The organism is Streptomyces aculeolatus (genome assembly GCF_020400605.1).
In the GTDB taxonomy this organism is placed as follows: Bacteria; Actinomycetota; Actinomycetes; order Streptomycetales; family Streptomycetaceae; genus Streptomyces; species Streptomyces aculeolatus.
Map to the genome: position 1 here is coordinate 343,887 of NZ_JAINRD010000006.1, position 45,011 is coordinate 388,897.

Consider the following 45,011-nt stretch of genomic DNA (forward strand, 5'->3'; position numbering starts at 1 on the left):
GCGCGGCCGGGGCCGGCGCCGCGACCGGGGCGGCCTGGGCCGCGGGCGCCGGTGGCGCGGCGGCCGCGGGCTGCGCCGCCTGCGTCGGTGCCCCCTGGTTCGCGCCGGCGGTGCCCGGCTTGTAGTCGGCGAAGAAGTCCCACCAGGCCCGGTCCACAGAGTTCGGGTCCTGGAGGTACTGCTGGTAGATCTCGTCGACGAGCCACTCGTTGGGACCGAAGGCGGCAGCAGGGTCCCGGCCCTGGCTGGGCTCTTCGGTACGGACGCTCGACGAGCTGCTCTTAGGGGACTGTGACGACACGGCGGCAACCGCCCTCTTCCGCTTCACAAGGTGATGGACAGCGGAAAACAAGGCTACGCCCCCCGAGCTGGAACGTGCAGGCCGCACCCGCCGGAGGTCGCGTAAGTCACAATGCGAACGTGGTTTGGACCCCGGATTTGGCGGGAAATCAAGAAAGTTTGCCTGCGTTCGGCATGGGGGCATCAGGGCGGTGGCGCCGCGTCCCGTCCTCGTACCGGGCCGTTCACCGGCTGCTCTGCCGCCGTTGCAGGGGCGTTCCCGCGTTCGGCCAAGGTCAAGTGTAGGTCAAATGCCGAACGAGCGTTAACCCGGAAGAGTGAGCTTGATCCGGCAGCCACGGGGTGATTCGGCCACTCCGATCCGGCCCCCGTGCAGATCCACCGCCCAGCGCGCGATGGCCAGCCCGAGGCCGGTGCCGCCGCCGTCCGCCCCGTGGTCGCCGAGCACCCCGTTCTCCCGGCCGCGGTTGAAGCGCTCGAAGACCCGGTGCCGCTCGGCGGCGGGGATGCCGGGGCCCTCGTCGAGCACCTCCACCTCCAGCGCGTCCTGCTGCGCCCCGGCGCGGGCGCGCACGGTGACCCGGCCGCCGGTCGGGCTGTGCTTCACGGCGTTGTCGATCAGGTTCGCCATCACCTGGTGCAGCCGCTCGGGGTCGGCCCGTACGGCCAGCTCGGCCGGCCAGACGTCCAGGTGCAGCCGGACGTCGCCGCGCCCGCGGGGGCCGGGGACGTCGCCGGCGGCCTCCGGGGCGCCGGCCGCGCCGTGGGCGCCGCTGCCGAAGTGCGCCTCCTTCAGCACGCCCGCGAGGTACGGCTCCACCGCGAACCGGCGCAGCCGCAGCGGCACCACCCCGCTGTCGATCCGCGACAGGTCGAGGAGCTGCTCCACCAGCCGGCCCAGCCGCTCGGTCTGGCGCAGCGCGGTGCGCATGGTGTCCGGGTCCGCCTCGGAGACGCCGTCCACCACGTTCTCCAGCACCGCCCGCAGGGCGGCGATCGGGGTGCGCAGCTCGTGCGAGACGTTGGCCACCAGCTCCTTGCGGTGCCGGTCGACGGACTGCAGGTCGGCCGCCATGCGGTTGAACGTCTGCGCCAGCTCGCCGAACTCGTCCCGGCGGCGGGTGGCCAGCCGTGCGGTGTAGTCGCCGTGCGCCATGGCGCGGGTGACCGCCGTCATCTGCACCAGCGGCGACGTCAGCCGCTGGCCCACGAACTGGGTGATCAGCAGCGAGGCGATGAGCGAGAAGACCGTGATCAGCCGGACCTCGGTGGACGAGCGGATCGCCACCCACACCAGCCCGGTGGCGATCACCACCGAGCCGATGACCAGGGCGCCGAGCGCCGCGTTCACCGACCGCACCGGGTCCAGCGGGCGCAGCGCGTCCCACACCCGGCGCCAGAAGCCGGGCTCCCCGCCGCCGTCCGGCACCGTCATGTGACGGGGGTCTCCAGCGCGTACCCGACGCCGTGCACCGTGCGGATCCGCTCCGCGCCTATCTTGCGGCGCAGCGCCTTGATGTGGCTGTCGACCGTCCGCGTCCCGGAGGCGTCCTCCCACTCCCAGACCTCCACCAGGAGCTGCTCGCGGGAGAGCACCGCCCGCGGCTGGTTGGCCAGACACGCCAGCAGCTCGAACTCCGTCGGCGTCAGATGCACGTCGTCCCCGCCGACCCGCACCCGCCGCTCGGTGTGGTCGATCTCCAGCTCGCCCAGGCGCAGCGTGTCGTCCCGGGCGGCGCCCGCCGCCTGCGTGGCGCGCTCCACGCGGCGCAGCAGCACGTGCACCCGCGCGGCCAGCTCGCGCATGGAGAAGGGCTTGGTCATGTAGTCGTCGGCGCCGACGCCGAGGCCGACGAGCATGTCCGTCTCGTCGTCCCGCGCGGTCAGCATCAGCACCGGCACGAGCCGCTGGGCCTGCACCCGGCGGCACACCTCCAGCCCGTCGAAGCCGGGCAGCATCACGTCGAGCACGAGCAGGTCGGGCCCCCACTCCGCCGCGATGGCCACCGCGGCCGGGCCGTCTGCTGCCGTACGCACCTGGAAGCCCTCGGCGCGCAGCCGCGCCGATATCGCCTGCCCGATGGTCGGGTCGTCCTCGACGACCAGCACCCTGCGCTGGGCGCCGGGCGTCACTGCGGCCGCGTGGTCGGCGCGGCCGTTCAGGGCTTGTCTGTCTGCCATGTGTTCGTGGCCCTCGCCGTCTCTTCCCCGTAGGCCCTCCGGTTCAGCTAGCAGCGTATGGGGAGGTGACACGCCTCGGCTACGGGGAACGGGGAGCCCTCGGCGGCGGTCAGGGTGCGGTGTCCGGTGGGCGGACGGCGAGGTGCACGGCGTCCGGTACGCCGCGGGGCACCGGGATCTCCTCCGTGCGTACGTCCGTGAAGCCGGCCGAGCGGAGGGCGGCCTCGAAGGCGGGGGAGGGGCGGGCGGACCAGACGGCGAGGACGCCGCCGGGGGTGAGGCGGTCGCGGCAGGCCGCGAGGCCGGCGGGGGCATAGAGGCCGTCGTTGGACTCGGTGACGGTCCAGTCGGGGCCGTTGTCGATGTCGAGGCAGACGGCGTCGTAGCGGTGCGGGGCGGTGGCGAGGTGGTCGAGGAGGTCGGCCTCGACGAGTTCGACGCGGGGGTCGGCGAGGGCGGCGCCGCTGAGGTATGCGAGGTGGTTCTCCGTCGCCGCGCCGGCCCCCGGGTCCGTTGTACGCGCCTCGGGCGCGGAGCCCGTGTGCCACTCGATGACCGCCGGTTCGCGCTCGACCACCGTGATCCGCCCCCAGCGCGGGTCCGCCGCCGCCTCGGCGAGGGAGAAGCCCACGCCGAGCCCGCCGACGAGGACCGCGGGCGCCGTCGCCGCCGGGTCCAGCGCCTTCGCCGCGGCCCGGATCAGCAGCCGCTCCGAGCGGCCGTCGGAGGTGTCCATGAGGAAGACGCCGTTCGCGATGATCTCGTGGTGCGCGCCGCGGCGGCGCAGCACGACCTCCCCGTACGGGCCGGACCTGCGGTCGACCGTCACGGCGCGCGCCGCGTCGTTCTCGCTGCTCATGGCCCCATCCTGCCCGATCGCTGACAGCGAACGGACGGCCGGGAACATCAGGGCTCCCCCTGGGGTTGAGCCCACGTAACTCAACTTGCATGCCGAAGGGGAGATCAATGGCTACTGAGTCCGGCTCGAATACGCCGCTGGCCCTGCCCGTCCTGCCGCTCGATGACGAGGTCGTGCTCCCCGGCATGGTCGTGCCGCTCGACCTCTCGGACCGCGAGGTGCGGGCCGCGGTCGAGGCCGCGCAGGCCGCGGCGCGCGACAGCGGGCACAAGCCCAGGGTGCTGCTCGTCCCGCGGGTCGACGGCACGTACGTGGGCACCGGTGTCCTCGGCCGTGTCGAGCAGGTCGGCCGGCTGGCCGACGGCGACCCCGGTGCGCTGATCCGCGGCGTCGCCCGGATCCGCATCGGCGCCGGCACCACCGGCCCCGGGGCGGCGCTGTGGGTGGAGGGCACGGAGATCGAGGAGTCCGTACCCGACCCCGTTCCCGGCGCGGTCGCGGAGCTGATGAAGGAGTACAAGGCGGTCGCGACCGACTGGCTGCGCAAGCGCGGCGCCTGGCAGGTCGTGGACCGCGTGCAGCAGATCGACGACGTCGGCCAGCTCGCCGACAACTCCGGCTACTCGCCGTTCCTCAGCACGGAGCAGCGCGTGGAGCTGCTGGAGACCGCCGACCCGGTGGCCCGGCTCAGGCTGGCCACGCAGTGGCTGAAGGAGCACCTGGCGGAGCAGGACGTCGCCGAGTCCATCGCCAAGGACGTCCAGGAGGGCGTCGACAAGCAGCAGCGCGAGTTCCTGCTGCGGCGCCAGCTGGAGGCCGTGCGCAAGGAGCTGCGCGAGCTGAACGGCGAGCCCGACGGCGAGGAGTCCGACGACTACCGCGCCCGGGTGGAGGCCGCCGACCTGCCCGAGAAGGTCCGCGAAGCGGCCCTGAAGGAGGTCGACAAGCTGGAGCGCAGCTCCGACGCCTCGCCCGAGGGCGGCTGGATCAGGACGTGGCTCGACACGGTCCTGGAGATGCCGTGGAGCGAGCGCACCCAGGACGCGTACGACATCGCCGGCGCCAAGGAGATCCTGGACGCCGACCACGCGGGCCTGGAGGACGTCAAGGAGCGCATCACCGAGTACCTGGCGGTGCGCAAGCGCCGCGCCGACCGGGGCCTGGGCCTCGTGGGCGGCCGGCGCGGCGGCGCGGTGCTCGCGCTCGTCGGCCCGCCCGGTGTCGGCAAGACGTCGCTGGGCGAGTCCGTGGCGCGGGCCATGGGGCGCAAGTTCGTCCGGGTCGCGCTCGGCGGCGTCCGGGACGAGGCGGAGATCCGCGGCCACCGGCGTACGTACGTCGGCGCGCTGCCGGGCCGGGTCGTACGGGCCATCAAGGAGGCCGGGTCGATGAACCCGGTCGTGCTGCTCGACGAGATCGACAAGGTCGGCTCCGACTTCCGCGGCGACCCCGCCGCGGCCCTGCTGGAGGTCCTGGACCCGGCGCAGAACCACACGTTCCGCGACCACTACCTGGAAGTCGAGCTGGACCTGTCCGACGTCGTCTTCCTCGCCACCGCGAACGTCCTCGAAGCCATCCCCGAGGCGCTGCTGGACCGCATGGAGCTGGTCCGCCTCGACGGCTACACCGAGGACGAGAAGGTCACCATCGCCCGCGACCACCTGCTGCCGCGGCAGCTGGAGCGCGCGGGTCTGGAGGCCGGCGAGGTCGCCGTCGAGGACGACGCGCTGCGCAAGCTCGCGGGCGAGTACACCCGCGAGGCGGGCGTACGGAACCTGGAGCGCGCCCTGGCCCGGCTGCTCCGCAAGATCGCGGCGCAGCACGAACTGGGCGACGCGAAGCTGCCGTACGCGGTCGGGGCCGACGCACTCCGCCCGCTGATCGGCCGCCCGCACCACACCCCGGAGTCCGCCACCGACCCCGCGGAGCGCCGCACGGCGGTCCCGGGCGTGGCGACGGGCCTGGCGGTGACGGGCGCCGGCGGCGACGTGCTGTACATCGAGGCGTCGCTGGCCGACCCCGAGTCGGGCGCGTCCGGGCTGACCCTGACGGGGCAGCTGGGCGACGTGATGAAGGAGTCGGCGCACATCGCGCTCTCCTTCCTGCGCTCGCGCGGCGCGGAGCTGGAACTGCCGGTGGCCGACCTGAAGGACCGGGGCATCCACCTGCACGTGCCGGCGGGCGCGGTCCCGAAGGACGGGCCGAGCGCGGGCATCACGATGACGACGGCGCTGGCGTCCCTGCTGAGCGGACGGCAGGTGCGCACCGACGTGGCGATGACCGGTGAGGTGTCGCTGACGGGCCGGGTGCTGCCGATCGGCGGCGTGAAGCAGAAGCTGCTGGCGGCGCACCGGTCGGGGGTCACCACGGTGGTCATCCCGAAGCGGAACGAGCCCGACCTGGACGACGTGCCGGCGGAGGTCCTGGAGAAGCTGGAGGTCCACCCGGTCTCCGACGTCCGCCAGGTCCTGGAACTGGCGCTGACCCCGGCGGCCGCCGCAGCGCCGGCGGCGGACCCGGAGGTCCCCGTAGCCGCCTGACGCGGCACCGCCCACCCCCGTCCCCACGGACACGGCCCCTCCCGACCACCCACCCGGGAGGGGCCGTTCGGCGTGCGCGTGCGGCGCCGCGGGACCGGTGCCGGAACTGGCCGGGCGTTGGTAGCGTCCTGTCACTCAACGCACCCGATTCGTTACAGGAGTCGATCGTGGTCCGCCAATACCGCTCAGCCACCACTCTCGCGGCACTGGCCGCCGCGACCCTGCTTGTCACCGCGTGCGGGGGTGACGACTCGCCGCCGTCGGACGACAAGGTCGAGGGCGCGCGGAAGAGCAGCCCGGCGCAGTCGTCGCCGGCGCCGCCCGCGGACGGGCCGGAGATCGAGCTGCCGGGGAGCGTGGAACTCGTCTTCGAGGACTGGGAGTCGGACGACCCGGAGGAGCAGGCGGTGCTCGACTCCGGCGCGCAGCGTCAGCGGGCGACGTACGAGGCCATCACGCGGAACCCGCCGGACCCGAACACCGAGTTCATCGCCCTCTACAACATGAAGGGCACGGGAGCCTGGACCTCCCTGCAGGACTGGATCGGCGAGTTCAAGGACGCCGGGGCCACCGTGGCGGGCACCTTCCGCTTCTTCGACCCGGAGGTCCGGGTCGCCGGCAACGGCATCACGGCCACGCTGCGCTTCTGCTCCGACGAGCGCGCGGCGGACCAGAAGGACCGCGAGAGCGGCGAGGTGCTGGCGCAGCCGGATCCGTACGAGTACGTCGAGTACAGCACCACGCTCCAGAAGAACGACGACGGCAAGTGGCAGACGGCCGACGTCTCCAACAACCGGGACGCGTGTGACGCAGGAGGTTTATCGCAATGAACACCCGCAGGCTGACCACCTTCGGGGTGGCCGCGGCACTGCTGCTCTTACCCTGCGCCCCAGTGGCGTTCGCCGACCCGGATCCGCCGGGGATCGGTCTGGAAGGCGATACGAAGCCCGATGACGGGCGTATCAGCGCAACCGTCACCCAGGTCGTCGTCCGACAGGCCGGGGGCGGTGGCCAGGGGGGACAGCCCCTCACCGCGGTGGACACGGCCTGGACGCCGCCTGCCTGCTGGCATGAGCCGGTGGCCACCCCGCGGGAGTTACGGGACGCGGTCGAGGCGATCGACAACGACAACCTGGTGCCGGTCACCAGCCGGCTGAGGTGGGGCACCGACCTCATGCACGAGTACTACCGCGACGGCGGCGGCGGGAATCCCGCGAACTACAACCTCGACAAGCAGGGCGACGGCATGTGGTGGCGGGCCGTGCGCAATCCCCACCGGGAGGACGACACCGAGGCCGGCGACTGCGACCAGCAGTTGATGTTCTGGGCGGACGACGGTGCCGCGCCCGACGTGCCGACGGCCATCACCCCCGAGATGCTCGCCGAGTACGCCTACGACTCCGTCAAGGTGCCCGATACCGAGATCGAGATGCAGCCCGCGGACGACCGGCTGAAGGTGAACCTGCCCACCTGGATCTGGCAGGAGTCCGCCGTCTTCGACGAGGTCGCGGTGCGGGCGGAGTTGCCCGGTACCGGGCTGTGGGCCGAGACCACCGCCACGCCCACCAGCCTGCGGCTCGACCCCGGGACGGAGGACGCCGAGGTGCACCCCGAGGGCGGGGCGTGCCCGATCGGCGGTGACGGCGGCGTCGGCGAGCGCTACCGGCGGGGGGACGCCGGGGCGGTGCCGGCGTGCGGGATCACGTACCGGCGCTCCAGCGAGGCCGCGGGCGGCTCGTACGCGCTGAAGGCCTCGATCACCTGGGAGGTCGACTGGACCGGCACGGGCGGCACGGGCGGCGACCTGCCGGACGGCGTCTTCGAGACGACGTACGACGTGACGGTGGCGGAGATCCAGACCGTGGTCCGCTGACGCGGCCGCCGGTCCCTCCGGAGGAGCAGCTCCGGAGGGACCGGCGGGGGTCGGCGGGGCCGGCTGCGGTGTCAGCCGTTGGCCAGGGCCTGGAGGCGGTCGTAGGCGCCGTTGAACTTGTTGTGGTCGCCGACCGTGGGGCCCGTCGAGGTGTACTGCCAGAAGGTGTAGAAGCCCCAGCCGGCCGGCAGGGTGCCCGGCGAGGAGGCGTAGCGGGCGATCCACAGCGGGTGGTTGCCCGCGTAGCCGCCGTAGTTGCCGGTGCACTGGGTCCACCAGTTGGTGTTCGTGTAGATCACCGCGTAGCGGCCGGTGCGTTCGCGGTAGCGGGTGAGGAACGAGCTGATCCAGTTGCGCATGGAGGCCTGGCTGAGGCCGTAGCAGGTGGCGCCGTAGGGGTTGTACTCGATGTCGAGCACGCCCGGCAGGGTCTTGCCGTCGCGGGACCAGCCGCCGCCGTTGCTGGCGAAGTAGTCGGCCTGGGCGGCGCCGCTGGCGCCGTTCGGGAGGGCGAAGTGGTACGCGCCGCGGATCATCCCGACGTTGTACGAGCCGTTGTACTGCTGGGTGAAGTACGGGTTCTTGTAGCTCGTGCCCTCGGTGGCCTTGACGTACGCGAAGCGGTTGCCGGCGTTCCAGAGCGTGGACCAGTTGACGTTGCCCTGGTGGCTGGAGACGTCGACGCCCTCGACGGTCGCGAGCGGGCCGGCCTCCTGGCCGGCGGCGCCGGCGGATCCCGCGGGGGCGCCGGTGCCTTCGTGGAGGCGGATGCCGGCGCCCATGTACGCCTCGCCGCGTTCCAGGTCGCGGGGGTTGGGGTTGAGCCGGTCGCCGGCCGCGGCGGCGGGGCTGGTCAGGCCGACGACGAGGGAGAGCGAGGTGGCCGCGGTGGCGATGGCGGCGGCGAGGGAGCGGCGCCCGAGGCGCGAGCGGGTGCGGACTGGCGATGACATGCGTTCCTCCGGGTGTGGGGGTTCCTCGGTGGTGCCGGTTTTGCCGGTGGTACCGGTGGTGCCGTGGTTCCGGTAAGCCGTGACTCCGGTGGTGCCGGTAGGCGGAGGGGGCGGAGGTGCCGGGCATGTGTGCTGCCGGCTCGGGGGTGCGGCGGGTGCGGTGCGGCGGGAGCGGCGGGGCGGCAGTGGCCCGTCCTCGTACGCCTGCGGCCTGGACCGGCCCTTGGTGTGGCCATGTCACTACGTGCTGCGCCGAAGGTAAGCGCTGCGCGCGCGGGAGCGAAAGAGGGCCCGGCAGGTGCCTTTGGTCTACGCCTGCGAAATACTGGGGGAGCTGCGGCTTCTGTCGCTTCTGAAGAAAACTTTCAGCCCGTGGAAAGCCGGAAGGGCCCCTGACGTGCACAAGGCCGAAATCCCCGGAGGCGACCAGGCGGACGAGGGAAATGGTGTGGACCACGTCTTCCTCGATCTGGAGCGGGAGCTGGCGGTCTTCTACCGCCGGGCCCGCGGCATCGCGGCGGACATGGCCCGCCAGGTCGACCCCGGGCTCGAACCCGGCGCGTACGCGATGCTGGCCCAACTGGAAGCGGGCGGGCGGCGCGCCACCGAACTCGCCGGCTACTTCAACATCGGCAAGGCGACCGTCAGCCGGCAGCTCCACGCCCTCGAAGAGCTGGGCCTCGTCGACCGCGAGCCCGACCCCGCCGACGGCAGGGCGGCGCTCGTGCGGCTGACGGACGAGGGGCGGCGGCGGATGCTGAGCGTGCGGCGGGTGCGGCATGCGGAGTACATCCAGCAGCTCGCGGGGTGGGACCTCGGCGAGGTCGCGGAACTCGCCCGGCTGCTGGGGCGGTTCAACGAGCTGAACGCGGGCCGCGGCGGCCGGCGTCAGTCGTAGCCGGCGAGGCCTCCGGTGCCGGGGGTCCCGGCGGGGCCGTTCGCGTCAGCCGCGCGCCGCCAGGTTCGCCGTCATCTTCCGCAGCAGCGCCTTCGCCTGCTTCTGCTCCGCCTCCGTCAGGCCCATCGCGTCGTCCAGCGACGGCACCACGACGTTCGCCTTCCGGCGCAGCTCCGTGCCCTCGGCGGTGAGCGACACCTCCACCAGCCGCTCGTCGTCGGCGCGGCGCTGCCGCTTCACCAGCCCGTTCGCCTCGAGCCGCTTCAGCAGCGGGGTCAGCGTCCCGTAGTCCAGGTTGAGCGCGGCGCCGAGGCTCTTCACCAGTGACGGGCCGTTCTCGTAGAGCGCGACCAGCACGAGGTACTGCGGGTAGGTCACGCCGAGCTTGTCGAGCAGCGGGCGGTAGCCGTTCATGACCGCGCGCTGCGCGGAGTACAGGGTGAAGCAGACGAACTCGTCCAGCTGCCGGAACTCCTCCTCGGCTCCCTGCGATCCGGCCGCGGTGTCGTCGGTCGCCATACGGGCCCCCTCTCTCTGCTCGTACCGCCATCGTACCCTTCCGGGAGCTCGAAAGTTAATTATGAACGATTGAGTTGTGCACAAGGTAATCGTGCTCTAGTGTCATGGGTGTCGAGAGGGACCGACCCGCAGAGGAGCACCCGCCATGTCCGAGCACCGCAAGCCCGCCGCGTACGCCCCCGCCGCCCCCGTCCTGGAGCCCGCCGCAGCGGCGTTCGCCGAGGCCACCGCCGACCCGCCGTACCCGTTCGACCTCGGCCCGGCCGAGGGCCGCAAGACCCTCGACGAGCTGCAGTCCGGCGGGATCGGGAAGCCCGCCGCCGACGAGGAGTGGATCACCGTCCAGGGCGGGCCGACCGGCTCGGTGCGGGCCCGGATCGTCCGGCCCGCGGGCGCCGCGGGGCAACTGCCCGTGATCCTCTACCTGCACGGCGCCGGCTGGGTGTTCGGCAACGCCGGCACCCACGACCGGCTGGTGCGCGAGCTGGCGGTGGGCGCGCGGGCCGCGGTGGTCTTCCCCGAGTACAACCTGTCGCCCGAGGCCCGCTATCCCGTCGCCATCGAGCAGAACTACGCCGTCGCCCGCTGGATCGTCACCGACGGCGCCGCCCACGGGCTCGACGCCGCGCGGATCGCCGTCGCGGGCGACTCGGTCGGCGGCAACATGTCCGCCGCCCTGACGCTGCAGGCCAAGGAGCGCGGGGACGTGCCGCTGGTCCAGCAGGTGCTGTTCTACCCGGTCACGGACGCGGGCTTCGACACCGGTTCGTACCACCGGTTCGCGGAGGGCTACTTCCTGCGCCGGGATTCCATGCAGTGGTTCTGGGACCAGTACACGACCGACGAGGCGCACCGCGCGGAGGTCACCGCCTCGCCGCTGCGGGCGGGCACCGAGCAGCTCGCGGGCCTGCCGCCGGCCCTCGTGATCACCGCGGAGGCCGACGTCCTACGGGACGAGGGCGAGGCGTACGCGAACAAGCTGCGCCAGGCCGGCGTGCCCGTCACCGCCGCCCGCTACCAGGGCGTCATCCACGACTTCGTGATGCTCGACGCCCTGCGCGGGACCCGCGCGGCGGACGCCGCCATCAAGCAGGCCGTGGGCGTCCTGCGCGGCGCATTCGGCACCGAGTGAGGCGGCGGCGGACCGATACGGGCCCCGACCCGACCCGACCCGTTCCGACCCCGACCCGTCCCCTCCCCGAGCCGCCGCCGGCCCGGGCGGCCTCCCCGGCTGCCCGGGCCGGCGGCCGTCCCGGTGCCCCTCACAGCTCCACCAGCACCGCCGACGCGTCGTCGTGCACCTTCCCCCTGCGGTACCTGCTGCGGTCCGCGTCCGCCGCCTCCGCCGCCCGCACCTCCGCCACCACGCCCCGCGGGCCCGCCTTCCGCACCCGCTGCATGAGCGCCGCCCAGTCGCCGAAGCCGAACACCTCCGTCCAGCGCGTCATCCCGTCGGTCAGCGCCGCCAGCGCCGCCACCTCCGTACGCGGCACGCCGCCCACCACCGCGCGCGCCGCGACCTCCGGGTCGGCGGCGGCGGTGAAGAAGCCGCCCTCCCGGTTGCGCATCTCCTCCGCGGGGCGATCGCGCGGCAGCCGCGACAGCCGCAGGTCGAGCACCGGGCGCACCGCCCCGTCCGGCCGCTCCAGCAGCAACGCCGCGTCGCACAGCACCAGGTGCTCCACCGTCCCGCCGTCCCAGCGCGCCGCCGCCACCGTGGCCTGCGGCGTCCGCCGGTGGGTCAGGTCGCAGGCCGGGCCGTGGGCCGCGGCGGTGCGGCGGATGGCCTCCGCCAGGCAGTCCGCGAGCGGCGCCTCGCGCGCCCCGGCCAGCTCCAGGAACGCGCCGCCGAGCCGGGCCGTGAACCACGGCACCCCGTGGACGCAGCCCGTGTCCCCGTCCCGCGGCGGCGTCACGCCGTCCAGCACCACCACCGCCCCGCCGGTGCCGGAGGCGGGCAGGGCCACGGCGGCGTAGTCCTCGTTCGGGGCGGGCGGAGCGGCGGGTTCGCTGGCCAGTTCGATGCGCATGATCACAGTCTGCCTGTACGGGCCGTGCGGCCCGCGACGCCGAGCGGACGGCCCGGTGGCCCCCGGCAAAACATGTTCGCTCTTTCGGGTGAGCGCCGGGGCAAAGTCCGCATGCATAGGACGCCTGCTGCCAAGGTCGACCAGCAGGCCCGAGACGCAACCGGACTCAGTCGCAAACAGTCCGAAATGCAAGGACATGGCGCCGCGGGACAAAGAGTCGAAGGAGGGCCATTGCGGACCCCCGTGCAGCCGGACCGACCGGAGGGCAGGGGCGCCCGGCGCCGCCGCGGTGCGCGCCCCGCGCCGCGCACGTCGCCGCGCGCCAAGGCGGCGTACCTCGTCGTGGGCGCCGCGGTACTCGCGGCGGGCGCGCCCGCCCTGGTCGGCGCGCTCCGCGCGGTGCGCGCCACGGACCCGGAGACGCGGGCGCGGGCGGCGAGCGCGCTGCAACAGCACGGCGCGCTGCTGGTGCTGTGCGCCGTGCTGGCCGTGGGCGTCGTCGTGTACGCGACGCGCGGCGTGCACGGCGACGACGCCGCCGACGCGGCGGACGGCCGCGCGCGGGACCGCGGCGCGCAGGCGGCCGCCGCCGAACTCGCCGCCGTACGCGCGGAGCTGGCGGCGGCGAAGGAGAGCCACGTCGTCGAGCGCGACTCCCTGCTGCGCGAGCGGGCGGCCCTCGCCGAGCGCATCGGCGGGCTCCAGGCCAGCGTGCAGGGCACGTTCGTCGGCCTGTCGCGCCGCACGCTGGGGCTGGTCGAGCGCCAACTGTCGTTCATCGACGAGCTGGAGGCGCACGAGCAGGAGCCCGGCACGCTGGAGACCCTCTTCCGGCTCGACCACCTCGCGTCCTGCATGCGCCGGCACAGCGAGAACCTGCTCGTGCTCGCGGGCGCGGACCACCGCGGCACGCGCCGCGCGAACGTCCCCCTGATCGACGTACTGCGCGCCGCCGTCGGCGAGATCGAGTCGTACCAGCGCGTGGTCGTCTCCCCGGACGTGCCGCAGGTGCACGTCACGGGCTTCGCCTCCGGCGACGCGAGCCACCTGCTGGCGGAGCTGCTGGAGAACGCCACGTCGTGCTCGCCGCCCGCGTCCGAAGTGCAGCTGACGGGGCGGCTGCTGGGCACGGGCGACCTGCTGCTCGTCGTACGGGACGAGGGCATCGGCATCAGCCCGCCGGGCCGCGTGGACGACCTCAACGCCCGGCTCGCCGACGCCGACCCGGGGCCCGCGCCGCGGGAGGCGCTGGGGCTGGGGATGTACGTGGTCGCGCGGCTGGCGGCGCGGCACGGGGTGGGCGTGGAACTGCGGCACCGGGACCGGGGGCTGGACGCGGAGGTCCGGCTGCCGGCGCGGCTGCTGGTGGGCGGTACAGGGAGCGACGCGGAGGGCGGCGCGGTCGGTGGCGGCGGCGCCGGTGCGGCCGCCGGCGGCCGGGCGGCGGGGGCCGGTGAGGCGGTCGGCGCGATGGGCGCTGCGGACGGCGTTGCCGCCGGTGCCGGTGCCGGTGTGGGTGCCGGTGCCGGTGTGGGTGCGGGCGTCGGTGCCGGTGCGGTGGGTGGCGGCGGGCAGGCGGCGCCGTTGCCCGGGACTGGCGGTGCGGACGGCGGGCGGCGGACCGCAGCGGCAGAGCACGGCACGCCGCCGGGTCCGGGCACGGACACCGGAGCCTCCGACGTACGGCACGGGGGTGCCGCGCCCGTACGGCTCGGGCCGCAGCGCTCCGCCCCGCCGTTCGACGGCGGCGGAGTGCGGCCGTCGCCGCCGCCGTTCGCGTCGGCCCGGCCCGCCGTCGCGCCGAGGACCGGGGGATGGGTGCGTGCCGAGGCAGGGATGCTGCCGCGGCGCCGACCGGGCGCGACGGTCGTCGGTGGCGCGGCGGGCGACCCCGCGTCGGCCGCGGGCGGCGGGCTGATCGCCGGGGCGGCGGTGCACGGCGCGGCGCCCGGCGACGCGGTGCGAGGTGCCGCGGCAACCGGCGCGGTGCCCGGCCGTACCGTCGCCGGTCACCCGGCGCCCGTGCAGGTGCCGGCGGAGTATGCCGGGTCCGGCCACACTGCCTCCGGCCAGTCGGCGCCCGTGCACGTGGCTGCGGAGCAAGTCGGGTCCGGTCCTCCCGCCTCCGGTCACGCGGCACCCGTGCACGTGGCGGCCGGGCCCGCCGTCGCCGAGCACACCGGGTCCGCCCGCCCCGGCTCCGGCCACCCCGCGGCCGGTCACCCCGGAACCGGCCCCGCCGCGCTCAGCACCGTCCCGCCCGCGCGGGCCGCCGGCGGCGCCGCGCCGGCCGGTGCACCGGCCGCCCGCACGCTCGCCCCGCAGCGCGGCGCCGGCGCGGGCTGGTCCGTCCCGCATGCCGGTGCCACCCCGGCCGCCGGGGTGCGGTCCGTGGTCGCCGTGCCCGCGCAGGCCGAGCGGCGGGGCGTGGACGCGCGCGAAGTGCGGCGGCTGCTCGGCGGGTTGCAGCAGGGGTCCCGGGACGGGCGGCGCGCCGCCGCCGCCGAGGCCGCGACATGGGACGCGAAGGAGCAGGGAGCGAGTACGTGAACAGCGCACAGGACCACCGGGACACCATCAGCAGCCTGCGGTGGATGCTCGACAACTTCACCGCGGAGGTGCCCGGCGTACGGTCCGTGGTCGTCGTCTCCGTCGACGGGCTGCCCCTCCTCGCCGCCCCGCCGCAGTCCGCGTCGGCCGGTGAGCAACTGGCCACCGTGGTCTCCGGCATCGGCGGGCTGACCAACGGGGCCGCGGACGTCATGGACGCCGGCCGGGTGAAGCAGACGATGGTGGCGATGGCGGACGGCTGCCTGGTCGTGATGCAGGCCGGCGACGGCTCGCTGCTCGGTGTGCTGACCGAGCCGGACTGCGATCTGAGCGTCGCGGCGTACCACATGGAGCTGTTCGTCGGCCGCGTCGGCCACGTGCTCACCCCGGGCCTGCGCGGCGAGCTGACCGGCTGAGCGGAGCCGCCGTCAGCCGGGCCGTACGGCGCCGCGCAGCGGGCGGACGGTGACGGGGACGACGCGTACCCGCTGCCCCGTGCGCGGCGCCTCCACCACCCGGCCGCTCCCCAGGTAGAGCGCGACGTGCGAGGCGTCGCGGTGGTACACGACGATGTCGCCCGGCCGCATCCGGGTGAGCGGCACCCGGCGCAGCTCCCGCCACTGGCTCCGCGCCGTACGCGGGATGCGGACGCCCGCCTCCCGCCACGCCCGCTGCGTGAGCCCGGAGGAGTCGAAGGCCCGCGGCCCGCCCGCGCCCGCGCGGTACGGCTTGCCGACCTGGTCGAGGGCGTACGAGACGGCCCGCCGCCCGGCGCGCGACGGCTCCCGGTCCGCGCCGGCCCACGCCCCCGGCTTCCGGGCCCGTTCCGTACCGCCGGAGGTGCCGTCCGGCGTGCCGCCGGAGGACGGGCGCGCCCCGCCCGGCTTGCCGTCCGCCACCGCGCCCGCCCCGCCGCCGTCCTCCCCGGCCGGCGCCATCAGGTCCCGCCGCTCCTCCTCCGCCCCGCGCAGCTCCAGCCGGTCCAGCGCCGCCAGCTTCGCCGGCGTCAGCTCCGCCAGCGCGTCCGCCACCTCGGCCAGCCGGTCGTCCACCCGGTCCCGGCGCCGCTTCCGCTCGCCCGCCAGCTCCCGCTGCCGTGCCAGCGCCTTGCGCGACGAGCCGGTCAGCGCGTCGAGGCGTTCGGCGCCGGACTCCAGCCGGGTCACGACGGCGGCCTGGTTGCCGACGGCGCGGCTGATGACCTGCTTCCGGTCGAGCGCGGTCTCCGTGTCGCGGGCGACGAGGAGTTGCAGGTACGGGGCGAGGCCGGGGCCCCGGTACTGGGCGCGGGCGAGGAGCCCGGCGCGGCGGCGCGCGGTGGCCAGGCCGGCGCGGGTGTCGGCGAGGTCGCCGGCGAGTCTGGCGGTCTCGGCGCGTACGTCCTCTAGGTCCTCCGCGGTCGCGTGGTACGCCTCGGTGGCGCGCTCGGCCTGGCCGTGGAGGGTCTGGAGCCGGGTGAGCAGCTCGCCGAGCGGGGCGTCGGCCGCGTCACCCGCGTCGGCGGCATCGGCGGCGTCAGCCGTGTCGGCCGGCTCGGCCGCGTCGGCCGCGCTCCCCCTGCCCGGTGCATCCGGTACGTCCGGCACAGGGGCCGCGTCGGCGGGCAGGGCCAGCACGGTGGCCAGGAGGACGGCGGTGGCGGCGGTGAGGGCGGAGCGGGGGGTGCGCGACATGTACGCAAGGCTGCCCCCGCCGCCACCGCATTCCGGTCAGAACTGGGCGAAACCGAGTAATACCATCACCCGTGAGGATTGACATCCCGGCGGCGCGACCAGGGCCACTTGCGCCGCTCGGGCACCCCTTCCGGGTCGTACGCGTACACCCATCCCCGCGGAAGCTTCAGCCGCGGGGTGAGGTTCGCCGGCTCCAGCCGGTAGACGTGCACCGTCGGCGGGCCGCCCGCGGGGTCGGGCACCGGCACCTCGTACACCTTCGGCGGCCGGCCCGTGGCGCCCACGTGCACGGCGAGCGTGCGGCCGTCCAGCGGGCCGCCGACGAACGCCGTGTCCTCCGCGCGCACGGCGTCAGCCCTCGCCGAGCAGGTGGGCGGCGTCGGGCAGGAAGGGCGCGATCCGGCGTACGAGGTCGCCCGCGGGCCCGTCCGCCGTCTCCAGCGCCAGCGCCCGCCGCAGCACCCCGCCGCACTCCTCGTCGCCCGCGGCGGTGGCGACCAGCAGTGCGATGAAGTGGTCGACGAGCCAGCCGCGCAGCTCGGGCAGCGGCGGCTGCTTGCCCTCGTCCAGCCAGATCAGCGACGCGCCCTCGACCGCCGTGATCCACGTGCGGATCATGGTCAGCAGCCGGTGGCCGGGCTCGGGGACCTCGATGTGCAGCAGGATCTGCTCGGCGGCGGAGCGGCGGACCTCGTCCACGATGGCGGTGGTGCGGCTGGTCTGGACGACGCTGCCGCCCTGCAGCAGCGCCTTGAAGCCGGCGTCGTGCTCGTCGACGAAGCCGAGGTAGCTGTCCAGGGCACGGGTGAGGCGCTGGGTGAGCGGGCCCTGCTGGGGCTGGCGGAAGCACAGCTCCAGCTCGTCGGCGGCGCTGCGCAGGGCGGCCTCGTAGAGCTGCTGCTTGCCGCCGGGAAAGTAGCGGTAGACCAGCGGGCGGGAGACCTCCGCGGCGGCGGCGACGTCGTCGAGCGAGACGTCCTCCGGGGCGCGGTGGGCGAAGAGGCCGAGGGCGGCGGCGAGCAGCTGGCTGCGGCGCTGGGAGACGCTCAGCCTGCGGTACGCGACCGCCGGCTGGGGCGCGGCGGGGCGGGCTCCCCGGTCGGACGCGGTGCTCATGTCCGGCAGCGTAGCCCGCCCGGCCGGCCCGCGGGGGCCCGGGCCGTCCGGGTCCCGTACGACCTGCTCGTACGCGTCCCGCCGCACTCCGCCGGCCCGCTCAGGCCAGCAGGCCGGAGCTGCGCCACAGCCTGCGCCCGACCCCCTGCAGCACCCCGATGTCGTCGAGGAAGTCCGTCAGCCGCTTCGCGCCGGTCTGCATCACCTCGCGCCGGTGCGGGCTGGCCTTCACCTGCGCCACCGCCTCCGCGCGGTTCAGGCCCGCGTCCGTGTACACCTGCGGGTTGACGAAGGACACGGAGAACACCCGCGCCGCCTCACCGGAGGTGAGCCGGGTGAAGTTCCGCTCCCAGCGCGGCGCGGTGAGCATCTGCCGGCGCAGCTCCTCGCGCGCGTACCGGACGTGCCGCGCCTCTTCGACGACGTGGATCCGGGTCACGCCGCGCACCAGCGTCTGGACCCGCTCGTCGGGGAAGACCAGCCGCTGCATCCAGTCGAGGATCTCCTCGCCGAGGAGGGTCGCGGTGAAGGAACCGGGGGTGGTGGAGACGGTCTTGAGGATGCGCGCGAGGTTGTGGTGGAAGCGGGAGACCGGGTACGGCTCCGCGCCGCCCTTGGTGATCATCCGGGCGAACATCATCGAGTGCCGGCACTCGTCGGCTATCTCGGTGAGCGCGTAGCGCACGTGGTTGCTCGTGACCGGCTTGTCGTAGATGTGCCGCACGAGCAGCTGCATGAGGATGATCTCGAACCAGATGCCCAGCGAGGCCAGCGACGCCGCCTCCAGCCGGGCCAGTTCCTTCTGCTGCTCCTCGGACATCCGCCGCCACATGGGGGTGTCGTAGAGGGAGACCAGCTCGGGCGGCCAGAACCACTTGTCTTCCTCGATCGGCGCGTCCCAGTCCAGCTCCTTGTCCGGGTCGAAGGAGTGCTTCTCCGACGCCGCGAGGAGCCGTTCCGCGACCTTCTCGCGGTCCTTGAGCGGGCCCAGCGCGTCCGTGAGCGCGAGGTGCCCCGTCGTCGTGGTCATCGCGTCTCCTGGGAGAGTTACCGGCGGTCACCTCTTATGAGACAGCTTGTCAGCAAGCCCGTCAATGCCCTCGACGCGTTTGGTTGACGCGCGGGTAACGTGGCCCCGACGCGGCCAACCGCCGGGCGGCGGGCGTCAGTCGACGGTGACGATGCAGGTGACCCGGCCGTGGGAGCGCTCGGCCTGCTCCTCGCACTCCTCCCGGTCCGCCTCGCTGCTGGAGGCCAGGAGCCAGAAGACGGCGCCGCCGACGAGGAGGAAGACCAGGCCGATGACGATGCCGATCAGGATGTCCTTCACGGCGGCCAGCGTAGAAGCGCGCCGGGGGAGCGGTCCCCGGCTCCGTACGGACCCAACGGCCGCTGCCGCGCGCCCGGTTCAGCGCAGCGCCGCCCGCATCACCCCGCGCGCGACCGGTGCCGCGCTGCCGCCGCCGCTGATGTCCGCGCGGTCCGCCTCCGCGTCCTCCACGACCACCGCCACCGCCACCCCCGGCACGGCGGTCCGCGGCTTCTGCGCCCAGGAGATGAACCAGGCGTACGGGCTCTCGGAGTTGTCCACCCCGTGCTGCGCCGTGCCCGTCTTGCCGCCGACCGTCAGCCCGTCGATCGCCGCGAGGCCGCCGGTGCCGTCGGTGACCGCGTCGATCATCATCTGCCGCAGCAGCGCCGCCGTCCCCGGGTTCATCGGCGTCTCCTCGTACGCCGGCCGCGTCCGCGCCACCGTCTCGCCGCCGGCGTCCGCGAGCCGGTCCACCAGGTAAGGGCGCATCGACCGGCCGCCGTTGGCGATCGTCGCCGCGACCCGCGCCATCTGCAGCGGCGTCGCCCGGGTGTCGTACTGCCCGATGGCCGACAGCGCGACCTGCGCCGGGTCCATGCGCGTGTTGACGTGGCTCGGCAGCACGGGGGAGGGGAGGGAGAGCCCGCCGTCGTTGAAGCCGAACGCCTCCGCGGTCTCCACGATCTGCTCGGTGCCGACCGTCGCGCCGAGCTTCGCGAACACCGTGTTGCACGACTCCGCGAACGCCTCCCGCAGGGGCGCGTCGGCGCAGCCGCTGGACTCGTTGCGCAGCAGGGTGGTGCTGCCGATGAGCCGGTACGGGCTCGGGGTGCGGGTCGGCGCGTCGATGTCGGTGACGACGCCGGACTCCAGCGCCGCCACCGCCGTGATCACCTTGAACGTGGAGCCGGGCGGATACGTCTGCCGGATCGCCCGGTTGAGGAGCGGCTGGGCGGGGTCGGCGGTGAGGCGGTCCCAGGCCAGTGTGGTGGCGGGGGAGTTGCCGGAGAGCAGCGCGGGGTCGTAGCCGGGGGTGCTGACCAGCGCGAGGACGCGGCCGGTGGCGGGTTCGAGGGCGACGACGGCGCCCTTGCGGCCCCGCAGGGCGCGGAACGCGGCCTTCTGCACGGCCGGTACGACGGTGGTGTGCACCTGGCCGCCGGGCTGGCGGCTGCGGGTGAGGTCGCCCCAGAGCGGCAGCGGGGCGAGCCGGCCGTCGGTGCCGGCGAGGACGCCGTCCTCGGTGTCTTCGAGGAGGGTGGCGCCGTAGAGCTGGGAGGCGAAGCCGGTGACGGGGGCGTAGAGGCGGCCGTCGGTGTACGAGCGCTCGTAGCGCAGGCCCTGGCGGGTGTCGGCGGAGCCGGTGAGGCGGCGGCCCGCGGCGTAGATGTCGCCGCGGGGCTGGGCGTAGCGCTCCAGGGCGTGCCGGCGGTTGGCGGGGTTGGCGTCGTACTCGGGGGCGTTGAGCACCTGGACGCGGGCGGCGCCGAGGAGGAGGGCGAGGAAGAGCAGGAGGCTGCAGGCGGCGGCGATGCGGGTGTTGCGGATCACGGGGTGCCGTCCGCGGGGCGGGGCTCGTCGGCCGCGGGGGCGACGACGGGGAAGGGGGCGATGACCGGGACGGGGGCGATGACCGGGACGGGGCCGGCGCCGGCGCCGGCGTCGGGTTCGGGTTCGGGCTGCGGCCGCGCCGGTGCGGGGTCGGGTGCCGGGCGCTCCTCCGGCGGCGTACGGGCCTCGTCGCTGAGCCGTACGAGCAGCGCGACGATCACCCAGTTCGTCACCACGGAAGAACCGCCCTGCGCCAGGAACGGCGTCACCATCCCGGTCAGCGGGATCAGCCCCAGCACGCCGCCCGCGATCACGACGACCTGCAGCGTGATGATCGCCGCCAGGCCCGCGGCCAGCAGCGCGCCGAACGGCTCGCCGATGGCGATCGCCGTGCGGTAGCCGCGGGCGACGAAGAGGGCGTAGAGCAGGAACAGCGCGGTCAGCCCCGCGATCCCCAGCTCCTCGCCCGCGGTGGCCAGGATGAAGTCCGACTTGCCGGCGAAGCCGATCAGCAGCGAGTGCCCCTGCCCGAGCCCCGCGCCCAGCGCACCGCCGGCCGCGAACGCGAACAGCGACTGCGCCAACTGCCCGGGGCCGTGCCCCTCCTCGATGGCGCGGAACGGCGACAGCCAGTCCTCCACCCGCGTGTGCACGTGCGGCTCCAGCGCCCCGACCGCGGCCGCCCCGGCGGCGGCCAGCAGCAGTCCGACGGCCAGCCAGCCGAACCGCCCCGTGGCCACGTACAGCATCGCCACGAACAGGCTGAAGAACAGCAGCGATGCGCCGATGTCCCGCTCCAGGATCAGCAGCACCAGGCTGATGCCCCAGACGGCGACGATCGGGCCGAGGACGCGCCGCGGCGGCAGCAGCAGGCGGCGGATGCGCGGGCCGCTGGTGAAGGTCAGCGCGTGCCGGTTGGCGGCGAGGTAGGAGGCGAAGAAGATCGCGAGCAGCACCTTGGCGAACTCGCTGGGCTGGAGGGAGAGGCCGCCGATCCGGATCCAGATCCTGGCCCCGTTGACGGCGGGGAAGAGGATCGGCGCGGCCATGAGGCACAGGGCGGTGAACGCGTACTTCCCGGCGCGGGGGCGCAGGTCGCGGTGGTCGCGCAGGAAGAGCAGGACGCCGGCGAAGAGGGCGACGCCCACGGTGGACCACAGGAGTTGGGTGGGTGCGGCGCGGTCGCCGGGGGTGCCCTGGTCGAGGCGGTGGATGAGGACCAGGCCGAGGCCGTTGAGGAGCAGCGCCACGGGCAGCAGCACCGGGTCCGCGCGGGGGGCGCGGAAGCGGACGACGAGGTGCGCGGCCAGGGCGAGCCCGGCGAGGCCGCCGAGGTGGGTGGCCAGGTCGGCGGGCAGCGCCCCGGAGGTGGCGTAGCCGACGGCGGCGTAGCCGTAGGCGATCACGCCGACGGCGCAGACCAGGAGCCCGAGTTCGGCGCCGCGGCGGCGGGGGCGGGGCACGGGGGGCGGCGGCGTGGCCAGCCGCCGGGCACGGCCCGGCGGGCGGAGGGCCTCGGCCGGGTCGGTGGCGGTGGTCATTCGGGCAACGTAGCAAGCGGTGGCCGTTTTGCCGGGTATGCCGGGGCGGGGGGTGGGTCGCGGGGGGCCGCGGGCAGCCGGTCGCGGAGTCCGGGTCGCGGAGCCCGGGCTCCGGAACCCGGGGCGGCGGCTGCGCCGGGTCAGCCCTCGGCTCGTACCGTCCGCGCGAAGCGGTGCGCCACCTGCCGCCAGACCGCCGCCGACTCTCGCTCGTCGCGGTCCGCCTCGGTACGCAGCCGGGCCGGGTCGAAGCCGCGGGCGCTGATGGACTCGTCGCTCCACGCCCGTACGCGGTCGGCGCCGGCCTCCGGGTGGAACTGCACCCCCCACGCCCTGGCCCCCTGGCGGAACGCCTGGTGCGGGCAGCGCTCGCTCTCCGCCAGCCACACGGCGCCGGGCGGCAGCTGCGTGATGGCGTCGACGTGGCGCTGGACGGCGGTCACGCGCGGCGGGAGCCCGGCGAAGAGCGGGTCGTCCGCCGCGTCCGGGCGCAGCGTGATCGGGGTGCTGCCCAACTCGGGTTCGCCGTGCGACGCGGTGACCCGGCCGCCGGCGACGTGGGCGAGGAGCTGGCCGCCCTGGCAGACGCCGAAGACCGGGATGTCCCGCTCCAGCGCGTCGGCGACCAGCTCGCGCACGGCCGCCAGCCACGGCATCGCCACGTCGTCGTCGGGCATGGGCCCGCCGCCGAGCGGCATGATCGCGGCGTGGTCGAGGCGGCGGGGGAGGGGCGCGCCGGCGTAGGCGTGGACGACGTCGAGGGCGAGGCCCTCCTGCTCCAGCCACTCGCCGAAGCGGCGGGGGCCGCCGCCGCTGTCGTTCTGCACCACGAGAACCTTCGTCATGGGTGCGATTCTCGGTCAGCTACGGGCGCGGGGTGTCAGCGGGGGCGGCCTGCGACGGGACGGCGTCGGCGGGTATCGCATCCGCGGGTGCCGCGTCGGCGGGTATCGCGTCTTCGGGTACCGCGTCTTCGGGTACCGCGTCGGCACGTACCGCGGCGTCTGACAGGACCTCGTCCGGAATTGCGTCCTCCGGCTCCGCGGCCGGCTCCGCCGCCTCCCCGAGCACGATGACGACCTTGCCCGACGTGAGGTCGATCGGCCCGCGGTGCGGGTCGCCCGTGCCGACGTTGTCGACGACCAGCTCCATCCGCTCCCGTGCCCGCCGGGCGTGGGCCGCGCCGGGTGCGAACAGCTCAGCAACGATGTTCATCCCCGCGCCTCCCGCGACTCGGCCTGCTGACTCAACGCCGCGGCCCGCACAACCGTTCCCGTCCCCCGTGCCGGCCGCGTCCTCAACCCGCCGCCGCCTCCTCGGCCCCGTACCGCTCGCGGGCCGCGTGCACCTCCTCGATGTGCTCCTCCGCCCAGTCCTTCACGGCGGTGAGGAGCCCGGCGAGGCTGCGGCCGAGGGGCGTCAGCTCGTAGTCGACGCGGACGGGGACGGAGGGGGTGACGGCGCGGGTGAGGATGCCGTCGCGCTCCAGGGTGCGCAGGGTCTGGGTGAGCATCTTCGGGCTGACGCCCGCGATCTTCCGGCGCAGGTCGCTGTAGCGCCGGGGGCCGCCGGAGAGGGCGGCGACGACGAGGCTGACCCACTTGTCGCTGAGGCGCCCGAGGAGCTGGTTGGTGGGGCAGTCCCGCATGAACGCGTCGTACGCGTGGCGCGCCTGCTCGCGCCGCTGGGCCGCCGTCGTGGTCGCCATGGCTCTCCTCCGGGTGGCATAGGCACTCTCAGGTAACTACTTACCAGAAGATACCAACTCTTCCTAGGGTCTCAGCAGCGGAACGGATACCGCTAAGGACACCGATTCAGGGAGAGATGGGCCATGCGCGCTGCAGTGGTGACGGAGTTCGGCGGCCCCGAGGCCGTGACGATCGCCGACGTGGAGGTGCCCGAGCCGGGCGCGGGGCAGGTGCGGATCAAGGTGGCCGCGGCGGCGCTCAACCCCGTGGACGGCGGGACGCGCGCCGGCGTCTTCGGTGCCGCGCCGGGCGGCGCGTACACGGGGCTCGGCTGGGACGCCGCGGGGACGGTGGACGCGGTGGGCGCGGGCGCGGGCTTCGCCGCGGGCGACGCGGTGGTGGCGCTGGTGCACGGGGTGGCGAAGCCGCTGGGTTCGCACGCCGAGTACGTGGTCGTGGACGGCGCCGCCGTGGCGCGGGCGCCGGAGGCGGTGGACGCCGTGCACGCCGCGGCGCTGCCGCTCAACGCGCTGGCCGCCGACCAGGCCCTGGGCCTGCTCGATCCGGCGCCGGGCACGTCGCTGCTGGTCACGGGCGCGGCGGGGGCGCTGGGCGGGTACGCGATCCAGCTCGCCGGCGACCGCGGCGTCACGGTGACGGGGCTGGCCCGCGAGTCCGACGAGGAGCTGATCCGCTCCCTCGGCGCGGAGTTCACCACGGACCCGGGCCGCGCCGCCTACGACGCCGTGCTCGACGCGGCGGTGCTCGGCGGCGAGCAGGCGCTGCGCTGGACCCGCGACGGCGGCGCGTTCGCGGCGGTCATCCCGAACACCGCCCCGCCCCCGGCCCGCGGCATCCGCACGGCGGCCCTCGACGTCCGCGCCGACGGCGCCCGGCTGGCGCAGCTGGCCCGGCTCGTCGACGACGGCGTCCTCACACCCCGGGTCGCCGAGACGTACGCCCTGGCCGACGCCCCGAAGGCGCACGCCCGGCTGGCGGAGGGCGGGATACGGGGGCGGCTGGTGCTGGTGCCGTAGTACGGACGGGACCGGCGGCAACGGGCAGAGCGGTAAGGGACAGCGCTCCCTGGAACAGGCCCCTTACAACCGCGGTTCCGCCGGCGGGTGTCAGGGCAGGGCCAGGACGCAGAACTCGTGGGCCTCCGGGTCGGTCAGGCAGGTCCACGGGGCGTCGCCCTGGCCGATGTCGAGGTCGGCGGCGCCGAGGGTGCGGAGGCGGGCGACCTCCGCCTCCTTGTCGTCGCCGGGATGGGGCAGCAGGTCGAGGTGGACGCGGTCCGGGGCGGTCTTCGGGCCGGGCACGCGGAGGAGTTCGAGGTACGGGCCCACGCCCGCGGCCGAGCGCAGCACCGCCATGTCGTCGGTCCGGCTCCGCACCGCCCAGTCCGTCGCCTCGCCCCAGAACGCGGCCATGGCCCGCGGGTCCGCGCAGTCGACGACCACCGCGGCGATCGGACCGGTGTCCCGGTAGACGTCCCTGGGCTCCAGCACGCAGAACTCGTTGCCCTCGGGGTCCGCGAGCACGACCCACGGCACGTCGCCCTGGCCCACGTCGGCGGGTGTCGCGCCGAGTGTCCGCAACCGGGCGACCAACTCCGCCTGGTGGGCCGCGGAGGTCGTGGCGAGGTCGAGGTGCACGCGGTTCTTGACCGCCGTCTTGGGGCCCGGGACGGGGACGACGTCGACGCCGACGAGGGTCGGGTGCGGCCAGACCAGGTCACCGGTGGGGCCGACGTAGGTGGTCGCCCCGGGCGTGTGGGCCTGCCAGCCGAGCGCTTCCGCCCAGAACCGGCCGAGGGCCGCGTGGTCGAGGGCCTTGATGTTCACCTGGACGGGTCGCAGCGGCATGCCGACGATCCTAATCGCGCGTGTCGCGCGTGGGCGCTCGCTTCTCGAAATCGAACACACGTATGATAGCGAGTCGTGAGCGACTACGAGTTTCCGGAGGAGTTGCTGCGGGCGAAGCGGGAGTGGTTCGCCGTCGCGCAGCGGTTGGAGGAGTTCCCGCTGCGCCCGTATACGGACAGCGCGGGCGTCGAGCACCGGGCGGACAGCGGCTGGACGCCCGAGCTCGACCGGCAGGAGACCGTGCTGCGGAAGAGGTTCCGCGCGCTGTCCATCGAGATATCGATCCACCCGTTCTGGGAGACGCTGAACGGGGGCACGGTCGCGGCCCGGATGGCGCTGCGCGAGGCCGCCCGGCGGCCGGGCGGGGGCTGACGTGCGGGGGCGGTCGGCGAGCCGGGCGGCCTGTGGGGCCGGCGGCCGGGCGGGGGCGGACAGCCGTCCGGGGTGGGCGGAGGACCGCCCACCCCGGTGGTGGTTCGACGCGTTACGCGGAGAGGGGCGGCGTCAGCCGCGTACCGGCTCGGGGGCGGGCGACGCGTCCTCCCCGGGCTCCGCCAAGCCCGAAGTGTCCGCAGACTCCCCGGTCTCTCCGGTCTCTGCGGCCTCCGCGGTCTCCGGATCCTTCGGGGCCGCGCCCGTCGGCGGGACGTGGTTCAGGAGGCGTACGGCCAGCACCGCCACCCCCGCCAGCAGCACCGCCGCGATGACCGCCGCCACGTGCATCCCGCTCACGTACGCCTCCCGCGCCGGCGCCAGCAGCGCCTCCGCCGTCCGCGCCGGCAGGTCCGCCGCGGCGGTGGCCGCGTCGGTGATGCCCTCCCGGGCGGCGTCCGCCGCCGGGCCCGGGGTGCCGGCCGGGACCGAGTCCTCCATCCGGCCGCGGTAGACGATCGTGCCGATGCTGCCCAGGGTCGCGATGCCCAGTGCGTAGCCGAACTCGCCGCTGGTCTCGTTCATCGCCGCCGCCGAACCCGCCTTCTCCGGCGGCGCGGAGCTGACGACCAGGTCCGTGCCGAGCGTCACCAGCGGCCCCGCGCCCAGGTTGATGAGCGCGAACCCCGTGACCACGTACGGCAGTCCGCCCGAGGCGTCGGCGGCGACGAGCAGCAGCAGGCCGGTGACCGAGACGCAGAGCCCGCCGCCGATCAGCCGGGCCGGGCGGACGAAGCGGGCCGCGACGGGGGCGAGGCCGAAGCTGAACCCCGAGGCCGCCACCGCGGGCAGCATCCACAGGCCCGCCTTGAGCGGGGTGAGGCCCTGCACCATCTGCAGGTACTGCGTGATGAAGAGCATCAGCGCGCCCATCAGGAACGTGCCCGCGAACATCCCGCCGAGCGCGGTGCAGAAGGCCCGGTTGCGGAAGAGCCGCAGGTCCATCAGCGGGTGCTCCAGCCGCTGCTGGCGGCGGACGAAGACCGTCCCGAACGCCCCGCCCGCCGCGAGCGCCGCCAGCGGCACCGGCGCCCAGCCGTCCTTCGCCAGCTCCTTCACCGCGTAGACCAGCGGCAGGACCGCGGCCAGCGACAGCGCCACGCTCGCCAGGTCCAGCCGGCCCGCCTTGGTGTCGCGGTACTCGGGCAGCACGATCGGGCCCAGGATCAGCAGCAGCACCATCGCGGGCACCCCGAGCAGGAACGCCGAGCCCCACCAGAAGTGCTCCAGCATCGCCCCGCCGACCAGCGGGCCGATCGCCGCGCCGCCCATGAAGCACATGAACCAGACGCCGATGGCCGCCGACCGCTGCCGGGGGTCCTTGAACATGTTGGTGATCAGCGCCAGCGTCGACGGCGCGAGCGTCGCCCCCGCGATGCCGAGCAGCGCGCGGGAGGCGATCAGCATCTCCGGGCTGGTGGAGTACGCGGCGACCACGGAGGCGACGCTGAACGCCGCCGCGCCGGTGAGCAGCAGGCGGCGGCGGCCGATGCGGTCGCCGAGAGTGCCCATCGTGACGAGGAAGCCGGAGAGCATGAAGCCGTAGATATCCATGATCCACAGCTGCTCCGAGCTGTTCGCGCCGAGGTCGGCGCTGAGGTGCGGCAGGGCGAGCAGCAGGACGAACACGTCGATGGAGATCAGCAGGACGGGCAGCGCGAGCACCGCGAGCCCGATCCACTCCCGCCGCCCGGCCCGTGTCGCGATGTCGGTAGCCATGGGGTCTGCTCCTTGTCGGAAACAACCGTCCGGCGCCCCCTTCGGGCGCCTCTCACCCGTGCGTCGAGCGGGCGGGACGGATTTCGACAACGGAGCAGAAGAAATCCGGATGTGTCGTGGATCACATGGGGGTCAGGGGATCGCGGGGAGGCTCAGAGGCTGACCGCCGCGCCCGTGACGTGGACGCGGGGGTCGCCCGCGCGCAGCTCGACCTCCAGCAGCGAGGGGCTGCCCATGTCGTGCCCCTGGTGGAGGGTGAGCCGGGCGGGCGCGGCGGCGAGGCCGAGTTCACGGGCGTACGCGCCGAAGGCGGCCGCCGCCGCACCGGTGGCCGCGTCCTCCACGACGCCGCCGACGGGGAACGGGTCGCGGACGTGGAAGACGGCGGGGGACTCGCGCTGGACGAGCTGGACGGTGGTGAGGTCCAGCCTCTCCATCAGGGCGCGCAGCCGGTCGAAGTCGTAGTCGAGGTCGGCGAGCCGGGCGCGGGTGGCGGCGGCGAGCACGAGGTGGTGCGCGCCGGCGAAGGCGATGCGCGCGGGCAGGGCGGGGTCCAGCTCGCCGGCGGACCAGCGCAGCGCGGCCAGCGCCTCGGCGACGTCGGCGTCCGCGACCTCGCGGACGTGCGGTTCGACGCTGCTCAGCGTGGCCTTCAGCACCCCGTCCTCCTCGGTCACGGCGACGGGGACGCGGCCGGGCCGGGTGTGGAGGAGGAAGTCGCCGGAGCCGAGGCGCTCGGCGAGCGCGACGGCGGTCGCGACGGTGGCGTGGCCGCAGAAGGGGACCTCGGCGGCGGGGCTGAAGTAGCGCGCCGTGAACGTCCGCCCCGCGTCCACCGCGTCCACCGCGTCCGTCCCGCCTGCCTGGTCCGTGCCGTCGGCCGCCTCCGCGGGGCCCGGGGTGAGGAAGGCGGTCTCGGAGTAGCCCACCTCGGCAGCGATGGCGGCCATCCGCTCGTCGGACAGGCCGGAGGCGTCGAGGACGACGCCGGCCCGGTTGCCGCCGGCGGGGTCGGTGGTGAAGGCGGTGTAACGCAGCACGTCGGTCATGGGGGGTGAACCCGCGGGGGTGGGGCCGGTGTTCCCGGGGGCGCCCGACGGGGTCCGGCGGGGCGGGGTGGGCGGCCGGTGTCACCAGCTTGTGAGGACCGGCGGGCCCGGGGTGTACCGCCGCCAGCACTCGTTGAGGCGGACGAGGCGCACGGGCGCGGCGATGCCGCGGACCAAGGAGATCTGCGTACCGGCGAGATCGAACGTCACGGCGCCGGCGATCTTGTGGCCGGCAACGACGAGGATGGCGGGGCCGCCGTTGAGGCGCGCGTAGTGGATGGCCGGCGTGCCGCCGGTGAATCGCCGTTTCGCCGGTGTCGGCGCGAAGCCCGCCCGTGCGACGGCGGCGATGCGTTGCGGGGTGTCGTATCGCGACATCGTTTCGATCAGGCCGGCGCCGTCCGAGATCGCGGTCGCGTCGTCGGTGAGCAGCGCCACCAGCCGCTCCGTACGGCCCGAGGCGGCGGCGGTGAAGAACTCCTCGACGATCCGGCGGGCGGAAGCGGGATCGACCTCGGCGCCGCGGCGGCGCGCGGCGGTGACGCGGCCGCGGGCCCGGCGGAGATGCTGCTGGCTTGCGGACTCGGTGATGTCGAGGATTCCGGCGATCTCGGCGTGGCCGTAGGAGAAGGTCTCGTGCAGCAGGTAGACGGCCCGCTGGACGGGTGACAGGCGTTCCATGAGGGTCAGCACGGCGAGGGACACCGATTCGCGCTGCTCGAACGTGTCGGCCGGGCCGAGCATCGGGTCGCCGTCGAGGAGAGGTTCGGGCATCCAGGTGCCCACGGTGCGTTCGCGACGGGTACGTGCGGAGCGGATCCGGTCGAGGCACAGGTTGGTGACGACCTTGGTCAGCCACGCCTCCGGCACCTCGATACGCCGCCGGTCGGCGGCCTGCCAGCGCAGGTACGCGTCCTGCACGACGTCCTCGGCGTCGGCGGCGGAGCCCAGCAGCCGGTAAGCCAGCGAGGCCAGCCGGTGCCGGCTGGCCTCGAATCGCCCGGTGTCGAAGCGATCGGTGGTGGTGTCGTCCACCTGCACCACCCTAGGCGGCCACGGGGGCGTCCTCGCCGGATGCGCCCCACGAGGGATCCGCCACGGCCTCTGGCGCGACGGTCGGCCGGTGCCTGCGCCTGGGCAGGCCGTATGTCGGGTGCACGGTGGCCCACAGGGAGACCCGGACGATACCCGCCTTGATCCGTGCGGCCTCCCGGCCGCCCATGTACGCCGGCTTCGCCCGCGCCTGTTCGTCGACCGGCTGCAGGATCCCGTCCCGCCGCCCGAGGCTGATGTGGTTGAAGGTGTGGGCCAGCTTGGTGAGCGGGATCCTGCGGCCGGTCAGGCGTCCGACGATCGCGTCGATCGCCTGCCTGCCGGTGTAGCCGGCCGAACTGCAGGACATCGGCAGTGGCAGGCCGTTGTCACCGATGGCGCGGACGCTGTCCCCGACGGCGTAGACGTTCGGGTGCGAGACGGACCGCATGGTGCGGTCCACGACCATCTGCCCGCTCTCGGTGACCTCCAGCCCGGCGGCGGCGGCGAGGGGGTCGACCACGAATCCTGCCGCCCACACGGTGGTGTCGGACGCCAGGGCGGTGCCGTCGGCGCACCGCACCCGGGCCGCTTCCACGGCTTCGACGCAGGTGTGCTCCAGCACGGCGATCCCCAGCCGGTCACAGACCCGGCGCAGGTGGGCGCGGCCTCCGGCGGAGAGCCGGGCGCCCAACTCGCCGCGGGCGACCAGGGTCACCGACAGGCCGGGCCGGGCCTCGGCGATCTCGGCGGCCGTCTCGATGCCGGTCAGCCCGTCGCCGACGACCAGTACGGTCCCGCCTTCGCCCCGCGCCTCCAGGCTGTCCAGGCGTTCGCGCAGGCGCAGCGCCGAGGGCCGCGCGGCGACGTCGAAGGCGTGCTCGGCCACGCCGGGGACGCCGTGGTCGGCGACGTGGCTGCCGAGCGCGTAGACGAGGGTGTCGTACTCCAGCAGGCCGCCGCCGTCGGCATCGGCCACGGCGACCACCCTGCTCTCCGGGGCGAGGGCGGTGACGCGGGCCACGCGCAGCCGTATCCCCGTGCCCGCGAAGACGTCGGTGAGCTTCGGGGCCCTGATCTCCCCGCCCGCCGCGAACCGGTGCAGGCGCAGCCGCTGGACGAACTCCGGCACCGCGTTGACCACGGTGATCCCGGTGTGCTCGGGGGACAGCCGGCGGGCCAGGTTCCCGGCCGTGTAGGCCCCGGCGTACCCGGCGCCGAGGACGACGATGCGGTGCTTCATGTACTGCTCCCGTCGTTCGCTTGCTCTCCTGATCTGAGCGGGACAGCGCCCCGATTACTGACAGGAGCGAGACGTGACCTGGGTCACAGCGCGGGGTGGCGCCCGCGTCCGTACGGTACCCGGGTGATCTTCAGTTCGTATCGCTGACGTGTGCGCGTCACTTCCCTCTCACCTCGCCGCTTGAGACTCTCCCCACATCGCACCCCCCGAACGGAGAGGTGACCCATGCCCGAGTTCCCCCTCAGCCGCCGCCGCGCCCTCGGCACCGCGGCCGCGGCCGCCCTCGCCCCGACCGTCGTCGGGCTGTCCGAGGCGCGGGCCGCAAGCCCCGCGCGCGGCACCGGCGGCGAGGACGAACTGCACGTCATGAGCTTCAACCTCCGCTACGCCTCCGCCACCCCGCCCAACTCCTGGCCCGAGCGGCGCCCCGTGATGCGGGCGCTGCTGCGCACCGAGGAGCCGCACCTCGTCGGCACCCAGGAGGGGCTGTACCCGCAACTCCTCGACATCGCCGCCGACCTCGGCCGCCACCACGCCTGGATCGGCACGGGCCGGCAGGGCGGCAGCAAGGACGAGTTCATGGCGGTGTTCTACGACGTCCGCCGGCTGGCCCCGGTCGCGTTCGACCACTACTGGCTCTCCGACGAGCCGTACCTCATCGGCTCCAACACCTGGGGCAACGCCGTCCTGCGCATGGTCACCTGGGTGCGCTTCCGCGACCTGGCCACGGGCGGCGAGTTCTACCACGTCAACACCCACCTCGACCACGTCAACCAGCAGGCGCGCGAGCGCTCCGCCGACCTGATCACCACCCGCTTCGCGGAGTTCGACGCCGCGCTGCCGCGGGTCGTCACCGGCGACTTCAACGTGCCGGCGCACGCCAACCCCGTCTACGACGCGATGCTCGCGGGCGGTGGCCTGGCGGACACCTGGGACGCGGCGGAACGGCGCAGCGACGCGTACGCGACGTTCCACGGGTACCGGCCGCTGGTGCCGGACGGCGACCGCATCGACTGGATCCTCGTCACGCCCGGGGTGCGGACGCGGTACGCGAAGATCAACACGTACGCGCGCGAGGGCCAGTTCCCGAGCGACCACCTGCCGGTGCAGGCGTTCCTGCGGCTCTGACGCCGTGCCCGGGGCGCCCGGCGAGCAGACCGGCGATCCGGTGCGCTCGCCGGGTGCCCGCGGTGGCCGGAGTGGCCGGGGCACCCCGCGCGGTCCGGGGTCAGCCCGGCGTTCCTGCCCTTCCTGTCGTTCCTGCCGTTCCCGGCGCGGCCCGGTGCCGGCGCGGCCCGCGCGGCGCGGCACGCCCCGGCTCGCCGCCGGACCGCTGCTGCGCGAGGTGGCGTTGCAGGTCGATGTGCCGGAACTGGTAGACCGGCCCCACCTGCCGCAGCACGCCGCGGTCGTGCGCGTCCTCCAGGAACGCCATCAGGTCCCGCGGGACGCCGCGGCGCACCGTCAGATAGGCCCTGGCCATGACGAAGTACGGCCAGGCCGTGAGGGTGAGCCCGACCGCGAGCCCGGCCAGGAGCCCGACGGTGAGTCCGACCGCGAACAGGGCGAGGAGACCGACCGCCAGCCCCACCGCGAGCCCTTCCGAGAGCCCGGCCGCGAACCCGGTCAGGAGCCCGGCGGCGAGCCCGGCCGTGAGCCCCAGCGCGAGCCCGACGGCGAGGAAGCTGCGGCGGTCGCGGGTGAGGAGCGCGGCCGGGGCGGTGTTGGCGGTCAGCTCCGGCCCTTGCGCGTGGAGCCCGCCGGTGAGCCCCGCCGTGAGCCCGGCGACGAGTCCGCCCGTGATCCCGGCCTCCGGCCCGAACACGAGCCCGGCCGCGGGCCCGACGGTCAGCCCCAGCGTGAGCCCGAATGTGAGCCCGACCGCGAACTCGCCCGACGACCAGCGCAGCCCCGCGCTCGGCGCAGGTCCGCCCCGGGCGGTGTGGCCGGCCGCGAGCGCGGCGACGAGCCCGAACACGAGCGCCGCGGCGAGCCCGAGGGCCAGGCCGGTCGCGAACCCCGCCGCGAGTCCGGCCATGAGCCCGGCCATCAGCCCGAAGACCAGCCCGGCCGCGAGTCCGATGGCCGTGCGGAAGAAGTACGTGGGCGGGGCCCGGAGCAGGTCCCACCAGGCCAGGTCGGGACTGCCGTCGCGGTGGGCGTGCAGGAAGCGGGCGAGGAAGGCCAGGGTGCGCTGCGCCCGTGCCGCCGTCCAGCGCGGCGCACGGTCGGCGTCGGGGCGGTAGGCGGCGGGGACGAAGCAGTGGAACAGGTGGGCGCCGACGGCGGCGCGGTCGGGGAAGCGGGCGGTGTCGAGCAGTTCGTCCGGATGCGCCACCGCGGGTGCGGGGGCGGCCGCGGGGCGGGGGTTGTAGACGGTACGGGCCAGGAACAGCCCCAGCGGAGTGCTCAGCGCCTGCCCGACCGGGCTGCCGGTGCCGAGCTGCGCGGCCACCGCCCGCCACCGCCGGGCCGCGGCGTCGTCCTGGCCGGCGTCGCGGCGCAGGTAGTCGCCGGCCCGTTCGGCGTCGAGGCCGAGGAGCCGGATGACGGCGGCGCCGTTGAGCCGTACCGCCGCGGTCGCGGTGTCCGGCCGCGTGACGGCCGCCCGCCAGGCGGCGGCCCGGCTGGTCAGCACCAGCGGCCTCCCGGCGGACAGCGCCCGGTTGATCGCGTCGAGCGCGACCGGCCGCAGCCCGCCCGGGAGTTCGTCGAAGCCGTCCAGCAGCGGCAGGATGCGGCCCTCCGCCAGTAGCGCCTGCGCCAGATCCACCGGTTCGCCCGCGCCCGCGCCCGCCGGGCCGGCCGGGACACCTGCGCCGCCTGGCGGACCCGGTACCGGCCGGCGCAGCCCGGGGTGGTCGCGCCGCAACTGCTCGGCGAGCCACGCGTCCAGTTGCCGGCCACCCGGATTCCAGGAGGCCAGGGAGAACAGCACCGGCACCGGAGCGCCGCTGCCGCGGCGCTCGATCAGCTCCCGGAGCAGCCGGATCAGCAGCACGGTTTTGCCCGCCCCCGGCTCACCGACGATCACCAGGCGCCGGGTCGGCACCCGCTGTGCGAAGACCGCCCCGATGTCCGCCCCCTGCCCCGCCAGCCCGCCGGGCTCCCGCGCCCAGCCCGCGGGGTCGCCGGGCGGCCCACCGGGCCAGGACCCGGCGGTCTCCCGCAGCAGCGGCCACGACTCGGCGAGGCCCTCCTCCGCCGCCTCCCACGCGACCGGCAGCTCGTACGGATCGTGCACCCGGCCCCGGCGGGCCTCCGCCTCCCACTGCCTCCGCACCGCCACCGCCAACGCGTCGGCGGCCGCCGCGGTCGTCGACGCGGCCGCCTCCAGCCGGTCGTGCAGAAACGCCTTCCAGGACAGATAGGCCGGCGGCACACCGCACAGCACCGCCGCGGCAGCCGCGGCCGCCTCCCCGCCGACGTACCGGACGAGCGCCGGCGCGCCTGCCGCGCAGAGCAGCGCCAGCAGCAGGTAGACCACGCCCACCCGCCGCACACCCCGGCTGCGCCCACTCGCCCCCACGCGCACATCCTGGCGCGCCCCCGACCCGCCGGCGCGGCGCCGGGCAACACCCCACCCGGACGGGGTAACTCCCGCGCCGGACCTCGGCACGGTCCGCGCCCGCCGGGGACCGGCCCTCGGCGGTCCACCGGAGAAGCTCCGGCTACGAAACCGTTGCCCTAGGAGTCCTCTCCGCCGGGGGTCTCCGCGCGGCGGCGCAGCCGGTCCAGTTCGCGTCGGTCCCGCTTCGTGGGGCGGCCCGTGCCGCGGTCGCGGCGGGCGATCGGCGCGGCCATCTCGCGCGGCGGCGGGGGCGGGCTGTGGTCCGCGTAGCACTCGACCGCCACCGGGGCGCCCACCCGCTTGCGCAGCAGCCGCTTGACCACGACGATCCGCTCCCGCCCGGCCAGCCGCACCCGCACCTCGTCGCCGACCCGCAGCGCCTGGGCCGGCTTCACCCGGTCGCCGTTGACGCGGACGTGCCCCGCCTTGCAGGCGGTGGCCGCCGCGGAGCGGGTCTTGGTGAGCCGTACGGACCAGATCCAGCTGTCGACCCGTACGCTCCCGTCCTCTCCAGCCATGTCGTCGACTCTACGGGCCCGTGCAACCGGAATAATCCCGTCGGACCGGACCTTGGGAGGAGATCATGAAGGCGATCGTGACGAACGAGTACGGCGGACCGGAGAATCTGCGCCTCGACGAGGTGCCCAAGCCCAAGGTCGGCCCCGACCAGGTGCTGGTGCGGGTGCAGGCGGCCGGGGTCAACCCGGTGGACTGGAAGGTGGCGAAGGGCTACCTCGACCCCATGATGTACGTCCGCTTCCCGCTCATTCCCGGCTGGGACGCCGCCGGTGTGGTGGAGGAACTGGGCGCGGACACCCCGGAGTTCGCCGTGGGCGACGAGGTGCTGGGGTACGTGCGCCGGGATGAGGTCGGGCAGGGCACGTACGCGGAGTACGTCGCCGCGCCCGTACGGACCCTGACCCACAAGCCCGCCGGGCTGGGCTGGCAGGAGGCCGCGGCGCTGCCGCTGGCCGGGCTCACCGCGCTGCGCTCGCTGGACCGGGTGGGCGCCGGGGAAGGGGAGACGGTGCTCGTTCACGGCGGCGCCGGCGGGGTCGGTTCGCTCGGCGTGCAGCTCGCGGTCCTCCGCGGGGCGCGCGTGATCGCCACCGCGAGCGAGCGCAACCACGACTTCCTGCGTTCGCTGGGCGCCGAGCCCGTGACGTACGGCGAGGGCCTCGCCGACCGGGTGCGGGAGCTGGCGCCGGACGGGGTGGACGCGGCGGTGGACTTCGCCGGCGGCGGCGCGGTGCAGGTCTCGCGCGAGGTGCTGAAGGACCCGGCGCGGTCGGCGTCGATCGCGGACGGCGAGGTGAAGAAGCTGGGCGGGCAGGTGGTGTGGGTCCGCCCGGACGCCGAGGGGCTGGCGTACCTGGCGGGGCTCGCGGCGGCGGGCAAGCTGACGGTGCACGTGGACGCCCTGCCGCTGGCGGAGGCGGCGGAGGCGTTCCGGCGCAGCGAGTCGGGGCGTACGCGCGGGAAGCTGGTCCTGGTCGTGCCGTAGCGCCTCCGGCTGTAGCGCCTCCGGCCGTTGCGACTCCGGCGGGGCGGCGGCCGGCGGACTCCGCGGGTGCCCGTCTCCGCCCGGGCCCCGGATGCGAGCCGCACGGACGGCGGACGGCGGACGGCCGACGCCGACCGGCCTGCGGGCCATCCCTGCGGGCGCGGCGGGCGGCCCGGCGCGAATCCCGCCGGAGCCGGGCGGCGCGGGCACCTCGCGGCGCCCGGCGGGTGACCCGCCTCCGGGGCCACCCCGCTCCGCCGGTACGGGGCGGCCCCGCGGCGGGGGCCGTCCCCGCCGCCCGCGGGTTACCGCAGTTCCGCCCGGTGCGTGGCGCCGCGGGAGCCCGCCACGCGTACCGTCACCCGGCCCCGGCGGCCCGGGGTCACCGTCACCGTCGGGTCCGCGCTCGTCACCGCGCGGACGCGCAGCGGGAGTTCGAGGCTGACCTCCGCCGCCGCGTGGCCCGGGTCGGAGACCGCCAGCGAGATGCCGTCGCCGCGGCGCCGGAGCAGGACCGTGGCCGGTCCTTCGCTGCGGATGCCCGCCGCCGTGGCCGCCGTCCAGAAGTGCGCCGCCGTCAGGCCCAGCCGGGGGACCTCGACCGCCTGCGCCGCCGCGTCGTTCGCGGCCACCCGCACGGGGCCGCGCGCCGACCACGCCGCCGTCGCCGCCCGGCTCGCCGTGGGCAGCAGCGCGTACGCGTAGCCCGCGCCGGCCGGCGACGCGCCGTGGTCCAGCCAGAGCGTCAGGTAGCGCCGGGTGTGCGGGGTGGTGGAACCGCCGGTGTCGGCACCGGTGTTGATGTCCCGCCACGCGCCCGTACGCTCCTCGCGCAGCGCCCGCAGGGCGGACCCGCCGCCGGGGAGGAAGACGTACCCGCCGACCCCCTCCAGGTGCGCCCACCGCGCCCGCTCGAAGTCCCGCGCCCAGCCCGGCGCCGCCGGCTGCCGCCGGCCGTCGACGGTGAGCGCCTGCTCCCCGGCCCCGCGCAGGCTGCGGTTCTCGACCGTCGTCTCGATCACCCTGCCGTCGTCCGCCGCGATGTCCGCGCCCAGCGCGACCACCGCGTCGTCCAGGAAGAACCATGTCTTCCGCGCCCGCAGCGAGCTGCCGTCCGCCCGCAGGTCGAACGCCGCCGCCCCGTACCGCCCGTGCAGCACCGCGCCGCCCGACACCTCGTTCACCGGGCGGAACTCCGTCCAGACCGTCCCCAGGTCCGCGCGGGGGCGCGTGTCGACGGTCGTGCCCGGCAGCCGGTACGCGTTCACGGTGGGCCAGAAGGCGTCGCCGAACTGCCCCTGGTCGCCGGGGAGGTAGAGGTAGCCCATGCCGTCGCCGGTGTACCAGCCGCGGGCGTTCTCGCCGTTGCCCGCCTCGTACGCCGCGACGCGCTTCGACGACAGCGACAGCGCGTACGACCAGCCGGGCCGCCGGTGCACGACGCGCTCCATGGCGGCGAAGCAGTGGTGGCCGGTGAGCGGCGGCGCGGCCGGGACCCCGGGGTCGGCGAGCACGGCCTTGGCCCGCTGGATGTGCGGGAGCCCGACGAGCGAGAGGTACGGGTACGCCGCCTGCCGCCCGATCCAGCCCTTCGCCGCCGCGTGCCAGCGCGCGGCCTGCGCGGCGGGCGCGGCCTCCGCCAGCTGGAGCACGTAGGAGACGGCGAGCGCGCCGTCCACGTGGTCCGGGGCGCGCTCGCGGGAGATCGCCCGGCCGCGTACCGCGTCCATCATCAGCCCGTCGGCGATCACCGGCGCGAACGACCGCTCGACGGAGTCGAGGAGCACGCTCGTCGCCGGGTCGGTGACCGCCCACGGCGAGCCGGCGAGCAGCGCCATCAGCCGGCCGGCGGCGGCGAGGAGCACCGCGCCGTACGTACCGGTGTAGGCGACGGAGCCGTGCTGGACGAAGGAGCCGTCGCGGTAGAAGCCGTCGCCGGAGGTCACGTACTGGAAGAGGCTGTTGCGCCCGCCGTCGCGCACGTCGGACAGGCCGTCGCGGGCCAGCGCGGTCTTCTCGGGGCTGCGGCCGAGCAGTCCGCGCAGCGCGACGATGACGCACTTGTCGGCGCGGTTGGCGCCGGTCTCGGAGAGCGCGGGGGAGTTGGTGCGGCGGTCGGGGTCGGGGACGAAGCGGTCGACGGTGGCGAGGTAGCCGGCGAGGTCGGCGGCGGGCAGTTCGGCGCGCAGCAGGACGCAGCAGTCGAGCAGCGCGCGCGGGGCGCCGATCTCCCAGAACCACCAGTTGCCGGTCTCGGTACGGCCCGGGTGGTACGCGGTCGCGTGCAGGAAGCGCAGCGCGTCGAGCAGCGCGGCGGCGACGTCGGCGCGGCCGGTGAAGGAGGTGCCGGGCGCGGTCCAGGCGGTGGCGAGGGTGAGCAGCCGCGGGTAGCACTGGCCGAAGTTGCCGGCGTCGGCGACGGGGGCGAGGTCGGGCCAGAGCGCGGTGCGCCCCGCCGACCGGTCCAGGGTGTCCCACCAGCGGCGGGCCTCGGCGTCGAGGTCGGCGAGGGCGGCGGCGAAGTCGGGGTCCGCGGGGTCGTAGCCGTCGCCGGTGAGCATGCGGGCGGCGCGCTCCAGCAGGGCTTCTTCATCGGCCGGGGCTCCGGCGGGGGTGCCGGCGGGGGTTGCGGCGTACGCGGCGGCGGGCGCCGGGACCAGGAGGGTCCCGGCGCCCGCCGCGAGCAGGGTGCGGCGGGAGGGCAACAGCGGGCGGGGCGGGCGCATCGGGCTCCCTCGGCTCGTACGAAAGGGTCCGTACTCACCTGCATGAAAGCGCTTGCTGCCCCGGTCGGCAACCCCCGCCGCAGCAACGGGGGTCGCCCGCCGTGGAACCTGGCGCGGACGATCTCAGCGCGACGTGAGGTCCGCCGTCGCCTCCGGCGGCTGCCCGTCCTTCGCCGCCGCACCGCCCGCCGCGCCCGCGGTCGCGCCCTCCTCCGGGTCCGAGCCGAGCGAGTCGATCAGCGCGTCCTGCTCCGCCCCGCCCTCGGGGCGCAGCAGCCCGATGCCCACGTACAGCACCAGCGACGTCAGCAGCGGCAGCCCCACGAGCGCGGCCTGCGTGGTGCCGTCCAGCACCCAGTGCAGCACCGCCCACAGCCCCAGACCGCCGGCCCACGACACGATCGCCGCCGTCGGCCCGCAGCGCCGGAACCACGGCAGCATCCCCAGCATCAGCGGGATCGAGATCGGTCCCATCGTCGCGGCCACCAGGTCCACGACCACGTCGAGCACGAAGCCCTCACCGCCGGTCGCGATCGCGATCACCATGCTCACCGACACGAACGCCACCGTCGTCACCCGCGCGAACGTGAGCTGCGCCCGGTCCGTCAACCGCCGTACCCGCGGCACCAGCACGGGCGCCATGTCCCGGGTGATGACCGCCGAGATCACGTTGGAGTCCGACGCGACCATCGCCATCGTGTGGCAGAAGAACCCGGCCAGCACCAGCCCCGTCAGGCCGGCCGGCATCAGTTCCTTCGCCAGCTCGATGTACGACTCCTCGCTGTTCTCCAGCCCCGGCACGATCAGCGGCGCCGCGAACATCGGCAGGAACAGGATGAACGGCCACACCAGCCACAGCCCGCTGGACAGCAGCGCCGAGCGCTTCGCGGCGGAGCCGGACGGCGCGGCCATGTAGCGCTGCGCCAGGTTCCACATGCCGCCGTTGTACTCGAAGGTCTTGACCAGCAGGAACGCCAGCACCAGCGTCGTGGTCACCGGCCCGGTGACCGGGTCGTGGTGGCTGTCCGGCAGGTCGTCCCACATCGTCCACAGGGTGTCGATGCCGCCCAGCTCCGCCAGCACGGCCCAGAACATCACCACACCGGCCAGCAGTTGGATGATGAACTGGCTGAAGTCCGTGAGCACGTCCGCCCAGAGGCCGCCGACCGCCATGTACGCCATGGTCGCCACGCCGGTGAAGAGGATGCCCCACTCCAGCGGCACGTCCGCGAACCCCTGGAGCAGCACCGAGATCGCCACCCACTTGGCCGCGATGTCGACCACCTTCAGCAGCGCGCCGCTGTATGCCAGCACCTGCTGCGTCGGCAGATTGTACCGCTTTGCCAGGTACTCCAGCGGCGAGGCCACGTCGTGCTTCGCGCGCAGCCGCGCCCAGCGGGGCGCGAAGAGGAACGCGCCGACGCCGATGCCGAGGCCGATGGTCAGCGCCCACCACACGTACACCGTCAGCCCGTGGTCGTAGGCGACGGCGGCGAACGCGACGAACATCACCGCGCTGTAGCCGGACATGTGGTGCGAGATGCCGGACAGCCACCACGGTATGCGGCCGCCGGTGGTGAAGAAGTCCTTCACGGTGTGGATGCGGTTCTTCGACCACCAGCCGATGCCTACCATCACGCAGAAATAGGCACCGACCATGATCCAGTCAGCGATGGCCATCTCGGCTCCTGCCTGTGTCGTCGACGAGGGGTGGGGGGTGGTGCGCGTGCCGCGTGCGCAGCCCTCACCAACGGGCCCGTGCGGGGGCGAAGCCGGGGTGGAGGCGGCGCATGTACGCGGTGTCGTCGCGGCGCCGGACGCCGCACTTCTCGTACTGCTCGTGCAGCACGGCCAGCGCGTCGCGGTCCAGTTCGACGCCGAGGCCGGGCCCCGGCGGCAGCGGTACGGCGCCGCCGGCGAAGGTGAGGGCCCCGGGGGCGATCACGTCCTGGCCGTCCCGCACCGTCAGCCAGGGGGTGTGGGTGTCGCAGGAGTGGTCCAGGTTGGGGGTGGCGGCGGCCAGGTGCGTCATCGCGGCGAGGCTGACGCCGAGGTGGGAGTTGGAGTGCATGGACAGGCCGATGCCGAACGTCCCGCAGAGCGCGGCGACCTGCGCGGACCTCAGCAGCCCGCCCCAGTAGTGGTGGTCCAGCAGCAGCACCCCGATGGCGCCGCGCTCGATCGCGGGCGGCAGGTGGGCGTGGGTGACCACGGCCATGTTCGTGGCCAGCGGCATCGGCACCCGCGCGGCGACCTCCGCCATCCCGTCGATGCCGGGCGCCGGGTCCTCCAGGTACTCCACCGCCCCGGCCAGCTCGGTGCCGACGCGTACGGAAGTCCCGGGCGTCCAGGCGGCGTTGGGGTCGATGCGCAGCGGCAGGCCGGGGAACCCGTCGGCCAGGGCGCGCACGGCCTCGATCTCCTCGTCGGGCGGGAAGACCCCGCCCTTGAGCTTCAGCGAGCGGAAGCCGTACTCCTCGGTGAGCAGCCGCGCCTGGGCGACGATGCCGTCCGGGTCGAGCGCGGCGCCGAAGCGGTCCTCGGGTGCGTCGGGGTGGCCGGCCCACTTGTAGAAGAGGTACGCGCTGTACGGCACGGCGTCGCGCACCGGCCCGCCGAGCAGGTCCGCGACGCGGCGGCCGGTGGCCTTGCCGACGATGTCGAGGCAGGCCACCTCGAACGGGGAGAAGACGGAGTCGACGGTCTTGCCGTTGCTGCCGGCGCCGGTCAGGCCGTGCTGGTCGGAGAAGACGCCGGTGCCGACGGAGGCGGCCACACGGGCGTAGAGGCCGTGGTGGTGGCCGGCGTCGGCGCCGGTCAGGTCGCGTGCGGCGGCGCGCAGCCGGTCCAGGTGGGAGGCGTCGCCGTAGCTCTCGCCGAGGCCGCTGAGGCCGTCTTCGGTGACGACCTCGACGATGCTGCGCAGGGCCCACGGCTCGTGCACGCCGGCGGCGTTGAGCAGCGGCGGGTCGCGGAAGGCGACGGGGGTGACGGTGATCTCGCGTATGCGCATCACCGGCCCTCCCCGGCGATCTCCAGCCCGGCGGAGACGAGCAGCTCCAGTTCGGCGAGGTGCTTGGGGTGCGGGTCGGCCAGCGGCGGGCGGACGCCGCCCGCGTCCAGGCCGCGCAGCCGGGCGCCGGCCTTGACCAGCGCGACGGCGTAGCCGGGGACCTCGTTGCGCAGGCGGACGAGGGGGAGGTAGAAGCCGGTGAGCAGCCGGCGTACGCGCTCGTCGTCGCCTGCGGCCCGCGCGCGGTGGAAGGCGAGGGCCACCTCGGGGACGAAGCAGAAGGCGGCGGAGGAGTAGAGCCGCGCGCCCACGGCCGCGTACGCGCCGGCCGAGACCTCGGCGGTGGGCAGCCCGTTGAAGAAGGTGAAGTCCTTGGCGGCGCCGTCCCGGCCGTCGGTCGCGGCGTGCACGGCGGGGATGATCCGCTGCATCAGCTCGATGTCGCCGAGCCCGTCCTTGAAGCCGGTGACCGTGGGGATCCGGGCCAGTTCGGCGGCGCCCGCGGGGGTGAAGCGGGCGTTGTCGCGCTGGTAGACCACGATCGGCAGTCCGGTCGCGGCGGCGACCTCCCGCACGTACGCGACGAGCCCCGCCTCCGGCGCGGCCACCAGGTAGGGCGGCATCAGCAGTATCCCGTCGGCACCGGCCCCGGCGGCGGCCCGGGCGCACGCGACGGCGTGCGGCAGCGGCCCGCCGGCGCCGGCGAACACCGGCACCCGGCCGGCCGCGGCCGCGGCGGCGGTGCGGACCACGCGCTCGTGCTCGGCGCCGTCCAGCGCGTGGAACTCGCCGGTGCCGCAGGCGGCGAACACCGCGCCCGCGCCCCGCGCGACGCCGTCGGCGACGTGCTCGGCGAGCACGTCCTCGTGCACCGCGCCGGCGGCGTCGAAGGGGGTGAGGGGGAAGAACAGGATGCCGTCGAGCCGCACCGGAACCTCGATTCATCTATCTGAACGAAAGATATGAATCTGAATTGGTGCCGGAAACGTAGAGGTGGGTGCGACGGCCGTCAAGGGGGTGCGCGCGGGTTCCCGCCGCGGCCGTGGGAGCGCGCCCGCCCGCCAACGGGCGCCTCAGCGGGGCCAGATGGGCGGGTCGGTGCAGAACGGGCCGCCCAGGTTCGCCTGGTCCGGGGCGTCGGGGTCGTCGGGGCCCAGCTCGGCGAGGAGCTTGTCCGCGTACGCCTCGGAGTCGTCCCGCGGTTCGTAGCCGAGCGCCCGCGCCGTGCCGAGGTCCCACCAGGCGCGGGTGTTGGCGGAGCTGCCGTAGACGACGGTGTGGCCGACGTCCGGGGCGGTCAGCGCGGCGTGGAACAGCCGGGCGCCGTCGGCGGGGCTGAGCCACAGGGAGAGCATGCGCACGCTGGTCGGCTCGGGGAAGCAGGAGCCGATGCGTACGGAGACGGTCTCGATGCCGTGCTTGTCCCAGTAGAGCTGCGCCAGGTCCTCGCCGAAGCACTTCGACAGCCCGTAGAAGGTGTCGGGGCGGTGCGCGGCACCCGGGCCGATCAGCTCGGCGGCGGGTACGCGGCCGGGGTGGCGGGGGCGGGGGTGGAAGCCGACGGCGTGGTTGCTGGAGGCGAAGACGACGCGGCGGACGCCTTCTTGGCGTACGGCCTCGTAGAGGTGGTACGTGCCCTCGATGTTGGCCCGCAGCACCCTGTCGAACGTCGACTCCAGCGAGATCCCGGCCAGGTGCAGCACCGCGTCCACGCCGCGGACCGCCTCCCGCAGCGCGGCGAGGTCGGCGAGGTCGGTGTAGTGCACCGGCTCGGGCCCCGGGTCGACGGCGACGTGGTCGAGCAGGCGCAGCTCGTGGCCGTGGGCGGGCAGCAGGCCGCGCATCAGGGTGCCGATGCCGCCGGCGGCGCCGGTGAGCAGGACGGTGCGCGGGATGCGGTGGGCTGACATCGTGGCTCCTCGGTGGTACGGGACGGGGGTGGGCCGGGCCGGCGGGGCGCGGACCGGGCGCCGGGGACGCGGTCTTGACGGTGTGTCGGGGCGGCTCTAGCGTGCCTGTTCACCAATATGGACGCCGGGCAGAAATGTGTACACCCTGATGATGACACCTCGTGCTTCGGTCTTTCTGTATCCGTGGGACGTCGTCGGCGACCCCGCCGCGGCGCGCCGGGTCGCCGAGTTGGGCGTACGGCAGGTGACGCTCGCCGCCGCGTACCACTCCACCCGCGCCCTGACCCCGCGCCACCCGCGCCACCGCGTCGTCACCGCGCGGCACTCCGCGGTCCTCTACCCGCCGGACCCGGGCAGGTGGGCCGGCCGGGCGCTGCACCCGTACCCCCAGGACTGGATGGCCGCCGCGGACCCGTTCGGGGAGGCGGCCGGGGCGCTGGCCGGGGCCGGGGTGGAGGTGCACAGCTGGGTGGTCCTCGCGCACAACTCCCGGCTGGGTGCGGAGCATCCGGAGACGTCCGTGGTCAACGCGTACGGCGACCGCTACCCGTGGGCGCCGTGCATCGGTCGGCCCGACGTGCGCGACTACCTGGTCTCGCTCGCCGCGGAGGCGGCGACCCGGCCGGGGACGCGCGGGTGCGAGCTGGAGTCGTGCGGGTGGTACGGGCTGGCGCACCTGCACGCGCACGACAAGACCGCCGGGGTGGCCCTGGACGCGGCCGGGCAGGTGCTGATGTCGCTGTGCTTCTGCGACCGCTGCCGCGACGGCTACGCCGCGTACGGCGCGGAGCCGGACGGCCTGCGGGCCGCGGTCACGGCGGCGCTGCGGCCGTACTGGGACGGGACCGCCGCCGCCCCGCCGGCCGCGGCCGAGGCGGTGGAGGCGGCGGGCACCTGGGCCCGGATCACCGGACTGCTCGGCGAGGAGCGGGCGGCGGCGGTGCTGGGCTGGCGGCGCGCGGCGGCGACCCGGCTGCAGCGCGAGGCGGTCGCGGCGGTACGGGCCGAGGCCCCGGACTCCGCCTTCCGCGTCCTGCTGCACGCCGCTCCCGAGCCGTACGCCTGCGGCGCGAACGCGGGGGTGGACCCGGCGGAGGTGCTGACGTTCGCGGACGGCCTGGTCCTCCCCTGCACCGGCGGCCCCGCGGCGCGCACCGCCGCCCTGGAACCCTGCGTGCCCCACCGCCGCCCGCACACCACGCTGGCGGCGAACCTCACGGTGGTCTCGGGCATGGGCGGATCCCCGGCGACGCTGGCGGCGGACGCCGCCCACGCGGCGAAGCTGGGCGCGGACGAACTGCGGCTGTACCACGGAGGGCTGGCGTCGGGGGAGGACCTGGCCCGGGTGGCGGAGGCCCTA

The 45,011-nt window shown here is 75.0% G+C and carries 41 protein-coding genes (1 of these 41 only partly in view); 12 read left to right on the plus strand and 29 right to left on the minus strand.

What is annotated here, in order from left to right; all coding sequences use genetic code 11:
- The 4 genes from LG396_RS14220 to LG396_RS14235 form a co-directional block, all read right to left on the minus strand.
- Positions 1-301, minus strand: the start of a protein-coding gene (locus LG396_RS14220; RefSeq protein ID WP_225795031.1) for a multifunctional oxoglutarate decarboxylase/oxoglutarate dehydrogenase thiamine pyrophosphate-binding subunit/dihydrolipoyllysine-residue succinyltransferase subunit. Its footprint begins 3,554 nt before the window's first position; 301 of the gene's 3,855 nt are visible here — the first part of the coding sequence; it begins with the start codon at positions 299-301; its stop codon lies beyond the left edge, outside the window.
- A gap of 303 nt (positions 302-604) precedes the next feature.
- On the minus strand, positions 605-1,735 hold the full coding sequence (locus tag LG396_RS14225) for a HAMP domain-containing sensor histidine kinase (protein ID WP_018835117.1): 1,131 nt from the start codon (positions 1,733-1,735) through the stop codon (positions 605-607).
- Positions 1,732-2,481 carry a response regulator transcription factor gene (locus tag LG396_RS14230; RefSeq protein WP_018835118.1) on the minus strand — a complete coding sequence of 250 codons (750 nt, stop codon included), beginning with the start codon at positions 2,479-2,481 and terminating at the stop codon, positions 1,732-1,734. Before LG396_RS14230 ends, LG396_RS14225 begins: the two co-directional genes overlap by 4 nt.
- A 109-nt stretch (positions 2,482-2,590) precedes the next feature.
- A complete protein-coding gene (locus LG396_RS14235; RefSeq protein WP_225795032.1) occupies positions 2,591-3,340 on the minus strand; it encodes a spermidine synthase family protein in 750 nt (249 codons plus the stop codon).
- Positions 3,341-3,447: 107 nt separating this feature from the next.
- Here LG396_RS14235 and lon point away from each other — a divergent pair, with 107 nt between their 5' ends.
- The 3 genes from lon (at position 3,448) to LG396_RS14250 (ending at position 7,753) form a co-directional block, all read left to right on the plus strand.
- Positions 3,448-5,880, plus strand: a complete 2,433-nt coding sequence (lon, locus tag LG396_RS14240; protein ID WP_225795033.1) for an endopeptidase La — start codon at positions 3,448-3,450, stop codon at positions 5,878-5,880.
- Between the two features lie 167 nt (positions 5,881-6,047).
- Entirely contained in the window at positions 6,048-6,710 is a 663-nt protein-coding gene (locus LG396_RS14245) for a hypothetical protein (RefSeq protein ID WP_225795034.1), read from the plus strand.
- Positions 6,707-7,753 (plus strand): hypothetical protein, encoded by a 1,047-nt coding sequence (locus tag LG396_RS14250; RefSeq protein WP_225795035.1) that lies wholly within the window; start codon positions 6,707-6,709, stop codon positions 7,751-7,753. Before LG396_RS14245 ends, LG396_RS14250 begins: the two co-directional genes overlap by 4 nt.
- Before the next feature lie 71 nt (positions 7,754-7,824).
- Here LG396_RS14250 and LG396_RS14255 read toward each other — a convergent pair whose 3' ends face one another.
- Positions 7,825-8,706, minus strand: a complete 882-nt coding sequence (locus LG396_RS14255) for a lysozyme (protein WP_018835123.1) — start codon at positions 8,704-8,706, stop codon at positions 7,825-7,827.
- A 448-nt stretch (positions 8,707-9,154) separates the two neighbouring features.
- On the opposite strand from LG396_RS14255, the gene LG396_RS14260 reads away from it, so the two are divergent.
- Positions 9,155-9,604, plus strand: a complete 450-nt coding sequence (locus LG396_RS14260; protein ID WP_037751427.1) for a MarR family winged helix-turn-helix transcriptional regulator — start codon at positions 9,155-9,157, stop codon at positions 9,602-9,604.
- 45 nt (positions 9,605-9,649) lie between these two features.
- Here LG396_RS14260 and LG396_RS14265 read toward each other — a convergent pair whose 3' ends face one another.
- The gene (locus LG396_RS14265) at positions 9,650-10,123 is read right to left on the minus strand and encodes a MarR family winged helix-turn-helix transcriptional regulator (protein ID WP_100298914.1); all 474 of its coding nucleotides are present in this window, start codon (positions 10,121-10,123) and stop codon (positions 9,650-9,652) included.
- 145 nt (positions 10,124-10,268) lie between these two features.
- On the opposite strand from LG396_RS14265, the gene LG396_RS14270 reads away from it, so the two are divergent.
- Positions 10,269-11,255: an alpha/beta hydrolase gene (locus LG396_RS14270; RefSeq protein ID WP_225795036.1), complete on the plus strand. Its 987-nt coding sequence runs from the start codon at positions 10,269-10,271 to the stop codon at positions 11,253-11,255.
- A gap of 130 nt (positions 11,256-11,385) precedes the next feature.
- On the opposite strand, the gene LG396_RS14275 is transcribed toward LG396_RS14270, so the two are convergent.
- On the minus strand, positions 11,386-12,153 hold the full coding sequence (locus LG396_RS14275) for a protein phosphatase 2C domain-containing protein (RefSeq protein WP_026278394.1): 768 nt from the start codon (positions 12,151-12,153) through the stop codon (positions 11,386-11,388).
- Positions 12,154-12,384: 231 nt separating this feature from the next.
- Here LG396_RS14275 and LG396_RS14280 point away from each other — a divergent pair, with 231 nt between their 5' ends.
- Positions 12,385-14,703: an ATP-binding protein gene (locus tag LG396_RS14280; RefSeq protein ID WP_225795037.1), complete on the plus strand. Its 2,319-nt coding sequence runs from the start codon at positions 12,385-12,387 to the stop codon at positions 14,701-14,703.
- On the plus strand, positions 14,700-15,119 hold the full coding sequence (locus LG396_RS14285) for a roadblock/LC7 domain-containing protein (RefSeq protein WP_018835127.1): 420 nt from the start codon (positions 14,700-14,702) through the stop codon (positions 15,117-15,119). The genes LG396_RS14280 and LG396_RS14285 overlap by 4 nt, the downstream gene beginning before the upstream one ends.
- 12 nt (positions 15,120-15,131) lie before the next feature.
- Here LG396_RS14285 and LG396_RS14290 read toward each other — a convergent pair whose 3' ends face one another.
- The 10 genes from LG396_RS14290 to LG396_RS14335 all read right to left on the minus strand — a co-directional run bounded on the left by LG396_RS14290 (position 15,132) and on the right by LG396_RS14335 (position 23,604).
- Positions 15,132-16,376 carry a C40 family peptidase gene (locus tag LG396_RS14290; RefSeq protein ID WP_225795038.1) on the minus strand — a complete coding sequence of 415 codons (1,245 nt, stop codon included), beginning with the start codon at positions 16,374-16,376 and terminating at the stop codon, positions 15,132-15,134.
- Between the two features lie 65 nt (positions 16,377-16,441).
- Positions 16,442-16,723: a DUF8847 domain-containing protein gene (locus tag LG396_RS14295; protein WP_225795039.1), complete on the minus strand. Its 282-nt coding sequence runs from the start codon at positions 16,721-16,723 to the stop codon at positions 16,442-16,444.
- A 4-nt stretch (positions 16,724-16,727) separates the two neighbouring features.
- Positions 16,728-17,579 (minus strand): TetR/AcrR family transcriptional regulator, encoded by an 852-nt coding sequence (locus tag LG396_RS14300; protein WP_372483500.1) that lies wholly within the window; start codon positions 17,577-17,579, stop codon positions 16,728-16,730.
- 13 nt (positions 17,580-17,592) lie between these two features.
- Positions 17,593-18,522, minus strand: coding sequence for an AurF N-oxygenase family protein (locus LG396_RS14305; protein ID WP_018835131.1), 930 nt, complete (start codon positions 18,520-18,522; stop codon positions 17,593-17,595).
- Between the two features lie 135 nt (positions 18,523-18,657).
- Positions 18,658-18,822: a flagellar basal body-associated FliL family protein gene (locus LG396_RS14310; RefSeq protein ID WP_199850247.1), complete on the minus strand. Its 165-nt coding sequence runs from the start codon at positions 18,820-18,822 to the stop codon at positions 18,658-18,660.
- Positions 18,823-18,900: 78 nt separating this feature from the next.
- Positions 18,901-20,355 carry a peptidoglycan D,D-transpeptidase FtsI family protein gene (locus LG396_RS14315; protein ID WP_225795041.1) on the minus strand — a complete coding sequence of 485 codons (1,455 nt, stop codon included), beginning with the start codon at positions 20,353-20,355 and terminating at the stop codon, positions 18,901-18,903.
- On the minus strand, positions 20,352-21,896 hold the full coding sequence (locus LG396_RS14320; protein WP_225795042.1) for an FtsW/RodA/SpoVE family cell cycle protein: 1,545 nt from the start codon (positions 21,894-21,896) through the stop codon (positions 20,352-20,354). The genes LG396_RS14315 and LG396_RS14320 overlap by 4 nt, the downstream gene beginning before the upstream one ends.
- Before the next feature lie 140 nt (positions 21,897-22,036).
- Positions 22,037-22,741, minus strand: coding sequence for a type 1 glutamine amidotransferase (locus LG396_RS14325; RefSeq protein ID WP_225795043.1), 705 nt, complete (start codon positions 22,739-22,741; stop codon positions 22,037-22,039).
- A gap of 19 nt (positions 22,742-22,760) precedes the next feature.
- Complete coding sequence (locus LG396_RS14330) at positions 22,761-23,111, minus strand: DUF6191 domain-containing protein (protein ID WP_225795044.1); 351 nt, start codon at positions 23,109-23,111, stop codon at positions 22,761-22,763.
- An 82-nt stretch (positions 23,112-23,193) separates the two neighbouring features.
- The gene (locus tag LG396_RS14335; protein ID WP_037751454.1) at positions 23,194-23,604 is read right to left on the minus strand and encodes a winged helix-turn-helix transcriptional regulator; all 411 of its coding nucleotides are present in this window, start codon (positions 23,602-23,604) and stop codon (positions 23,194-23,196) included.
- Between the two features lie 123 nt (positions 23,605-23,727).
- Between LG396_RS14335 and LG396_RS14340 the strand changes: the two genes are divergently transcribed.
- On the plus strand, positions 23,728-24,621 hold the full coding sequence (locus tag LG396_RS14340; RefSeq protein WP_225795045.1) for a zinc-binding dehydrogenase: 894 nt from the start codon (positions 23,728-23,730) through the stop codon (positions 24,619-24,621).
- 90 nt (positions 24,622-24,711) lie between these two features.
- Here LG396_RS14340 and LG396_RS14345 read toward each other — a convergent pair whose 3' ends face one another.
- Positions 24,712-25,452, minus strand: a complete 741-nt coding sequence (locus tag LG396_RS14345) for a VOC family protein (protein ID WP_225795046.1) — start codon at positions 25,450-25,452, stop codon at positions 24,712-24,714.
- A gap of 75 nt (positions 25,453-25,527) precedes the next feature.
- On the opposite strand from LG396_RS14345, the gene LG396_RS14350 reads away from it, so the two are divergent.
- On the plus strand, positions 25,528-25,824 hold the full coding sequence (locus LG396_RS14350) for a DUF8825 domain-containing protein (protein WP_018835140.1): 297 nt from the start codon (positions 25,528-25,530) through the stop codon (positions 25,822-25,824).
- Between the two features lie 132 nt (positions 25,825-25,956).
- Here LG396_RS14350 and LG396_RS14355 read toward each other — a convergent pair whose 3' ends face one another.
- The 4 genes from LG396_RS14355 to LG396_RS14370 form a co-directional block, all read right to left on the minus strand.
- Positions 25,957-27,603: an MFS transporter gene (locus LG396_RS14355; RefSeq protein ID WP_225795047.1), complete on the minus strand. Its 1,647-nt coding sequence runs from the start codon at positions 27,601-27,603 to the stop codon at positions 25,957-25,959.
- A 152-nt stretch (positions 27,604-27,755) separates the two neighbouring features.
- On the minus strand, positions 27,756-28,652 hold the full coding sequence (locus tag LG396_RS14360; RefSeq protein ID WP_225795048.1) for a PhzF family phenazine biosynthesis isomerase: 897 nt from the start codon (positions 28,650-28,652) through the stop codon (positions 27,756-27,758).
- 81 nt (positions 28,653-28,733) lie between these two features.
- Positions 28,734-29,696 carry a sigma-70 family RNA polymerase sigma factor gene (locus tag LG396_RS14365; RefSeq protein WP_225795049.1) on the minus strand — a complete coding sequence of 321 codons (963 nt, stop codon included), beginning with the start codon at positions 29,694-29,696 and terminating at the stop codon, positions 28,734-28,736.
- A gap of 1 nt (position 29,697) precedes the next feature.
- Complete coding sequence (locus LG396_RS14370) at positions 29,698-30,927, minus strand: NAD(P)/FAD-dependent oxidoreductase (protein ID WP_225795050.1); 1,230 nt, start codon at positions 30,925-30,927, stop codon at positions 29,698-29,700.
- A 225-nt stretch (positions 30,928-31,152) separates the two neighbouring features.
- Here LG396_RS14370 and LG396_RS14375 point away from each other — a divergent pair, with 225 nt between their 5' ends.
- Positions 31,153-32,055: an endonuclease/exonuclease/phosphatase family protein gene (locus tag LG396_RS14375; protein ID WP_018835145.1), complete on the plus strand. Its 903-nt coding sequence runs from the start codon at positions 31,153-31,155 to the stop codon at positions 32,053-32,055.
- A gap of 100 nt (positions 32,056-32,155) precedes the next feature.
- Here LG396_RS14375 and LG396_RS14380 read toward each other — a convergent pair whose 3' ends face one another.
- Complete coding sequence (locus LG396_RS14380; RefSeq protein ID WP_225795051.1) at positions 32,156-34,456, minus strand: NACHT domain-containing protein; 2,301 nt, start codon at positions 34,454-34,456, stop codon at positions 32,156-32,158.
- Positions 34,457-34,614: 158 nt separating this feature from the next.
- Positions 34,615-35,016: an RNA-binding S4 domain-containing protein gene (locus LG396_RS14385; protein WP_225795052.1), complete on the minus strand. Its 402-nt coding sequence runs from the start codon at positions 35,014-35,016 to the stop codon at positions 34,615-34,617.
- A 65-nt stretch (positions 35,017-35,081) separates the two neighbouring features.
- Between LG396_RS14385 and LG396_RS14390 the strand changes: the two genes are divergently transcribed.
- A complete protein-coding gene (locus LG396_RS14390; RefSeq protein WP_225795053.1) occupies positions 35,082-36,002 on the plus strand; it encodes an NADP-dependent oxidoreductase in 921 nt (306 codons plus the stop codon).
- Between the two features lie 305 nt (positions 36,003-36,307).
- On the opposite strand, the gene LG396_RS14395 is transcribed toward LG396_RS14390, so the two are convergent.
- The 5 genes from LG396_RS14395 to LG396_RS14415 form a co-directional block, all read right to left on the minus strand.
- Complete coding sequence (locus LG396_RS14395) at positions 36,308-38,728, minus strand: polysaccharide lyase 8 family protein (RefSeq protein WP_225795054.1); 2,421 nt, start codon at positions 38,726-38,728, stop codon at positions 36,308-36,310.
- A gap of 123 nt (positions 38,729-38,851) precedes the next feature.
- Positions 38,852-40,408 (minus strand): sodium:solute symporter family protein, encoded by a 1,557-nt coding sequence (locus LG396_RS14400; protein WP_225795055.1) that lies wholly within the window; start codon positions 40,406-40,408, stop codon positions 38,852-38,854.
- Positions 40,409-40,472: 64 nt separating this feature from the next.
- Positions 40,473-41,741 carry an enolase C-terminal domain-like protein gene (locus tag LG396_RS14405; protein ID WP_225795056.1) on the minus strand — a complete coding sequence of 423 codons (1,269 nt, stop codon included), beginning with the start codon at positions 41,739-41,741 and terminating at the stop codon, positions 40,473-40,475.
- A complete protein-coding gene (locus LG396_RS14410; RefSeq protein WP_225795057.1) occupies positions 41,741-42,670 on the minus strand; it encodes a 5-dehydro-4-deoxyglucarate dehydratase in 930 nt (309 codons plus the stop codon). Before LG396_RS14410 ends, LG396_RS14405 begins: the two co-directional genes overlap by 1 nt.
- A 144-nt stretch (positions 42,671-42,814) precedes the next feature.
- Positions 42,815-43,651: an NAD-dependent epimerase/dehydratase family protein gene (locus LG396_RS14415; protein ID WP_225795058.1), complete on the minus strand. Its 837-nt coding sequence runs from the start codon at positions 43,649-43,651 to the stop codon at positions 42,815-42,817.
- A 148-nt stretch (positions 43,652-43,799) separates the two neighbouring features.
- Between LG396_RS14415 and LG396_RS14420 the strand changes: the two genes are divergently transcribed.
- Positions 43,800-45,011 (plus strand): hypothetical protein (locus LG396_RS14420; protein ID WP_225795059.1); only part of this gene is annotated, 1,212 nt, incomplete at its 3' end.

Coding starts and splice junctions, on each gene's coding strand:
- LG396_RS14225 (WP_018835117.1), bottom strand. CDS start 1,735: ATGACGGTGCCGGACGGCGGCGGGGAGCCCGGCTTCTGGCGCCGGGTG.
- LG396_RS14230 (WP_018835118.1), bottom strand. CDS start 2,481: ATGGCAGACAGACAAGCCCTGAACGGCCGCGCCGACCACGCGGCCGCA.
- LG396_RS14235 (WP_225795032.1), bottom strand. CDS start 3,340: ATGAGCAGCGAGAACGACGCGGCGCGCGCCGTGACGGTCGACCGCAGG.
- lon (WP_225795033.1), top strand. CDS start 3,448: ATGGCTACTGAGTCCGGCTCGAATACGCCGCTGGCCCTGCCCGTCCTG.
- LG396_RS14250 (WP_225795035.1), top strand. CDS start 6,707: ATGAACACCCGCAGGCTGACCACCTTCGGGGTGGCCGCGGCACTGCTG.
- LG396_RS14255 (WP_018835123.1), bottom strand. CDS start 8,706: ATGTCATCGCCAGTCCGCACCCGCTCGCGCCTCGGGCGCCGCTCCCTC.
- LG396_RS14265 (WP_100298914.1), bottom strand. CDS start 10,123: ATGGCGACCGACGACACCGCGGCCGGATCGCAGGGAGCCGAGGAGGAG.
- LG396_RS14270 (WP_225795036.1), top strand. CDS start 10,269: ATGTCCGAGCACCGCAAGCCCGCCGCGTACGCCCCCGCCGCCCCCGTC.
- LG396_RS14275 (WP_026278394.1), bottom strand. CDS start 12,153: ATGCGCATCGAACTGGCCAGCGAACCCGCCGCTCCGCCCGCCCCGAAC.
- LG396_RS14290 (WP_225795038.1), bottom strand. CDS start 16,376: ATGTCGCGCACCCCCCGCTCCGCCCTCACCGCCGCCACCGCCGTCCTC.
- LG396_RS14305 (WP_018835131.1), bottom strand. CDS start 18,522: ATGACCACGACGACGGGGCACCTCGCGCTCACGGACGCGCTGGGCCCG.
- LG396_RS14320 (WP_225795042.1), bottom strand. CDS start 21,896: ATGACCACCGCCACCGACCCGGCCGAGGCCCTCCGCCCGCCGGGCCGT.
- LG396_RS14325 (WP_225795043.1), bottom strand. CDS start 22,741: ATGACGAAGGTTCTCGTGGTGCAGAACGACAGCGGCGGCGGCCCCCGC.
- LG396_RS14330 (WP_225795044.1), bottom strand. CDS start 23,111: ATGAACATCGTTGCTGAGCTGTTCGCACCCGGCGCGGCCCACGCCCGG.
- LG396_RS14335 (WP_037751454.1), bottom strand. CDS start 23,604: ATGGCGACCACGACGGCGGCCCAGCGGCGCGAGCAGGCGCGCCACGCG.
- LG396_RS14340 (WP_225795045.1), top strand. CDS start 23,728: ATGCGCGCTGCAGTGGTGACGGAGTTCGGCGGCCCCGAGGCCGTGACG.
- LG396_RS14345 (WP_225795046.1), bottom strand. CDS start 25,452: ATGCCGCTGCGACCCGTCCAGGTGAACATCAAGGCCCTCGACCACGCG.
- LG396_RS14355 (WP_225795047.1), bottom strand. CDS start 27,603: ATGGCTACCGACATCGCGACACGGGCCGGGCGGCGGGAGTGGATCGGG.
- LG396_RS14360 (WP_225795048.1), bottom strand. CDS start 28,652: ATGACCGACGTGCTGCGTTACACCGCCTTCACCACCGACCCCGCCGGC.
- LG396_RS14370 (WP_225795050.1), bottom strand. CDS start 30,927: ATGAAGCACCGCATCGTCGTCCTCGGCGCCGGGTACGCCGGGGCCTAC.
- LG396_RS14375 (WP_018835145.1), top strand. CDS start 31,153: ATGCCCGAGTTCCCCCTCAGCCGCCGCCGCGCCCTCGGCACCGCGGCC.
- LG396_RS14385 (WP_225795052.1), bottom strand. CDS start 35,016: ATGGCTGGAGAGGACGGGAGCGTACGGGTCGACAGCTGGATCTGGTCC.
- LG396_RS14390 (WP_225795053.1), top strand. CDS start 35,082: ATGAAGGCGATCGTGACGAACGAGTACGGCGGACCGGAGAATCTGCGC.
- LG396_RS14395 (WP_225795054.1), bottom strand. CDS start 38,728: ATGCGCCCGCCCCGCCCGCTGTTGCCCTCCCGCCGCACCCTGCTCGCG.
- LG396_RS14400 (WP_225795055.1), bottom strand. CDS start 40,408: ATGGCCATCGCTGACTGGATCATGGTCGGTGCCTATTTCTGCGTGATG.
- LG396_RS14405 (WP_225795056.1), bottom strand. CDS start 41,741: ATGCGCATACGCGAGATCACCGTCACCCCCGTCGCCTTCCGCGACCCG.
- LG396_RS14415 (WP_225795058.1), bottom strand. CDS start 43,651: ATGTCAGCCCACCGCATCCCGCGCACCGTCCTGCTCACCGGCGCCGCC.